61 protein-coding genes (1 of these 61 running past the window's edge) are annotated in these 53,225 nt (G+C 71.3%); 36 read left to right on the plus strand and 25 right to left on the minus strand.

Annotated elements, in window-relative coordinates:
• Positions 1 to 159: 159 nt before the first annotated feature.
• Entirely contained in the window at positions 160 to 1,008 is an 849-nt protein-coding gene (locus V7Z97_RS06885) for an oxygenase MpaB family protein (protein WP_334162333.1), read from the plus strand.
• A gap of 9 nt (positions 1,009 to 1,017) precedes the next feature.
• Here V7Z97_RS06885 and V7Z97_RS06890 read toward each other — a convergent pair whose 3' ends face one another.
• Positions 1,018 to 1,476, minus strand: coding sequence for a MarR family winged helix-turn-helix transcriptional regulator (locus tag V7Z97_RS06890; RefSeq protein ID WP_334162334.1), 459 nt, complete (start codon positions 1,474 to 1,476; stop codon positions 1,018 to 1,020).
• A gap of 382 nt (positions 1,477 to 1,858) precedes the next feature.
• Here V7Z97_RS06890 and V7Z97_RS06895 point away from each other — a divergent pair, with 382 nt between their 5' ends.
• The 12 genes from V7Z97_RS06895 to V7Z97_RS06950 are packed head-to-tail and all read left to right on the plus strand — an operon-like array spanning position 1,859 to position 11,314.
• A complete protein-coding gene (locus tag V7Z97_RS06895; RefSeq protein ID WP_334162335.1) occupies positions 1,859 to 3,754 on the plus strand; it encodes a methyl-accepting chemotaxis protein in 1,896 nt (631 codons plus the stop codon).
• Positions 3,755 to 3,757: 3 nt separating this feature from the next.
• Entirely contained in the window at positions 3,758 to 4,063 is a 306-nt protein-coding gene (locus tag V7Z97_RS06900) for an STAS domain-containing protein (RefSeq protein ID WP_334162336.1), read from the plus strand.
• The gene (locus tag V7Z97_RS06905) at positions 4,060 to 4,425 is read left to right on the plus strand and encodes a response regulator (protein ID WP_334162337.1); all 366 of its coding nucleotides are present in this window, start codon (positions 4,060 to 4,062) and stop codon (positions 4,423 to 4,425) included. The genes V7Z97_RS06900 and V7Z97_RS06905 overlap by 4 nt, the downstream gene beginning before the upstream one ends.
• 13 nt (positions 4,426 to 4,438) lie before the next feature.
• Positions 4,439 to 6,607, plus strand: coding sequence for a chemotaxis protein CheA (locus V7Z97_RS06910; protein ID WP_334162338.1), 2,169 nt, complete (start codon positions 4,439 to 4,441; stop codon positions 6,605 to 6,607).
• Between the two features lie 5 nt (positions 6,608 to 6,612).
• A complete protein-coding gene (locus tag V7Z97_RS06915; RefSeq protein ID WP_325462135.1) occupies positions 6,613 to 7,080 on the plus strand; it encodes a chemotaxis protein CheW in 468 nt (155 codons plus the stop codon).
• Positions 7,077 to 7,961: a CheR family methyltransferase gene (locus V7Z97_RS06920; RefSeq protein ID WP_334162340.1), complete on the plus strand. Its 885-nt coding sequence runs from the start codon at positions 7,077 to 7,079 to the stop codon at positions 7,959 to 7,961. Before V7Z97_RS06915 ends, V7Z97_RS06920 begins: the two co-directional genes overlap by 4 nt.
• The gene (locus V7Z97_RS06925; protein WP_334162342.1) at positions 7,958 to 8,983 is read left to right on the plus strand and encodes a protein-glutamate methylesterase/protein-glutamine glutaminase; all 1,026 of its coding nucleotides are present in this window, start codon (positions 7,958 to 7,960) and stop codon (positions 8,981 to 8,983) included. The genes V7Z97_RS06920 and V7Z97_RS06925 overlap by 4 nt, the downstream gene beginning before the upstream one ends.
• Positions 8,983 to 9,372: a response regulator gene (locus tag V7Z97_RS06930; protein WP_334162343.1), complete on the plus strand. Its 390-nt coding sequence runs from the start codon at positions 8,983 to 8,985 to the stop codon at positions 9,370 to 9,372. Before V7Z97_RS06925 ends, V7Z97_RS06930 begins: the two co-directional genes overlap by 1 nt.
• Entirely contained in the window at positions 9,369 to 9,932 is a 564-nt protein-coding gene (locus V7Z97_RS06935) for a chemotaxis protein CheD (protein ID WP_334162344.1), read from the plus strand. The genes V7Z97_RS06930 and V7Z97_RS06935 overlap by 4 nt, the downstream gene beginning before the upstream one ends.
• Positions 9,932 to 10,264: a hypothetical protein gene (locus V7Z97_RS06940; protein ID WP_334162346.1), complete on the plus strand. Its 333-nt coding sequence runs from the start codon at positions 9,932 to 9,934 to the stop codon at positions 10,262 to 10,264. Before V7Z97_RS06935 ends, V7Z97_RS06940 begins: the two co-directional genes overlap by 1 nt.
• Position 10,265: 1 nt before the next feature.
• Complete coding sequence (locus V7Z97_RS06945) at positions 10,266 to 10,856, plus strand: response regulator (protein WP_334162347.1); 591 nt, start codon at positions 10,266 to 10,268, stop codon at positions 10,854 to 10,856.
• Positions 10,853 to 11,314 (plus strand): hypothetical protein, encoded by a 462-nt coding sequence (locus V7Z97_RS06950; RefSeq protein ID WP_334162348.1) that lies wholly within the window; start codon positions 10,853 to 10,855, stop codon positions 11,312 to 11,314. The genes V7Z97_RS06945 and V7Z97_RS06950 overlap by 4 nt, the downstream gene beginning before the upstream one ends.
• On the opposite strand, the gene V7Z97_RS06955 is transcribed toward V7Z97_RS06950, so the two are convergent.
• Positions 11,307 to 11,870, minus strand: coding sequence for a class I SAM-dependent methyltransferase (locus tag V7Z97_RS06955; protein ID WP_334162350.1), 564 nt, complete (start codon positions 11,868 to 11,870; stop codon positions 11,307 to 11,309). The two genes, V7Z97_RS06950 and V7Z97_RS06955, sit on opposite strands and share 8 nt — an antisense overlap.
• 62 nt (positions 11,871 to 11,932) lie before the next feature.
• Between V7Z97_RS06955 and V7Z97_RS06960 the strand changes: the two genes are divergently transcribed.
• The 4 genes from V7Z97_RS06960 to V7Z97_RS06975 all read left to right on the plus strand — a co-directional run bounded on the left by V7Z97_RS06960 (position 11,933) and on the right by V7Z97_RS06975 (position 16,779).
• The gene (locus tag V7Z97_RS06960; RefSeq protein ID WP_334162352.1) at positions 11,933 to 13,582 is read left to right on the plus strand and encodes a glycosyltransferase; all 1,650 of its coding nucleotides are present in this window, start codon (positions 11,933 to 11,935) and stop codon (positions 13,580 to 13,582) included.
• On the plus strand, positions 13,579 to 14,520 hold the full coding sequence (locus tag V7Z97_RS06965) for an alginate O-acetyltransferase AlgX-related protein (protein WP_334162353.1): 942 nt from the start codon (positions 13,579 to 13,581) through the stop codon (positions 14,518 to 14,520). The genes V7Z97_RS06960 and V7Z97_RS06965 overlap by 4 nt, the downstream gene beginning before the upstream one ends.
• A 76-nt stretch (positions 14,521 to 14,596) precedes the next feature.
• The gene (locus V7Z97_RS06970) at positions 14,597 to 15,787 is read left to right on the plus strand and encodes a DegT/DnrJ/EryC1/StrS family aminotransferase (protein WP_334162354.1); all 1,191 of its coding nucleotides are present in this window, start codon (positions 14,597 to 14,599) and stop codon (positions 15,785 to 15,787) included.
• A complete protein-coding gene (locus tag V7Z97_RS06975) occupies positions 15,784 to 16,779 on the plus strand; it encodes a glycosyltransferase family 2 protein (RefSeq protein WP_334162355.1) in 996 nt (331 codons plus the stop codon). Before V7Z97_RS06970 ends, V7Z97_RS06975 begins: the two co-directional genes overlap by 4 nt.
• Here the strand turns inward: V7Z97_RS06975 and V7Z97_RS06980 are convergent.
• The gene (locus V7Z97_RS06980) at positions 16,776 to 19,016 is read right to left on the minus strand and encodes an alpha/beta fold hydrolase (protein ID WP_334162357.1); all 2,241 of its coding nucleotides are present in this window, start codon (positions 19,014 to 19,016) and stop codon (positions 16,776 to 16,778) included. The genes V7Z97_RS06975 and V7Z97_RS06980 overlap by 4 nt on opposite strands.
• A 97-nt stretch (positions 19,017 to 19,113) precedes the next feature.
• Between V7Z97_RS06980 and V7Z97_RS06985 the strand changes: the two genes are divergently transcribed.
• From V7Z97_RS06985 to V7Z97_RS06995, 3 genes are all read left to right on the plus strand, one after another.
• Positions 19,114 to 20,775: a glycosyltransferase family 4 protein gene (locus tag V7Z97_RS06985; RefSeq protein WP_334162358.1), complete on the plus strand. Its 1,662-nt coding sequence runs from the start codon at positions 19,114 to 19,116 to the stop codon at positions 20,773 to 20,775.
• A gap of 79 nt (positions 20,776 to 20,854) precedes the next feature.
• Complete coding sequence (locus V7Z97_RS06990) at positions 20,855 to 21,241, plus strand: glycine zipper 2TM domain-containing protein (RefSeq protein ID WP_334162360.1); 387 nt, start codon at positions 20,855 to 20,857, stop codon at positions 21,239 to 21,241.
• Positions 21,242 to 21,246: 5 nt separating this feature from the next.
• Positions 21,247 to 21,765: a hypothetical protein gene (locus V7Z97_RS06995; protein WP_334162362.1), complete on the plus strand. Its 519-nt coding sequence runs from the start codon at positions 21,247 to 21,249 to the stop codon at positions 21,763 to 21,765.
• Here V7Z97_RS06995 and V7Z97_RS07000 read toward each other — a convergent pair whose 3' ends face one another.
• On the minus strand, positions 21,766 to 21,945 hold the full coding sequence (locus V7Z97_RS07000) for a DUF3606 domain-containing protein (protein WP_334162363.1): 180 nt from the start codon (positions 21,943 to 21,945) through the stop codon (positions 21,766 to 21,768). It abuts the gene before it with no gap.
• Between the two features lie 58 nt (positions 21,946 to 22,003).
• A complete protein-coding gene (locus V7Z97_RS07005; RefSeq protein WP_334162364.1) occupies positions 22,004 to 22,735 on the minus strand; it encodes a class I SAM-dependent methyltransferase in 732 nt (243 codons plus the stop codon).
• A gap of 81 nt (positions 22,736 to 22,816) precedes the next feature.
• On the opposite strand from V7Z97_RS07005, the gene gloB reads away from it, so the two are divergent.
• Positions 22,817 to 23,578, plus strand: coding sequence for a hydroxyacylglutathione hydrolase (gene gloB, locus V7Z97_RS07010; protein ID WP_334162365.1), 762 nt, complete (start codon positions 22,817 to 22,819; stop codon positions 23,576 to 23,578).
• 25 nt (positions 23,579 to 23,603) lie between these two features.
• Here the strand turns inward: gloB and V7Z97_RS07015 are convergent, their stop codons facing one another.
• The 3 genes from V7Z97_RS07015 to V7Z97_RS07025 are packed head-to-tail and all read right to left on the minus strand — an operon-like array spanning position 23,604 to position 26,390.
• Positions 23,604 to 24,377, minus strand: coding sequence for a DUF4908 domain-containing protein (locus tag V7Z97_RS07015; protein WP_334162367.1), 774 nt, complete (start codon positions 24,375 to 24,377; stop codon positions 23,604 to 23,606).
• 56 nt (positions 24,378 to 24,433) lie between these two features.
• Complete coding sequence (locus tag V7Z97_RS07020; RefSeq protein ID WP_334162368.1) at positions 24,434 to 25,156, minus strand: beta-ketoacyl-ACP reductase; 723 nt, start codon at positions 25,154 to 25,156, stop codon at positions 24,434 to 24,436.
• 58 nt (positions 25,157 to 25,214) lie between these two features.
• Entirely contained in the window at positions 25,215 to 26,390 is a 1,176-nt protein-coding gene (locus V7Z97_RS07025; protein ID WP_334162369.1) for an acetyl-CoA C-acetyltransferase, read from the minus strand.
• A 172-nt stretch (positions 26,391 to 26,562) separates the two neighbouring features.
• On the opposite strand from V7Z97_RS07025, the gene phaR reads away from it, so the two are divergent.
• The gene (phaR, locus tag V7Z97_RS07030) at positions 26,563 to 27,168 is read left to right on the plus strand and encodes a polyhydroxyalkanoate synthesis repressor PhaR (protein WP_334162371.1); all 606 of its coding nucleotides are present in this window, start codon (positions 26,563 to 26,565) and stop codon (positions 27,166 to 27,168) included.
• Between the two features lie 132 nt (positions 27,169 to 27,300).
• Entirely contained in the window at positions 27,301 to 27,597 is a 297-nt protein-coding gene (locus tag V7Z97_RS07035) for a hypothetical protein (protein ID WP_334162373.1), read from the plus strand.
• Between the two features lie 250 nt (positions 27,598 to 27,847).
• Here V7Z97_RS07035 and V7Z97_RS07040 read toward each other — a convergent pair whose 3' ends face one another.
• Positions 27,848 to 28,165, minus strand: coding sequence for a helix-turn-helix domain-containing protein (locus V7Z97_RS07040; RefSeq protein ID WP_334162375.1), 318 nt, complete (start codon positions 28,163 to 28,165; stop codon positions 27,848 to 27,850).
• A gap of 214 nt (positions 28,166 to 28,379) precedes the next feature.
• Here V7Z97_RS07040 and V7Z97_RS07045 point away from each other — a divergent pair, with 214 nt between their 5' ends.
• The gene (locus V7Z97_RS07045; protein ID WP_334162377.1) at positions 28,380 to 28,781 is read left to right on the plus strand and encodes an SRPBCC family protein; all 402 of its coding nucleotides are present in this window, start codon (positions 28,380 to 28,382) and stop codon (positions 28,779 to 28,781) included.
• Positions 28,782 to 28,785: 4 nt separating this feature from the next.
• Here V7Z97_RS07045 and V7Z97_RS07050 read toward each other — a convergent pair whose 3' ends face one another.
• Positions 28,786 to 29,511 (minus strand): glycosyltransferase family 2 protein, encoded by a 726-nt coding sequence (locus tag V7Z97_RS07050; protein ID WP_334162378.1) that lies wholly within the window; start codon positions 29,509 to 29,511, stop codon positions 28,786 to 28,788.
• 55 nt (positions 29,512 to 29,566) lie between these two features.
• Between V7Z97_RS07050 and V7Z97_RS07055 the strand changes: the two genes are divergently transcribed.
• Genes V7Z97_RS07055 through V7Z97_RS07065 form a run of 3 tightly spaced genes read left to right on the plus strand, consistent with a single transcriptional unit; the run spans position 29,567 to position 32,695 of the window.
• The gene (locus V7Z97_RS07055) at positions 29,567 to 31,237 is read left to right on the plus strand and encodes an ArnT family glycosyltransferase (RefSeq protein ID WP_334162379.1); all 1,671 of its coding nucleotides are present in this window, start codon (positions 29,567 to 29,569) and stop codon (positions 31,235 to 31,237) included.
• Positions 31,234 to 32,139: a hydroxymethylglutaryl-CoA lyase gene (locus V7Z97_RS07060; protein WP_334162380.1), complete on the plus strand. Its 906-nt coding sequence runs from the start codon at positions 31,234 to 31,236 to the stop codon at positions 32,137 to 32,139. Before V7Z97_RS07055 ends, V7Z97_RS07060 begins: the two co-directional genes overlap by 4 nt.
• A gap of 13 nt (positions 32,140 to 32,152) precedes the next feature.
• Positions 32,153 to 32,695, plus strand: a complete 543-nt coding sequence (locus V7Z97_RS07065; protein WP_334162381.1) for a 3'-5' exonuclease — start codon at positions 32,153 to 32,155, stop codon at positions 32,693 to 32,695.
• Here the strand turns inward: V7Z97_RS07065 and V7Z97_RS07070 are convergent.
• The 8 genes from V7Z97_RS07070 to cysS form a co-directional block, all read right to left on the minus strand.
• A complete protein-coding gene (locus V7Z97_RS07070; protein ID WP_334162382.1) occupies positions 32,692 to 33,624 on the minus strand; it encodes a glycosyltransferase family 2 protein in 933 nt (310 codons plus the stop codon). The two genes, V7Z97_RS07065 and V7Z97_RS07070, sit on opposite strands and share 4 nt — an antisense overlap.
• Positions 33,621 to 35,597, minus strand: a complete 1,977-nt coding sequence (gene thrS / locus V7Z97_RS07075) for a threonine--tRNA ligase (RefSeq protein ID WP_334162383.1) — start codon at positions 35,595 to 35,597, stop codon at positions 33,621 to 33,623. Before thrS ends, V7Z97_RS07070 begins: the two co-directional genes overlap by 4 nt.
• Positions 35,594 to 35,836 carry a membrane protein insertion efficiency factor YidD gene (gene yidD / locus V7Z97_RS07080; protein WP_334162384.1) on the minus strand — a complete coding sequence of 81 codons (243 nt, stop codon included), beginning with the start codon at positions 35,834 to 35,836 and terminating at the stop codon, positions 35,594 to 35,596. The genes thrS and yidD overlap by 4 nt, the downstream gene beginning before the upstream one ends.
• A 56-nt stretch (positions 35,837 to 35,892) precedes the next feature.
• Entirely contained in the window at positions 35,893 to 36,357 is a 465-nt protein-coding gene (locus tag V7Z97_RS07085) for an iron-sulfur cluster assembly scaffold protein (RefSeq protein ID WP_334162385.1), read from the minus strand.
• 55 nt (positions 36,358 to 36,412) lie between these two features.
• Positions 36,413 to 36,577: a hypothetical protein gene (locus V7Z97_RS07090; protein WP_334162386.1), complete on the minus strand. Its 165-nt coding sequence runs from the start codon at positions 36,575 to 36,577 to the stop codon at positions 36,413 to 36,415.
• A gap of 120 nt (positions 36,578 to 36,697) precedes the next feature.
• A complete protein-coding gene (locus V7Z97_RS07095; RefSeq protein WP_334162387.1) occupies positions 36,698 to 38,203 on the minus strand; it encodes an MFS transporter in 1,506 nt (501 codons plus the stop codon).
• Between the two features lie 87 nt (positions 38,204 to 38,290).
• Positions 38,291 to 38,854 (minus strand): SRPBCC domain-containing protein, encoded by a 564-nt coding sequence (locus tag V7Z97_RS07100; protein WP_334162388.1) that lies wholly within the window; start codon positions 38,852 to 38,854, stop codon positions 38,291 to 38,293.
• A complete protein-coding gene (gene cysS, locus V7Z97_RS07105) occupies positions 38,854 to 40,287 on the minus strand; it encodes a cysteine--tRNA ligase (protein WP_334162389.1) in 1,434 nt (477 codons plus the stop codon). The genes V7Z97_RS07100 and cysS overlap by 1 nt, the downstream gene beginning before the upstream one ends.
• Positions 40,288 to 40,469: 182 nt before the next feature.
• On the opposite strand from cysS, the gene folE reads away from it, so the two are divergent.
• A complete protein-coding gene (gene folE, locus V7Z97_RS07110; protein WP_334162390.1) occupies positions 40,470 to 41,096 on the plus strand; it encodes a GTP cyclohydrolase I FolE in 627 nt (208 codons plus the stop codon).
• A 57-nt stretch (positions 41,097 to 41,153) separates the two neighbouring features.
• Here folE and V7Z97_RS07115 read toward each other — a convergent pair whose 3' ends face one another.
• The gene (locus V7Z97_RS07115; RefSeq protein WP_334162391.1) at positions 41,154 to 41,408 is read right to left on the minus strand and encodes a GlsB/YeaQ/YmgE family stress response membrane protein; all 255 of its coding nucleotides are present in this window, start codon (positions 41,406 to 41,408) and stop codon (positions 41,154 to 41,156) included.
• 109 nt (positions 41,409 to 41,517) lie between these two features.
• Between V7Z97_RS07115 and V7Z97_RS07120 the strand changes: the two genes are divergently transcribed.
• From V7Z97_RS07120 to V7Z97_RS07130, 3 genes are read left to right on the plus strand one after another with little or no spacing between them, the layout of a single operon-like run.
• Positions 41,518 to 42,399 carry a D-alanyl-D-alanine carboxypeptidase family protein gene (locus V7Z97_RS07120; RefSeq protein ID WP_334162392.1) on the plus strand — a complete coding sequence of 294 codons (882 nt, stop codon included), beginning with the start codon at positions 41,518 to 41,520 and terminating at the stop codon, positions 42,397 to 42,399.
• Between the two features lie 32 nt (positions 42,400 to 42,431).
• Entirely contained in the window at positions 42,432 to 42,803 is a 372-nt protein-coding gene (hisI, locus tag V7Z97_RS07125) for a phosphoribosyl-AMP cyclohydrolase (RefSeq protein WP_334162394.1), read from the plus strand.
• On the plus strand, positions 42,800 to 43,426 hold the full coding sequence (locus V7Z97_RS07130) for a LysE family translocator (RefSeq protein ID WP_334162396.1): 627 nt from the start codon (positions 42,800 to 42,802) through the stop codon (positions 43,424 to 43,426). Before hisI ends, V7Z97_RS07130 begins: the two co-directional genes overlap by 4 nt.
• Here the strand turns inward: V7Z97_RS07130 and V7Z97_RS07135 are convergent.
• The gene (locus V7Z97_RS07135) at positions 43,423 to 45,075 is read right to left on the minus strand and encodes an alkaline phosphatase D family protein (RefSeq protein ID WP_334162397.1); all 1,653 of its coding nucleotides are present in this window, start codon (positions 45,073 to 45,075) and stop codon (positions 43,423 to 43,425) included. The two genes, V7Z97_RS07130 and V7Z97_RS07135, sit on opposite strands and share 4 nt — an antisense overlap.
• Positions 45,076 to 45,138: 63 nt before the next feature.
• Between V7Z97_RS07135 and V7Z97_RS07140 the strand changes: the two genes are divergently transcribed.
• Together V7Z97_RS07140 and V7Z97_RS07145 are read left to right on the plus strand one after the other, a co-directional pair.
• Entirely contained in the window at positions 45,139 to 45,456 is a 318-nt protein-coding gene (locus tag V7Z97_RS07140; protein ID WP_334162398.1) for a ferritin family protein, read from the plus strand.
• A complete protein-coding gene (locus tag V7Z97_RS07145) occupies positions 45,446 to 46,450 on the plus strand; it encodes an RluA family pseudouridine synthase (RefSeq protein ID WP_334162399.1) in 1,005 nt (334 codons plus the stop codon). Before V7Z97_RS07140 ends, V7Z97_RS07145 begins: the two co-directional genes overlap by 11 nt.
• Here V7Z97_RS07145 and V7Z97_RS07150 read toward each other — a convergent pair.
• A complete protein-coding gene (locus tag V7Z97_RS07150) occupies positions 46,433 to 47,215 on the minus strand; it encodes a CPBP family intramembrane glutamic endopeptidase (RefSeq protein WP_334162400.1) in 783 nt (260 codons plus the stop codon). The genes V7Z97_RS07145 and V7Z97_RS07150 overlap by 18 nt on opposite strands.
• Before the next feature lie 45 nt (positions 47,216 to 47,260).
• On the minus strand, positions 47,261 to 47,749 hold the full coding sequence (locus V7Z97_RS07155; RefSeq protein ID WP_334162402.1) for a VOC family protein: 489 nt from the start codon (positions 47,747 to 47,749) through the stop codon (positions 47,261 to 47,263).
• Positions 47,750 to 48,055: 306 nt separating this feature from the next.
• Between V7Z97_RS07155 and rpoH the strand changes: the two genes are divergently transcribed.
• A complete protein-coding gene (gene rpoH / locus V7Z97_RS07160; protein WP_334162404.1) occupies positions 48,056 to 48,943 on the plus strand; it encodes an RNA polymerase sigma factor RpoH in 888 nt (295 codons plus the stop codon).
• An 80-nt stretch (positions 48,944 to 49,023) separates the two neighbouring features.
• Here rpoH and V7Z97_RS07165 read toward each other — a convergent pair whose 3' ends face one another.
• Positions 49,024 to 49,845 (minus strand): response regulator, encoded by an 822-nt coding sequence (locus tag V7Z97_RS07165; RefSeq protein ID WP_334162406.1) that lies wholly within the window; start codon positions 49,843 to 49,845, stop codon positions 49,024 to 49,026.
• 78 nt (positions 49,846 to 49,923) lie between these two features.
• Complete coding sequence (locus tag V7Z97_RS07170; RefSeq protein WP_334162407.1) at positions 49,924 to 51,210, minus strand: adenylosuccinate synthase; 1,287 nt, start codon at positions 51,208 to 51,210, stop codon at positions 49,924 to 49,926.
• Positions 51,211 to 51,351: 141 nt separating this feature from the next.
• On the opposite strand from V7Z97_RS07170, the gene V7Z97_RS07175 reads away from it, so the two are divergent.
• Positions 51,352 to 51,771, plus strand: coding sequence for a VOC family protein (locus tag V7Z97_RS07175; RefSeq protein WP_334162408.1), 420 nt, complete (start codon positions 51,352 to 51,354; stop codon positions 51,769 to 51,771).
• Complete coding sequence (locus V7Z97_RS07180; protein WP_334162409.1) at positions 51,768 to 52,763, plus strand: threonine ammonia-lyase; 996 nt, start codon at positions 51,768 to 51,770, stop codon at positions 52,761 to 52,763. The genes V7Z97_RS07175 and V7Z97_RS07180 overlap by 4 nt, the downstream gene beginning before the upstream one ends.
• 33 nt (positions 52,764 to 52,796) lie before the next feature.
• On the opposite strand, the gene V7Z97_RS07185 is transcribed toward V7Z97_RS07180, so the two are convergent.
• On the minus strand, positions 52,797 to 53,225 hold the final stretch of the coding sequence (locus V7Z97_RS07185) for an efflux RND transporter permease subunit (protein ID WP_334162411.1). The gene runs 2,703 nt beyond the window's last position; only the last 429 of its 3,132 coding nucleotides appear in the window; its start codon lies off the right edge, out of view; its stop codon occupies positions 52,797 to 52,799.

Consider the following 53,225-nt stretch of genomic DNA (forward strand, 5'->3'; position numbering starts at 1 on the left):
TGAAGATCTTCCGCCGGCGGATCGCCGCCCTGGAGGCCCAGCGGCAGGAGGTCGACCTCGCCATCGACTCGCTGAAGGAGGCCTCCGCGCGCCTGTCGCGGCAGTTCCCCACCGCCGCGGCCCTCGAGGCCGAGGCGTGAGCCCCGGCGGCCGCGGCGCGTGAGCCCTCGGCCGCTGTTCGACGCCCTGCCTGGGGGGCGGGTGAACTATCGGGAGCCGAAGGGCGACCCCGGGTTCTTCGGTCCGGATTCCATGGCCTGGAAGGTCAGCGCCAATCCCGTGGCGCTGGCCGTCGGAGGCGTGGCGGCGGTCATCCTGGAACTGGCCGAGCCGCGGGTGCGCTCGGGCGTCTGGGACCATTCCACCTTCCGCACCGACCCCCTGGCGCGCATGCAGCGCACCGGCGAGGCGTCGACGATCGTCACCTTTGGACCCACCGCCGCCGCGCAGGCGCGCATCGACATGGTCACGCGGATGCACCAGCGGGTCTCCGGGACGACGCCCGAAGGCCAGGCCTACACCGCCCTCGAGCCCGAACTGATGACCTGGGTGCACGTCACCGCCGGCTGGGGATTCCTCAACGCCTACCGGCGCTACCTCGAGCCGGAGATGAGCCTGGCCGACCAGGATCGCTACCACGCGGAGGGCGCCGCGCTCGGCCGCGCCTTCGGGGCGCCCGAGCCGCCCGGCTCCGTGGCCGAGGTCGACGCCCTGTTCGACCGCATGCGGCCGAGCCTGCGGCCGCATCCGATCATCGGCGAGTTCCTGAAGATCGTCTCGACCACGTCGCCGCTCGGGCTCGCGGGCCGCGCCCTGCAGCCGCTCGTCGTGGAGGCCGCCATCGACCTCGTCCCGCCGGACCTGCGGCGCCGTCTGGAGCTGCCCGTGCGGCCCCTGCGACGCGAGGTCGCACGCAAGACACTGAAGGGGCTGGCGCGGGTCGGCCAAGCCGTGCCGGGGAAAATCGTTCGCCAGGCGCACGAGCGGGTCGGTCGCCCGCTCAGCTAGGCGGCGGGATCAGTCCCGCTCGAGACGGTCCGAGAGCTGGCCCAGCACGCGCAGGCAGGCGTCCAGGTCGGCGGGATTGATGTCCGCGAACAGCCGCTCATGCATGTCGGCGACGATCTCCTGGGCCTGTTCCAGGACGGGAGCCGCGGCCGGCTTGATCTGCACCACCTTGGCGCGGCGGTCTCCGTCGTGGGCGCGCCGCTCCACCCAGTTCTGGGCCTCCAGCGCATCGACGAGCCGCACCACCGTGGGCTCCTCGACGCCCAGCCGCTGCGACAGCTCCCGCTGCACCACGCCGTGCTCGGCGCCCGCGATCTCCGCCAGCGCCGCGCAGCGGGCGTCCGTCTGGCCGATGACCTTCAGGCGCTCGTTGAGCCGGGCCCGCCACCGTCGGCCGGCGAGCAGGAGACCCTGCGCAAGGGCGGCGCGGATCTCAGCGTCGGAAGGCACGCGGTGACTGCAGGACATCCAAAGTCTCCAGAACGAAAAACCCAAAAGGCAGGCAGGGCTTCGGCAAGCTGAGCAATGCGCCGGCAAGCTAGCCAGCGAACCATTTGCTGCAATGCGACATTGTGTCCGGACCGAAGCATCGCGGCGTTCTCACGAATCGGAATGCCTCTTGAGAATGCGCGGTATGACCTAACGTTAACTGAATAGATCTCGCTTTGACCAATGATTATCACGATAACTATTGTTTGTGTCAGGTATTTGACCTGAGCTTGGCCAACATTCGGTAATCATTTTTCAACAGGCACTGCATCAGATGGCGATGACCATACCCAGGCCCCAAGAAAATCGCCCTGAGACCGAATAGATGTTTCTCAACAACTTGAAGATCTCCCGCAAGCTAATGATTGCGTTCGCGGCGGTCATCGCCGTGTCCGTGACCTCCAACGTGGTCGTCTTCTCGCAGCTGCGGCACATCGAGGAACTCTCCCGGCTCAAGGAGGTCGGCAACGATCGCACGCTCGAACTGGACGTGGTGAAGACCGGCCTGATCGAGCAGCAGAACGCGATCCGCGGGTTCGCCATCGGCCAGGATCCGAGCTTCGAGAAGACCTATCGCGAGCAGGTCGCCGCGACCGACGCCGCGCTCGACAGCTTCATCGCCAACCACCGGGACCCGCACCAGCGCCAGCGCGCCGAGGACCTGCAGAAGCTCTTCACGGAATGGCGTCCGGAATACGCCGAGAAGCCCCTGGCGCTGGCGCGCGATCCCGCCACCCGGGGCGAGGCCATGGCCATCCTCGGGATGAAGACCCTCGGCAAGCTGCGCGGGTCCATCGCGGTCCTGGAGACCGCGCAGAAGAAGCTCAGCGCCCAGCGCCTCGAGAGCCAGGTGCGGGCCATCGCGACGGCCAATATCGTGCTCGCCGTCGGCGCCGCGTTCGCCTTCCTGTCCGCGGCCGCCGCAGCCTGGCTGCTGTCGAAGCTGGTCGCCCGTCCGGTGGTCGACATGACCGAGGCGATGCGCAGGCTGGCCGGCGGTGACAACACCGTCGACATCCCAGGCATGGGTCGCAGGGACGAGATCGGCGAGATGGCCGGCGCCGTCCAGACCTTCAAGGACCAGGCGCTGGAGAAGCTGCGCCTGGAGGGCATGAGCGCCGAGCAGGCCAAGGCCGTCGAGGAAGAGCGCCAGCGCAACGAGGCCGCCAAGGCCGAGGCCGCGCGCCAGCAGCAGAAGGTGGTCGACGGCATCGCCGACGGCCTCGAGAAGCTGGCCGCCGGCGACCTGGTGTTCCGCCTGAACGAGCCGTTCGCGGCCGAGTACGAGAAGCTGCGCGCCGACTTCAACGGCGCCATGGGCCAGTTGCAGGAGACCATGAAGGTCATCACCAGCAACACCCGCGGCCTGCGCTCCGGCGCCGACGAGATCACCCAGGCGGCCGACGACCTGTCGCGGCGCACCGAGCAGCAGGCCGCGAGCCTGGAGGAGACGGCGGCGGCGCTCGACGAGATCACCGCCACCGTCCGCAAGACCGCCGAAGGCGCCAACCATGCCCGCGACGTGGTCTCCACCGCCCGCGCCGACGCCGAGCGCTCCGGCGAGATCGTCAGCCAGGCGGTCGCCGCCATGAGCGAGATCGAGAAGTCGGCCGGCCAGATCAGCCAGATCATCGGCGTCATCGACGAGATCGCCTTCCAGACCAACCTGCTGGCCCTGAACGCCGGGGTCGAAGCGGCCCGGGCCGGCGACGCCGGCCGCGGCTTCGCGGTCGTCGCCTCCGAGGTCCGCGCGCTCGCCCAGCGCTCCGCCGACGCCGCCAAGGAGATCAAGACCCTGATCTCGGCCTCCACCGCCCAGGTGGAGCAGGGCGTCGCCCTGGTCGGCGAGACCGGCGAGGCGCTCAACCGGATCGTCGAGCAGGTCGCCGACATCACCGGCGTGGTGTCCGAGATCGCCGCGTCCGCCCACGAGCAGGCCACGGGCCTGCACCAGGTGAACACCGCCGTGAACCAGATGGACCAGGTGACGCAGCAGAACGCGGCCATGGTCGAGCAGTCCACCGCCGCCAGCCACAGCCTGGCCCAGGAGACCGAGGAGCTGGCCAGGCTGATCAGCCGCTTCCAGGTCGGCCAGGAGACCGCGGCGGCCTCCGTCCGCCGGCCGGCGCCGGCCGCCCGCCCCGCGGCTCCGGTCGCCCGCCCCGCCATGAAGACCGTCTCGACCCATGCGGCCGGCGGCGGCGCCCTGCGCGCCCCGCAACCCGCCGCCGACCAAGATAGCTGGGAAGAATTCTAGGCCATGAGCAGTCCTGAAGACGCACCTCCCGCGAGCCTGAGCCTCGCACCCGTGCTCGACCTGAAGGCGGCGACGCCGCTGGCAGAGGCGCTGCTGGCGCTGCGTGGCCGGGAACTGGCGATCGACGCCTCGGGCGTGGAGCGTCTGGGCGCGCAGTGCCTGCAGGTGCTGCTGTCGGCCCGCAACACCTGGGCGGAAGACGGGGTGGGCTTCGGCGTCACCGATCCGTCCGGGCCCTTCGTCGAGACGCTCGCCCTCCTGGGCGCCCCTTACCCGACCTTCTTCGAACGCGCGGAGCTTGCCGCATGAGCCTGACGATTCTCACGGTCGACGATTCCCGGACCATGCGCGACATGCTCCGGCTGGCGCTGGTGCAGGCCGGCTACGTGGTCCTGCAGGCCGAGGACGGCCAGCACGGCCTGGAGGTGCTGGACGACAACAGCCCCGACGTCATCGTCACCGACATCAACATGCCCCGGCTCGACGGCTACGGCTTCATCGAAGGCGTCCGCGCCGACGAGCGCCACCGGGCCATCCCGATCCTGGTGCTGACCACGGAGAGCGATCCCGAGAAGAAGCAGCGCGCCCGCGACGCCGGCGCGACGGGCTGGATCGTGAAGCCGTTCAATCCCGAGAAGCTGGTGGACGCGATCCGCCGCGTCGCCGCCTAAAGGAGCCTCCCCCGTGGACCCGATGGCGGAGATCAAGGCGACCTTCTTCCAGGAATGCGAGGAGCAGCTCGCGGAACTGGAAGCCGGTCTCATGGCGATGGACGCCGGCGACGACGGCTCCGAGACGGTGAACGCCGTCTTCCGCGCCGTGCACTCGGTGAAGGGCGGGGCCGGCGCGTTCGGTCTGGACGACCTGGTGCGCTTCGCCCACGTCTTCGAGACGACGCTCGACCAGGTGCGCAGCGAGAAGCTGGCGCCCACCCCCGACCTCCTGAAGGTCATGCTACGCTCGGCCGACGTGCTGACCGACCTGGTGCGCGCCGCGCGCGACGGCGGCGCGGTCGACGAGGCCCGCTGCGAGGACCTCGCCGCAGAGCTGAAGGCCTTCGTGGGCGGCGAGGACGACGCCGCCGACGACGGCGACGACGGCATGGGCGACCTGGACTTCCAGCCGCTCGCCGTGGGCGCGCCGGCCGCCCCGGCCCCGCCGGCCGGCGGGGCCGGCGGCTGGACCGTGATGTTCAAGCCTCGCGCCGACCTCTACGCCAAGGCGAACGAGACCGTCCTGCTGCTGCGCGAGCTGTCGCGCCTGGGCGAGGTGGAGGTCGAACTCGACGCCTCGGCCCTGCCGCTGCTGCCGCACCTGGACCCGGAAGGCGCCTACCTCGCCTGGACCGTCCGCCTGCGCAGCGAAGCCACCGAAGGCGCGGTCCGCGAGGTCTTCGAATTCGTCGATTCCGACTGCGACCTCGAGGTCCGGGCCGCCGGCGTCGGCAGCGAGGCCGCGCCCGTCGAGGCCGCGCCTGCCGCCGCGCCCGCCGACGCCGCCGGCGACCTCGACATCGCCGCCCTGATCGCCAAGGCCCAGGAGGCCGCCACCGAGGACCCTACCCCGGCGCCTGAGCCCAAGACGGCGGCCCCTTCCGGCGCTCCGGCCGCGGGTCCGCCCGCCGCCAAGGCGGCGCCGGCGGCCGCGGCTCAGGCCGCCCCCACCATCCGCGTCGACCTGGACCGGGTCGACCGCCTGATCGACCTGGTCGGCGAGTTGGTCATCAACCAGGCCATGCTGGCCCAGCGCGTGACCGAGGCCGGCCTCGCCCGCGCCTCCAGCGTCGCCATGGGCCTGGACGAGCTGGAGCAGCTGACCCGGGAGATCCAGGACAGCGTCATGGCCATCCGGGCCCAGCCGGTGAAGTCCGTCTTCCAGCGGATGCCCCGGCTGGCCCGCGAGGTGGCGAGCGCCACCGGCAAGCACGTTCGCCTCGTCACCGACGGCGAAGGCACCGAGGTGGACAAGACGGTGATCGAGCGCCTCGCCGATCCCCTGACCCACATGATCCGCAACGCCATCGACCACGGGCTCGAGAAGCCCGAGAAGCGGAAGGAAGCCGGCAAGGACCCCGAAGGCGTGGTGCGTCTCTCGGCCCTGCACCGCTCGGGCCGCATCGTCATCGAGGTCGCCGACGACGGCGCGGGCATCAACCGCGAGCGCGTGAAGCAGATCGCCATCGACAAGGGCCTGATCGCCCCCGACGCCGTCCTCACCGACGAGGAGACCGACAACCTGATCTTCGCGCCGGGCTTCTCCACCGCCAGCGAGGTCTCCGACATCTCGGGCCGCGGCGTCGGCATGGACGTGGTCAAACGCTCCATCCAGGAACTGGGCGGCCGCATCTCGATCGCCTCGCGGCCGGGCCTGGGGTCCACCTTCACCATGAGCCTTCCGCTCACCCTGGCCGTGCTCGACGGCATGGTGCTGTCGTCCGGCGACCAGACCCTGATCGCGCCGCTGACCGCCATCGTCGAGACCCTGCAACCGAAGTCATCGGACGCCCACAGCCTGGGCGGCGGGGCGCGGGTCATCTCGATCCGCGGCAGCTACGTCCCGCTGGTGGATGTGGGCATGGCGCTGGGCTACCGCTCCGAGCCGCTCGATCCCGAGGAGGGCGTCGCCCTGCTCATCGAGGGCGAAGGCGGCGCCCGCGCGGTCCTGCTGGTGGACGCCATCCAGGGCCAGCGCCAGGTCGTCATCAAGAGCCTGGAAGCCAACTACCGCCGCGTGCCCGGCATCGCGGCCGCCACCATCCTGGGCGACGGCCGCGTCGCCCTGATCCTCGACATCGACGCCCTCGTCGCCGCCTCCAAGGCGAGCGAGGCGCCGCGTCTTCTGCAAGCAGGATGAACCCCATGAGCGAGTCCCCCACCGCCGCCGGCCTCGGCCGTGAGCTCATCTCCTTCCGCATCGGCTCGCAGGAATTCTGCGTCGACATCATGGACGTGCGCGAGATCCGCGGCTGGACGCCGGCGACCGCGCTGCCGCAGGCCCCGGCCTTCGTGCGCGGCGTGATCAACCTGCGCGGCGCGGTGCTGCCGATCGTGGACCTGGGCGCCCGCCTGGGCCTCGGCGCCGCCGACCCCACCGCCCGCCACGTGATCATCGTCGCCCAGGTGGAGAAGCAGATCGTCGGCCTGCTGGTGGACGCGGTCTCCGATATCCTCACCGTCAGCGACGACATGATCCAGCCGACGCCCGACGTCGCCTCCGAGATGGTCCGGAACTTCGTGCGCGGCCTGCTCGCCATCGACGGCCGCATGGTGTCGTTCATCTCGCTCGACCGGGTCCTGCCCGAGAGCGAGCTCGAAGCCGCTGCATGAGCGTCACCGGCCAGATGACTCCCCGGGAAGGCCGCCGTGAACAGCTGGTGGACGGCGAGTTCACGTTCACGGCCGACGACTTTCGGCTGATCGCCCAGACGCTGCACGCGGCGGCGGGCATCGCCCTGCCCGAGACCAAGGCCACCCTGGTCTACTCCCGCCTCGCCAAGCGCCTGCGGGCGCTCGGGCTGGAAAGCTTCCGCGACTACTGCGCCCTGGTCTCCGGCAAGGACGGGCTGGACGAACGCCAGCAGATGATCGTGGCGCTGACCACCAACGTCACCCGCTTCTTCCGCGAGCCGCACCACTTCGATCACCTGAAGACCCAGGTGCTGCCCGACCTGCTGGCGCAGGTGCGCCGCGGCGGGTCGCTGCGGATCTGGTCGGCGGGCTCGTCCAACGGCCAGGAAGCCTATTCCATCGCCCTGACCATCCTGTCGCTGATGCCCGAGGCCCCTGACCACGACATCCGCATCCTCGCCAGCGACATCGACACCAAGATGCTGGCCGAGGGCCGCGAGGGCCTCTACGGCGCCTCGGTCATGGCCCCGGTCCCGGGCGAGCTGCGGGCCCGCTGGTTCGAGCGCGAGGGCGAGTCCTGGCGCGCCTCCGAGCCGCTGAAGCGGCTGGTGGTGTTCAACGAACTCAACCTGATCGGCGAATGGCCGATGAAGCGTCAGTTCCAGGCCATCTTCTGCCGCAACGTCCTGATCTACTTCGAGGAAGAGACCCAGGCGAAGATCTTCAGCCGCTTCGTGCCGCTCATGGCGCCGGGCGCGCGCCTCTACATCGGACACTCCGAACGCGTCAGCGGCCCCGACGCGCACCGCTTCGTCACCGACGGCGTCACCACCTACCGCTTCACCGGAGCCGCCCGATGATCCGGGTCCTCGTCGTCGACGACAGCGCCACCATGCGCAGCCTGATCTCCGCCACCCTGCGGCGGGATCCGGAGATCGAGGTCATCGGCCAGGCCGGCGATCCGCTGGAGGCGCGCGAGGCGATCAAGGCCCTGAACCCCGACGTCATCACCCTCGACGTCGAGATGCCGAACATGAACGGCCTGGAGTTCCTCGAGAAGATCATGCGCCTGCGGCCGATGCCGGTGGTGATGGTGTCCACCCTCACCGTGCGGGGGGCCGAGGCGACGCTGGAGGCCCTGTCGCTGGGCGCCATCGACTGCGTGGCCAAGCCCTCGACCGGCGGCCTCGACTCCTTCGACGACCTCGCCGCCAAGGTGAAGGCCGCGGCCCGGGCCCGGGTGCGCCCGCGCGAGACGACCGCGCCGACGCCCGAGAAGCTCGACCACGCGCCCGACGGTCGCGTCATCGCCATCGGCTCCTCCACCGGCGGCGTCGAGGCGCTGATCGCCGTCCTGAGCCGCTTCCCGGCCAACTGCCCGCCGACCGTCATCACCCAGCATATGCCGGCGACCTTCACCAAGAGCTTCGCCGAGCGGCTGGACCGCCTCTGCGCCCCGACCTGCGAGGAGGCGCGCGACGGCGCCCCGCTGGAGCCCGGGCGGGTCTACCTCGCCCCCGGCGGCGAGAGCCATCTGGAGGTCAGCGGCGGCGCGTCCCTGCGCTGCCGCGTGCAGCCGGGCGATCGGGTGAACGGCCACTGCCCGTCGGTCGATGTCCTGTTCCAGTCCATGGCCCGGACCGTGGGGCCCAGGGGCGTGGGCGCGATCCTCACCGGCATGGGCCGGGACGGCGCCCAGGGCCTGCTGGCCATGCGCCAGGCCGGCGCCCGGACGCTCGGCCAGGACGAGGCCAGCTGCGTGGTCTACGGCATGCCCAAGGCCGCGTTCGAGATCGGAGCCGTCGAGCGCCAGGCGCCGCTCGACCGGCTGGCCGCCGAGATGCTGAAAGCGCCCGCCAATTCTGCAGTCGAGAAAAGCTGATGCCCGCTGCCTCCTCCCTGAAGGTCGTCATCGTCGACGATCAGCAAACCATGCGCTCGCTGGTCCGCACGGGCCTGGAGCAGCTTGGCTTCAAGGACTTCCAGGAAGCCGGGGACGGCGAGGCCGGCCTGCGCTGCGTGCTGACCCAGCCGCCGAGCCTGGTGATCTCCGACTACAACATGCCCAAGCTGGACGGGCTGGGCCTGCTGCGCGCGATCCGCAGCCACGAGCCGATCCGCTCGACGGCCTTCATCATGCTGACCGGCCGGGCGGACAAGGAGCTGGTGCAGCGGGCGGTGCAGTTCGGCGTCAACAACTACCTGGTGAAGCCCTTCACCGTCGCCCAGCTGAAGGGGAAGATCGAGGCGGTCTTCGGCGCCCTGACATGACCCGCCACGCCGCCCGCTACGAGGGGATCGCCAAGCGGCCGCTGCACGTGGTCCAGGGCGAGCACCTCGTGACCGACGATCCCGACGCCGTGCTGACCACCATCCTGGGCAGCTGCGTGGCCGCGTGCATGCGCGATCCCGTCGCGGGCGTGGGCGGCATGAACCACTTCCTCCTGCCCGGCGGTCCCAAGACCGGCGGGAGCGACGCCGATTCCATGCGCTACGGCGTTCACGCCATGGAGCTGCTGGTGAACGCCCTGCTCGCCCACGGGGCGAAACGCGAGCGGCTGGAGTGCAAGCTGTTCGGCGGCGGACGGCTGCTGAAGGGCCTGACGGACGTGGGCGCCATGAACGCCAAGTTCGCCGAGGAATTCCTGGCGCGCGAGAAGCTGGCCCACGTGGGCGGCTCCCTGCGCGGCGATTCCGGCCGGCGCATCCAGTACTGGCCCGTGAGCGGCCGAGCCCGTCAGGTGTTCCTCGACAATCGCGAGGCCTTCGAGGCCGAGACCCGGCTCAAGCCGCTCCCCGAGCCGCAGGCCGGCGGCGTGGAGCTCTTCTGATGTACGACTCCGAGCAGTCCCTGGGGCATCTGGTCGGCGCCTGCGCCAAGCAGCTCTCGGAGCTGTCCGCCTGCTGCGAGGCGCTGCAGAGCTCGCTCTCGCATTCGCTGGCCTCGACCGGGCTGGAGGCCCAGAGCCTCGACCTGATCACCCAGCGGGCCGCGGGGCTGGCCCAGTTCCTCGGCGCGCTCGGGGCGGACCTGCCGCACGAGTGGACCATCGACCCCAGCCACGCGCTGAAGGCCCTGCCGCTGACCGACCTCGCCCGCGCCATCGCCGGCCATGCGCCGCTGGAGGCCGAGCCAGGGGAAATTGACTTCTTCGGGGACTGAGGTGAACGCCGAAGCCCGTCTGAACCTGAGCAAGGCGACGGTCCTCCTGGTGCAGGACAGCGCCACCGAGCTCGACATCCTGGGTCAGATGTTCATCGGCTTCGGCGTCAAGGGCATCCGCAAGTGCCCGACCGTGGACGACGCCAACGCCATGCTGGCGGCCGCCACCTTCGACCTGATGGTGGTCGACGCCGACATGGCCGACGGGGCGGGCTACGACCTCGTCATGCACATCCGCCGCCTGCAGGAGAACGCCAACCGCCTGATCCCCATCCTGCTGGTCTGCGGCCATACCGCCCCGGCCAGCATCGAGCGCGCCCGCGACTGCGGCGCCAACTTCGTGGTCGCCAAGCCGATCACGCCGACCATCATGTACGACCGCGTCCTCTGGCTCGCGAAGGAGCAGCGCCAGTTCGTGGAATGCGAGACCTATGCGGGGCCCGACCGGCGCCACAAGGCCTTCGGCCCGCCGCCCGGCGAGAAGGGCCGGCGCCACGATGACCTGGGCACGGAAATCGGCGTCGCCGTGGGTCCCGACCTGGACCAGGCGGAGATCGACGCCCTGCTTAACCCGAGGAGAGCCGTCGCGTGAAAACGGCCAATTTTTTCAAGTACGAGAACCGGCTGGCCAAGACCGTGGTCAAGAAGGGCGGGATGTCCGCGGAGGAGGCCATCGCCGCGGCCGAGGCCCGCGTCGAGCAGGTGCGCGAGCCGACCCTCGCCGACATCGACCGCGCGCTGCACGAGATCCTGACGCTCGGGGAGGCGCAGCGCGGCGGCGTCGCGCCGGACCTGCTCTCGCGCATGTACGACGAGGCCAACCGCATCGTGGCGGTGGGCGGCGTTTTCGGGCTGGGACAGCTGGGCGAGGCCGCCTACAGCCTCTGCGAACTGATCCACCGCTTCCAGTCCGCCGGCCGGTTCAGCTGGCCGATGGTGGAGGTTCACCTGGACGGGCTCAAGCTGCTGCGCCACCCGGACGAACACGCCGAGGCGCACCGCTCACAGGTGCTCTCCGGGCTGCGGCAGGTGGCGGCGAGCGTCAGCTAGGCTTCACCGCCCGCAGCCGGACCTGCAGCTCGCGAACCACGTTCCAGCGCTCGTTGGCGATCTGCCGCAGGGCCTCGCGGGTCAGTTCGCCGCGCTCCACCTGCCCCCACCAGTAGGGGTCGTAGACCTGCACGATCCCCTCGACCTCGAAGTCCACGTCCATGACGAAGGCCAGCATGGTGTAGTTGGCGCGCGCCTCCATCCAGGCGCGGTTCTGGCGCTTGGACATCATCTGGAAGGTGAGCGGCGTGAACGCCCGGACGTGGGTCGGGTCCGACCAGTAGGTGTCGTGACGGACGTGCGGCACGTGGATCTCCACGACCCCGTCGGCGCGAGTCACCCGGTGCAGCTCGCGCATCACCGCGGCGAACACCTTGAAGTCGGCGCCCACGTGCTCGAGCACATGCTTCATCAGGACATGCTCGAAGGCGTCGTCCGGCAGGTCCCAGGGGGTCTGCTCGATGTCCAGCCGCTGGTCGGGCTCGCATTCGGGGAAGTTGTCGACGTTCAGCCAGCCCTCGCGCTTGTCGAAGCCGCAGCCAAGGTTGAGTTTCAAGCCGGTTCTTCCCTTCTGAACGAACTTGGGCCGCGGCCCGGGGCCATGTTAAGCGGCGGGCCGTGAACGCCGCCATCCTCTTCGAGCCTGACGGCTACCTGATGACCGGGCCCAAGCTGATGGGGCGCCAGGCCGCCGGCGACGGGTTCCTGCGCGCTGCGGTCAAGGGCCATGGGGGCCAGCCGCTCTTCGCCTACACCCCGCGCCAGGCGTCCGCCGAGGCCTTCCGGGACCGGGTGGCGGAGCTCGATCCCACCGCCCAGATCCGCTGGATCCACGCCCGCCGGCTGGAAGCGCTGGGCGATGTGGGGGTGCTCTATCGCCCGGACCACGCCATCGGGCTGTCGGCGCGGGCGCGGCTGCGGGCGGGCCTGGACCGCTACGCCATCTGCGGCGTGACCCATACGCTGGCCAGCGCCGGGGCGATGGACATCATCGCCGACCTGTCGGTGGCGCCGGTGATGCCCTGGGACGCCATCGTCTGCACCTCGACCGCAGCCGTCGGCGTGCTGGAGACCACGCTCGGGGCGCAGGACGAGTACCTGAGATGGCGGTTCGGCCCTGCCGCCGCCGCGCCGCGTCCGATGCTGCCGAAGATCCCGCTGGGCGCCCACTGCGAGGATTTCGCCTTCACGGGCGACGACCGCGCCGGCGCCCGCGCCGCCCTCGAGCTCGCCGAGGACGAGGTCGTCGCCCTGTTCGCCGGGCGGCTGTCGTTCAACGGCAAGGCCCACCCCTATCCCATGTACCTGGCCCTGCAGGCGGCCGCCGAGCGGACCGGCAAGCGGATCGTGCTGGTTCACGCCGGCCAGTTCTTCAATGCCGCCATCGAGCAGGGCTTCCGCACCGCCGTCGCCCGGTTCTGCCCGGACGTGCGCTGCGTGTTCCTGGACGGCAAGGACCCGGCGCTCTACCGCCAGAGCTGGATGGCGGCCGACCTCTTCGTCTCCCTGGCCGACAGCATCCAGGAGACCTTCGGCATCACGCCCGTGGAGGCCATGGCCGCGGGCCTTCCGGTCCTCGTCACCGACTGGAACGGCTACAAGGACACCGTCCGCGACGGGGTCGACGGCTTCCGCATCCCCACCTGGCAGCCCGCGCCAGGGGCCGGCGAGGCCGCGGCCCGGGACTACGAGGTGGAGGCGACCGACTACGACCTGTTCCTGGCCCGCGCCAGCACGGCGGTGTCGGTGGACATGGCCCCGCTCGTCGAGCGCATGTGCGAGCTGGTCGCCAGCCTCGACCTCCGCCGGAAGATGGGCCGGTCGGGCCAAGCCCGCGCCCGCGAGCTCTTCGACTGGGCCGTGATCTGGCGGCAGTACCAGGCGCTGTGGGCCGAGCAGGACGCCATGCGCCGGCGCGCCCGGGCCGAGCACCCGGGCCTCTTCTCCGCGGCGCCGTCCGCCGCGCCCAGCCGCCCCGACCCGTTCGCGGCCTTCGCCCACTACCCCACGGCCCACGTGGATGCGGACACGCCCATCGCCCTGGCGCCCGGCGCGAGCGCCGAGCGCTACCTGTCGCTGACCGAGCATCCCCTGCTCTCCTTCTTCAAGCTCGCCCCCGACGCCCTGGAGAAGGTCTTCGCCGCCCTTGCCGGCGCGGCCACGGTGCGCGACCTCGCCCAGGCGCTCGGCGTCCGTCCCGAAGCCGTCACCGAGCTGGTCGTCCGCCTCGCCAAGATGGGCCTGGTGGAGCCGGGCCGCCGGGAATGAGCGGGGCCGCCCGCCCGCGGCTGACGGCGGCCGAGATCCGCGCGCTGGACGAGAAGTTGGACGCGGCCGCCCTCGGCCATCCGGCCAGCCGCCTGCGGCCCGGCCAGGTCTCCACGAACGGCGCGGCCGTGGCGGGCGTGGACGGCTACCTCTTCATCGGCGACGGCGGCAACCGCTGGGAAACCCAGTACGCCGGCCCGCCGCCGCCGGAGTCCTGGAAGGCCACCTGGGCCCGTGTGCTCGCCGCCCGCCAGGCCGAGGCCGAGGCCCGCAGGATCCAGCTGTGGAACCTCGTCATTCCCGAGAAGCAGGTCGTCTATCCGGAGGCGCGCTGGCCCGAGGGCGCGCCGGACGGCGCCGCCCGACCGCTCCGCCGGCTCGCCGCCCTGGCCGGCGCCGACGCCAGGCTCCTCTATGGAGAAGCCGCCCTGCTGGCCTGCAAGGCCGAAGGGCCGGCGTGCCTGCGCCACGACTCCCATTGGACGGCCTCCGGCTGCCTTGCCGTCGTCCGTCAGCTCCTGTCCGCGGCCGCGCCGGAGGTGGACGTCGAGAGTGCCGTCTTCACCGTCGCCCGGACGCACGAGCCTGTCGATCTCGCCGCCCACTTCCTGGACCCGAACCCGCCGCAGGACCGCCTCCGCCTCGCCGCACCACAAGCGCGCGCCTGGGAAAACCGCCACTACGAGCGCACCGGCCAGCACACCGGCAGCCAGTACCGCCTTGCCAACCCGGAGGCTCCGGACCCGCGCCGGGCGCTCCTGTTCGGCGACAGCTATTCCTACGCGGAAGGGCTGGCCGGCGCGCTCTCGGCCCTCTTCGCAGAGGTGACGTGCGTCTGGTCGAAGTCGGTGGTCTGGGACGTGGTGGACGAGCGCCGCGCCGACCTCGTGGTCTGGGAGAGCGCCGAGCGGTTCCTGGTCAGCCTGCCGCAGAGCTGAGGGTTTGCCGCCGCGGGGCGACCTCCTCTATGGAAAACCTTCGCGCCGCCGCCCGCGGCCCCGTCACGAGGCGTCCTTGAGAGCCGAGACCCCGCGCAAGCCTGTCCAGGGCCCCGCCGACCTGGCGATCAACGGCGCACCGCCCGCCTTCGCCGAGCCGCTGCACGTGGGCCGCCCGAACGTCGCCGACCGCGAGCTCTACCTGGCGAAGATCGAGGCCATGCTGGACAGCGGCTGGCTGACGAACAACGGCCCCATGGTGCACGAGTTCGAGGCCCGGCTGGCCGAGAGCCTGGACGTGAAGCACGTGGTGGTGGTCTGCAACGCCACGATCGCGCTGGAGATCGCCATCCGGGCGCTGGGACTGACCGGCGAGGTGATCGTCCCGTCCTACACCTTCATCGCCACCGCGCACGCGGTCTACTGGCAGGGCCTGACCCCGGTGTTCGCCGACATCGACCCGGCGACCCACTGCCTGGACCCGGCGTCCGTCGAGCGGATGATCACGCCACGGACGACCGGGATCATCGGCGTGCACCTGTGGGGCCGGACCGCGCCCACCGAGGCGCTGCAGGCCCTCGCCGACCGGCACGGCCTGAAGCTGATGTACGACGCCGCCCACGCCTTCGGCGTCACGCGCGGCGGCCGGCGCGTGGGCGGGTTCGGGTCCTGCGAGGTGTTCAGCTTCCACGCCACCAAGTTCCTCAACAGCCTGGAGGGGGGAGCGGTCGCCACCAACGACGACGAGCTCGCCCAGGCGCTGCGCCTGATGCGCAACTTCGGCTTCGTGGGCTACGACGACGTCATACACCCCGGCACCAACGGCAAGATGGTCGAGGCCTGCGCCGCCATGGGGCTGGTGAACCTCGCCGGGATCGACGGCCTGATCGAGACCAACGCCCGCAACCACGCCGCCTACGGCCGTGGACTGGAAGGCATACCGGGCGTGAGCCTGCTGACCTTCGATCCGGCGGAGCGCAACAACTTCCAGTACGTCGTCGCGGAAATCGGGCCCGAGGCCGGCGCCACCCGCGACGCGCTGGTCGAGGCCCTCAACGCCGAAAACGTCCTGGCCCGGAAGTACTTCTGGCCCGGCTGCCACCGCATGAAGCCCTATCGTGACCTTTTCCCCTGGGCCGACGTCCACCTGCCGGCGACCAACCAGGTCGCCGCGCGCGTGCTGGTCCTGCCCACCGGCTCCAGCGTGAGCGAGGACGACATCGCGGCGATCTGCGGCGTGATCCGTGTGCGGTGCGGCCAGCGATGAGCGTCAGCGTCCTGATCCCCGCCTATCGGGCCAAGTACGTCGGTCAGGCCATCGCCAGCGTGCTGGCGCAGGGCTACGAGGACTACGAACTGCTGGTGAACGACGACAGCGCCGGAGACGAGGTGAAGGCGGTCGTCGACCGCTTCGCCGACCCCCGCATCCGCTATTCCCGCACGGCCGGACGCGAGGGCGGCGCCGCCAACGCCCGCCAGCTCTGGGAGATGGCCCGGCACGACCTGATCAAGTACCTGTTCGACGACGACCTGCTGCTGCCGCACGCCCTGCCCGAGCTGGTCGCCCAGATGGAGGCCCACCCTCGCGCCTCCTTCGTCTTCGGCCACCGGGACATCATCGACGACGGCGGCCGGGTCACTGCCGAGCCCCGCCTGCTGGGAGCCGGCAAGGTCGCCGTGCTCGAACCGGAGAAGATGGCGGAGCTCACCGTCTCGACGGTCCGCAACCTGATCGGCGAGTACTGCAACCTGCTGATGAACCGGGCGGCCGGCCTCGTTCTCGACGACCTCCTCGCCTACAACGGGATGCCGGTCGAGTCGCTCACCGACGTCGCCTTCTTCCTGAACGCCAGCCGCAAGGGCCCTGCGGTGGGCATCGGCAAGACCGTCAGCCAGTTCCGGCGCCACGCCAACCAGAACTCCACGCCCGGTTTCCATCCCCTGTTCCACAAGGGCCTGTTCGAGTGGGAGCTGTTCCTGCGCGGCGAGTTCGCCGGCGGCCGGCTGACGCCGGAGCAGGCCCTGGCGGGGCTTGGACGGCTGGAGGTCGCCTATCCCAACTGGCTGGGCCGGATCCCGGAGCTCGGCCTGTTCACCGCCGGCCATCCGGCGCTGAAGGCGAAGATCCAGGCGGGCGAGCGGGACGTGTTCGACGACGCCTTCCGCGCCTGCTGGGACGAGGCCTCGGCGGCGGCCACGGCGCGCGTGGCCAGGGAAGGCACGCGCCTGCAGGCGCTGCAGGCGACCGGCGAACTCTAGCCGCCCACCGCCTCGCGCAGGCCCGGCAGGCGCTCCATCAGCCCAGCCGTCAGGGCCTCCCGGCGCCCCCAGAGGCTGCGGTACCAGGCGATGCGCTCGGGGGCCTGGCGGGCGAACATCCGCCGGGCGCGGACCTCCTCCCAGGCGTCGCGGGCCATGATCTGGCGGCGGCGCTCGTCGGCCAGGACGCCCGCCAGCAGCGGCGCCCAGTCCCCCACCCGCTCGGCGATCAGCCCCGTCTGGCCGTGCCGGATGGTCTCGGCGTAGATGGTCGGCGAGGCGATCGTCAGCACGCCGCGGGCGGCCGCCTCGACGAACTTCACGTCGCTCTTGGTGTCCTGGTGGCGGCGCCCCTCGATCGGCGAGAGGGAGACGGCGCAGGTCCCCATCAGCCGCAGGTATTCCTCGTACGGAACGTAAGGGACGAACTCCTTGCGTGCCGCGGGCAGGGCGTCGAACACGCTCCGGTCTCCGACCACCAGCCACTCCACCTCCGGGTGGGCCGCGGCCACGGGCCCGAGGCTGGCGGCGACCTGGGCGGCGAAGGGGCCGCGGAGGGCGGCGCCGTAGAACACCCGCCACGGCGCCGGGGTGCGCGGGAACGGCTCCAGCTCGAAGGCGCAGTTGGGGAAGACCCGCACCTCCGGATTGTGGGCGCCGAACGCCCCCGCGAGGGCGGGGGTCGAGGTCTGTACGGCGTGGACGTAGCCGAAGCGGGCCCAGCTCTCCTCGGTCACCGCCTCGCCCTTCACCTCGGCCACCAGTTCGGGGTGGTCGTCGAACTCCATGACCACGACCCAGCCACCCCTCAGGCTCTCCGCCAGGGCCTTGCGCCAGGCCTCCGCGCCCAGCAGGGCGGGCCGCTGCAGGACCAGCACCTTGGGCGCATCGACGGGGAGGTCGCTGACGCTGAACTTCGGCCCGCTCAGCGCCACCACGAGGTCGGGGTCGTTGCGCAGCGCCTGGGCCGGAAGGCGGGTGCGGATGTCCATCAGCCGCGGCGCGAAGGTGGCCGCGCGCAGGAACAGGGGCTCCGGCACCGGGCGCGGCCTCGCCAGCACCACCAAGGGGCCGGGCGGGGCCGCGCCGTCTCGCACGAGCGGCCAGAGGTCGGCGGCGCGGTCGTCGAACGCCTCGCCGTCGGCGGCCGGCGGGGTCAGGCGGACCACGGCGAGCGGGGCCTGGTCGAAGGCGACGGAACCCCGGGCGTCGACGGTGGCGAGCACGCCGCCATCCGGGGCGAGCAGGCGGGCCAGGGCCTCCGGTCCTTCCTCGGCGGGCCGCTCCAGCACCACCAGGTCGAACGGTCCGGCGGGCGCGGCGGCGAGACTGTCCGCCGCCGTCACCACCGCCCAGGGCGTGCGGCGGCGGTAGTCGGCCGCGAAGGCCGTGGGCGCGCCGCCGACGTAGAGCAGCCTGCCCGCCCCGATCGGTGCGCGGGAGAGCAGCGCCCGGTCGGCGTCGGACAGCGGCGGGACGCCGCCGACGTCGAGGAGGGCGTCCAGCAGCACCGCCTTCAGGGCCATGGGCGACTGGAAGGGGACGTTGTGCCCGGCGCCCGGCGCCACGTGCAGGACGACGTTCGGCAGGCCGCGGAGGAAATCCCGCTCGGGCTCGTCCACGAAGCTCGGATAGGTGTCGCAGGGCCGCTCCGGCATCAGCGGCCGGTCGCCCGCCACCACGTCCACGGGCGCGTCCAGGCCGTCGAACAGGTGGACGTAGCGCCGGTCCTCGAAGCCCTCCGTCGTCACGCCGAACACCCCGGCGGCGAAGTCGCGCAGGTCCGCGTCGTCGGGGGCGGCGGCGACCTTCTGGGCGAGCGGCCCGAGCATCGGCCAGAGCTTGCCGGTGGCCAGGGGCGGCTCCACCGCCACCACCCGGCGGACCTGCGGCGCGCGTACCCCCAGGGCCACCAGCGCTCCGATGGAGACACCCACGAGCACGACCGGCCGGTCGGCGAAGGCCTCGCCGATCACCGCCTGCAGCGCCTCGGCGTAAGCGGCCACCGAAGCCTCGCGCAGCGCGGGCGTGTGGTTGCCCGGCAGGTGCATGAGGAAGCAGTCACAGGCCCCGCCCACCACGCTCTGCATCTTGCTCATGGTGTCGGCCGTCGCGAAGGCCCCGGTGACGGTGACCAGCACGGGCCGACCTGACGCCAGCGCACCCGGCGCGTGCCACAGGGGGACCGTGCCCAGCTCCGTCCGGAACTCCGTGCGCGTCAGGGACGCCAGGCTCAAACCGCACCCTCTCTTCGGCCGACCGCGCCTGCCTAGCCGGTCGGCGCGGCGCGCAAAAGCCTTCTCGCACCGTGGGCCGGCGGCATAGTCTGACCGCATGAGTGACAGGCTTGCCGTATTCCACCCCCCCGGACACCTTGGGCTCCACGGCAATCCGTTCGGCAAGGACGTGGCGAACCTGGAGCTCTACCGGGCGCTCGCTCTCCACGGCGGCTTCCAGGAGCTGTCGGTCCTCAGCCTCCGTCCGGGCACGGACGAGGAGGTGGCGCGGGAGCTGCTGGAGGGACGCCCCTGCGCCACGCGGATCAGCGCCGGGGCGGTGCTGAACCAGGGAATTCCCGTGGCCGCCGGCGCGCTGCTGCGCGGCCAGCCGGATCTGTACGAGCTGTCCTGGCTGCGGCGCCGCGCCGTGGGGGACCGGGCCTACAGCCTGCTCGGCCTCGCCCACACCCTCGCCCCGCCGGCCATGCGCCAGGTCATGGCCATGGCCAGCGTCGGGCCGGCCCATCCCTGGGACGCGATCATCTGCACCTCGCCCAGCGTCCGCGACGGGCTGACCGAGATGTTCGCCGAGTGGGGCGAGCACCTGGCGGAGCGGACCGGCGGAAGCGCCCCCCCGCAGGTGGCCCTGCCGATCATTCCCCTTGGGGTGGACGCCGAGCGCTTCGCGCGCCTCGCCGACCGGCCGGAGATCCGCGCCCGCCGGCGCGCGGGCCTCGACCTGGGGGAGGACGACATCCTGGTCCTCTGGGTCGGCCGGCTTTCCTATTTCGAGAAGGCCTTCCCGCAGCCGATGCTGAAGGCGGCGCGGGACGCCGCGCGCGCCACGGGGGCCAGGGTGCGCTTCGTCATGGCCGGCTGGTTTCCGAGCGACCGCGACCGCGAACTCTTCGGGGAGGTGGTCGCCGCCCATGCCCCGGACCTGGGCGTCTCGTTCGTGGACGGCAACGACCGCGAACTGCTGGGCGAGCTGTGGGCCGCGGCCGACATCTTCCTGTCCCTGGTGGACAACATCCAGGAGACCTTTGGCATCACGCCGCTGGAGGCCATGGCCGCGGGCCTGCCGGTGGTGGCCAGTGACTGGGACGGCTATCGCTACACCATGCGCGACGGCGCCGAGGCCTTCCTGATCCCGACCCTGCTCGCGCCGGCGGGCGGCCTGGGCGACACCATGGTCCTGCGCCACAGCCTCGAGGCGGACATCTACCAGGCCTATGTGGGCGCCGTCGCCCAGTACACGGCCGTCCACGTCGGCCGGGCGGCCCGGGCGCTCGCCGAACTGATCGCCCAGCCGGAGTTGCGCCGGATGATGGGCCGGGCGGGCCGCGCGCGGGTCCGGGCGGCCTTCGACTGGCCGGTGGTGGCGGCGCAGTATCGCGCCCTGATCGAGGAGCTTGCGGCGATCCGCAAGGCGGCGCCCGACCCGGCCGCGCGACACCGGATGAACCCGGTGAAGGGCGACCCCTTCCGGGCCTTCCGCGGTTTCGCCACCCGCACGCTGGAGCACGACCAGCCGCTCTCCGCGACACCCGGATCGGCCGAGGAACTGGCCCGCAGCGCCGCCTTGCCGCTCGACCAGGCCTTCGCCAGTTGGCGCGTCGGCACGGAGGAATGCGCGCGCGCGCTGGAGCTGATCGCCTCGGGAAAGGCGCGCACGGTCCGCGAGGTGCTGCTCGCCTTCCCCGTGGAGCGCAGGCGGTCGCTCGAGCTCGGCCTCGTCTGGATGGCCAAGCACGGCTTTGTCGACTGGCCGACCTAGGGCGGGCACAAAACCGCCCCGACGCGCGTTCTCTCTCGTCGAGCCTCAAGGCGCGAGGCTCCAGCCAGAGGAGAGAGACATGCGCCGGATCCTTCTCGCGACGGGCGTGGCGGCCCTGATCGCCGCCCCCGCCGCCACCCCCGCCTATGCGGGCTGCAAGACCACCGGCACGGTGGTCGGCGGCCTCGCCGGCGGCCTGCTCGGCAACGCGGTCGCCGGCCGCGGCGCGCGCACCGAGGGCACCGTCCTGGGCGCCGGCGTCGGCGCGCTGGTCGGCCGCCAGGTGGCCAAGAGCAACTGCAACAACAACCGCCGCGCCTATCGCGCATCCTCGCGCAGTTCCTATCGCGCGACCCCTTCCCGGGCGCGCTACGCGAGCTACACGCCGACCTGCCGGATGGAGACGCGGGGCTACTACAACCAGTGGGGCGAGCTCGTGTACGCACCCACCCAGGTCTGCCGGTAGACGCCATGGCCGGACGCAGACTGACGGCCGCGCTGGCCCTCTCCGCCCTGGCGCTCGCCGCGTGCAGCGACGATGACGACGACCGCCGGGGCGGGAGCGGAGGCGCGCGCCTCTGCATCCCCTTCGCCGGCGCCCAGACGGGCCAGGACGGCCAGGCCGCGCCCGTCGCGGCGCCGGCCGGGCCGTCGGCGGCCATGGACGACTGCCTGCACCGCTGGGGCTATGCGCTCGCCCGCTCCGAGGACCCGGCCGACCAGGTGGCCGGCGCGGTGGTCGCCGCCTGCATGCCGGCGCTGTCCCGCTGGAACCAGCAGGCGCTGGCGCCCACGGCCGGGCCCACCGGCGCGGCGCCGCCGTCTTCCGCCCAGAGCCTGATCACCGGCGAGGAGACCAACGCCATGTCCGAGCGCTACCGCTACGTGGAGGGCCGGGCGCTGTTCTATGTGGTCCAGGCCAGGGCCGGGAACTGCCCCGCCCCGCCGATGACCAACGGGCTGCCGGACGGGATCTCGAGCGCCGGCTGATCAGGGCTGCCCGCCGAGGTAGAGGCCCACCGCGGTGCGGTTGGGCCCGACCTTCTGCACGGCCTCGGCAAGCTCCTCGGGCGTCGCCTCCAGCCGCTCGGCCCAGTAGTTCACCTCGTCGGGATCGTCGAGGTTGATGTCGCCGGGGCCTTCGAAGCTGCGCGGTTCATGGGGTCGCATGGCGGCCTCGTTGTGTCCTGCTCCACAAGAACCCCGATTTCAGGCCGGGCGTTCCAGGTCACCTCGCGCGCGAGGCGGGCGCCACGCCCCGGGCGGGGACCAGCACCGGCCGGGCCGCCCGGGCGCGCACGCCCTTGGGCTTCACCGCGAAGGTCTGCTTCACCGCCTCCATGAGCACGAGGCCGGCGAACCCCGGCCACAGGCGCGAGCCCACCTGCTCGAACCCCTCCGCCCAGCCGGCCATCCAGCCGATCGGCGGCACGTACAGGGCGCGCGTCCAGCCGGAGGGCTCCAGTTCGGCGTCGCGCAGGAGCTCGGCGAGCTGGCTGCGGCTGTAGGGCCGGCCATGGCCGAACGGCGTCTTCTCGGCGTCTGCCCAAAGGCCGTTGCGCGCCGCCACCGCGACGACCACGCGGCCGGACGGCGCGAGCACCCGCCAGACCTCGCGCAGCAGGGCGACGGGGTCGGGGCTCTCCTCCACCGCGTGGACGAGCAGGATCCGGTCGAACAGGGCGTTGGGGAACGGCAGGGCGTCCTCGGCCGCCAGGGTCGCCAGGTTGCGGGCCGCGGGCCACACCTCCACCCCCTGCTGCGCCGGCATGGCGGCCACCACCCGGCGCGCGGCGGGCTGCAGGGGCGCCACGAACGGGGTCGCGTAGCCGAGCGCCAGCACGTCCAGGCCATGGGCGTCGCCCCAGGCCTCCAGCACCTTGCGGCTGACCATGGCGCGCGCCGCCTGCCCCAGCGGGGAGGCGTAGAACTGGCGAAGCTCGAGGACGTCGCGGCGCATGGGCCCTTGGCTATGCTCGACTAACGGTTGCCGCCAACCTAAATCGACAGGGCGAGAGATGTCGCGCGGGAGGATCCAGAGATGCCGCTCACCGTCCACCAGTTCCCCTGCCTCTCCGACAACTACGGCTTCCTGGCCCGCGACGAGGCGACGGGGCTCGCGGCCTGCGTGGACACCCCCGAGGCCGGGGCGATCCTGCGCGAGCTGGCCAAGCTGGGCTGGAGGCTGGCGCTGATCCTCAACACTCACTGGCACCCTGACCACGCCGGCGGCAACGCCGACATCAAGGCCGCCACCGGCGCGACGATCGTGGGCCCGGCCGAGGTCACCCGGATCTCGGCGCTCGACCGGGAGGTGCGCGGCGGCGACCACGTCATGCTGGGGGAGACGCGCTTCGAGGTGATCGAGTCCGGCGGCCACACCCTGGGCCACGTGGCCTACCACGACGCCGACGACCGCATCGCCTTCGTCGGCGACACCCTGTTCGCCCTCGGTTGCGGGCGGCTGTTCGAGGGAAAGCCCGACCAGATGTGGGACAGCCTGCAGCGGCTGGCCGCCCTGCCCGACGACACCCGGGTCTACTGCGCGCACGAGTACACCGCCTCGAACGCCCGCTTCGCGCTGTCGGTGGACGACGATCCGGCGCTGAAGGCCCGGGCCGAGGCGGTGTTCGCCGCGCGGGAACGGGGCGAGCCGACCGTGCCGACGACCATCGGCCTGGAGAAGGCCACCAACCCGTTCCTGCGCGCCCCGCATCTCGCCGCCCGCCTGGGCGCCGAGGGCAAGCAGGACTACGAGGCCTTCGCCGCGGTCCGCGCCGCCAAGGACGTGTTCAGGGGATAGCGACCCCGCCCGCGGCGGCCCGGCCCTAGCGGTCGCCCGGCGTGTTGGTCACGGCCACGATCCGCTCCGAGGAGGGCCGGCCGGCCAGACCCTGCTGCGGGGCGACCATGATCAGCAGGGTGCCGTTGGTGATCTCCGCGCCCGCGTGACGCCCCTCCACCAGCCGCACCCGGCGGATCCGGTCGAGGAGACCCCGGGAGCGCGGCGTCCGGCTCATCCGCACCACGGCCTCGCTGGTGACCACCGCCGCGTCCGCGATCAGGGCCGAGGAGGCGGGCGTCGCCTCGGCGTCGAACGGGATCAGCCGCCGCGCCGCCCGGCTCGCGCGCGCGCTGGCCTGGGCGAGCTTCTCCAGCAGGGCCTGGGGTCCCAGCGGCGCGAGGCGCAGGGGCGTCCCGTCGCCGGCCAGGGCCGCCGCCGAGCCGTCCGGCCGCCGCTCGGTGAAGACGGTGACGCCGCCCAGCCGGGTGGCGCGCAGCACCGGCGCGCCGAGGTCGTTCTTGTAGATCACGTCGCCCCGCGGCGCGGGCTGCGGATGCAGCGCCCAGACCTCGGGGCTGTTGTCGAACTTGAGGAGCGGCCGCTTCTGGCTGCGGTCGAAGACGAAGCCCACGCCGTCTTCCGAGACGTAGCGCGCGACCGGCGGGGCGCTGAACTGGCGGCCGTCCGGCGCCCGCCGGCCGAACAGGCCGTCGCGCAGGTTGCCGGGCTGGGCGGAGGCGTCGGAGACACCTACGGCGAGGGCGCAGATCGCTGCTGCGAGTAACCCTCTGAGAAACGCCGCTGGCTCGCCCGTCATGACCGAAGATCAGATGCCGTCCGACTGGGGCGCTTTTTGGACCTGACCAGGCGCCGTCAGGCCATATACTGACCGCCGTTCAGCGTCAGCGTCGAGCCCGTCACGTAGCCGGCCCGTTCGCCGGCCAGGAACGAGACCATGTCGGCGATCTCGTCGTCGCGACCCAGCCGGCCCACGGGGATCTGCGCGATGATGCTCTCCAGCACCTTCGGCGGCACCGCCTGCACCATGTCGGTGTCGATGTAGCCGGGCGCGATGCAGTTCACCGTGATGCCCTTCTTGGCGTTCTCGAGCGCCAGCGCCTTGGTGAAGCCGATCATACCGGCCTTGGCCGCCGAATAGTTGGTCTGCCCCACCTGGCCCTTCTGGCCGTTGATCGAGCTGATGTTGATGATCCGGCCCCATTCGCGTTCGCGCATCCCCTCGATCACCTGGCGGGTCATGTTGAACAGCGAGTCCATGTTCACCCGGATCACCTCGCTCCACTGCTCGGAGCCCATGCGGTGGAAGACCCCGTCGCGGGTGATGCCGGCGTTGTTGACCAACACATCGATGGGCCCGAGTTCGGCGGCGACCTTCTCGGCCGCGTGCTGGCAGTCGGCGAAGTTCCCGACGTTGCCCTTCACGACCATGACGCCGAGCTCGCGGGCGCAAGCCTCCGCCGCGGCGTCGTTGCCGGAGTAGCCGGCCGCGACCTTCATCCCGTCGGCCTTCAGCCGCTCGACGATCGCCCGACCGATGCCACGGGTCCCACCCGTGACCAGCGCAACCCTGGCCATCCGCAACTCCCTATGTGAGCGGGCGCCGGTTCCTGCCGGCGCTCCGCGGATCTAAAGCTCAGACCTGCTCGACGCACATGGCCACGCCCATGCCGCCGCCGACGCAGAGCGTGGCCAGGCCCTTGGACGCGCCCGAGCGCTTCATCTCGTGCAGCAGGGTGGTCAGGATGCGGGCGCCCGAGGCCCCGATCGGGTGGCCGATGGCGATGGCGCCGCCGTTGACGTTCACTTTCTCCGGGTCCAGGCCCAGATCGCGGACGACGCAGATCGACTGGGCGGCGAAGGCCTCGTTGGACTCCACGAGGTCCAGGTCGCCCACGCTCCAGCCCGCCTTCTCCAGCGCCTTGCGGCTGGCCGGGATCGGGCCGGTCCCCATGATCTCGGGTTCGACACCCGCGTGCGCCCAGGAGGCGATGCGGGCCAGCGGCTTCAGGCCGCGCTTCTTCGCCTCCTCGGCGCTCATCAGCACGAGGGCCGCGGCCCCGTCGTTGATGCCGGAGGCGTTGGCCGCGGTCACCGAGCCGTCCTTGGTGAAGGCGGGGCGCAGTCCGGAGACGCTCTCCAGGGTGGCCCCGTGACGGACGTACTCGTCCTGGTCCACCACCGTGTCGCCCTTGCGGCCCTTGATGGTCACCGGGACGATCTCGTCGGCGAACTTGCCGGCCTTCTGGGCGGCCTCGGCGCGGTTCTGCGAGGTGACGGCGAACCGGTCCTGGTCCTCGCGGGTGATCTGCCAGCGCGCGGCGATGTTCTCCGCCGTCTGGCCCATGTGATAGCCGTGGAAGGCGTCCCACAGGCCGTCCTTGATCATGGTGTCGACGAAGCCGAAGTCGCCCATCTTCTGGCCGTTGCGGATATTCGCGGCGTGCGGCGACTGACTCATGCTCTCCTGGCCGCCCGCAACCACGATGTCGGCCGACCCGTCCTTGATCTGCTGGGCGGCGAGCGCGACGGCGCGGAGGCCAGAGCCGCAGAGCTGGTTGAGGCTCCAGGCGGGCGCCTCCACCGGCACTCCGGCGTTGATCGCCGCCTGCCGGGCCGGGCCCTGACCCGCGCCGGCCTGCAGCACCTGGCCCATGATCACTTCCTGCACGTCGGACGGCTGGATCCCGGCCCGCTCGACCGCCGCCTGGATGGCCAGCTTGCCGAGCTCGTGCGCGGGCAGGCTGGAGAGCGCGCCGTTGAACGAGCCCACGGGCGTGCGGGCGGCGGAAACGATGACGATGTCGCTCATTGGCGGCTCCTGAACGCGAGTGCGGCCCTGGACGTCCATATCAGGCCCGTATGAAGCTTGGGCAAGTGCAAGCTTCGGAATCGCCAGCCATTTGCCATTAAGCTCGCATCCGCGATACTGCGCTGCAGAAGAGGCCCCCGCCGAGCCGGCCCGGGGCCGCAAAGGAACAGGGATGGCCGACACCGAAGGGACCGGCGCCGCGGGCCAAGGCGAGCGCGTCGTCATCAAGAAGTACGCCAACCGGCGGCTCTACAACACTGCGTCTTCGAGCTACGTCACGCTGGAGCATCTGGCGGACATGGTGAAGAAGGGCGTCGACTTCGTCGTCTATGACGCCAAGACCAACGAGGACATCACCCGAACCGTCCTCACCCAGATCATCTTCGAGGAGGAGAGCCAGGGGCAGAGCCTGCTGCCGATCCAGTTCCTCCGCCAGCTGATCGGCTTCTACGGCAACTCCATGCAGGCCTTCCTGCCCAGCTACCTCGAGCTGTCGCTGGCGAGCTTCGCCCAGCAGCAGGAGCGGATGCGCCAGCAGTTCCAGGCCATCGGCCAGGGCGCCGGCCTGCCGTCCTACGAGGAGCAGATCCGCCAGAACATGCAGCTCTTCGACCGGGCCATGAAGATGTTCTCGCCCTTCGCCTACACCAAGCCCGAGGAGCCGGCGCCGGCCGCCCGCACCGAGCCGGCCGCGCCCGCCGCCGACGACGCGCTGGCCGACCTGCGCAAGCGCATGGAGGAGATGCAGGCCCAGATCGAGAAGCTCGCCAAGCGCTGAGGACGCGCGCCGCGGAACCTGTGGGCGGTTTCGCTCCTCCGGTGGGCAAGCTCCGCCGGAACCTTGCGGCGGCCTATGGTTTGCAGTTCGGTAAGCATGATGTCCCGAATTGATCCGATCCGCAGGGCCGCGATGTTGCGGCGCGCCGCCCGGCCCGACGCCGAGGAGCCGGACGAGACACAGGAGACCCGCGGCGCCAACCTGCCGGTTCCGGTGGACGGACCCCGTGCTGTCCCGCCGCGGAACGCCCGCCCGCACGGGGAGGCGGTGTTCGCCGCCCAGCTGCTCGGCCAGGACGGCCAGAAGCGCGGCCTGCGCGCCGGGGCCGAGCTGTTCGACCACGCCAAGACCAGCTACGTGCGCACCGAGTGGTCGGGCTCCAAGGACCGCCGCGCCCGCAAGGGCCGGCTGACCCGCACGGACGTCTAACCCGCCGCGCGCCACGCTTCGGCCAGACCCGCGCGGACCTCCGCGTCCACCTCGGCAGGCGCGTTGAGCTCCAGGTGACGGGTGAAGCGGCCGGGCCGCGGCTCGACGACCTCCTTCCACCGCGGCCAGTCGTCCCGCCACGGAAGAGACACCGACAGCACGAGGGGCGCGCCCCGCCCCTTCAGATGCTGGCCCGCTCGCCAGGTGGCGGCGAACGGGCGACGACGACGGAAGCCCGTCTGGCTCTTCGTCAGCCGCCCTTCAGCCGCCGCAGCTCCGCCTCCAGCGCCGCCACGCGCCGCTCCAGCGCGGTGATCCGGGCCTCCGCGGCCGAGGCCTGGCCGGGCACGGGCGTGGAGATCCCGGCGCGGTCGGCCACCTCCTTCGCCTCGACGCCCAGCAGCTCGGCGAAAAGCGCCACCTCGCCGGCGGAAAGTTCCCGCTGGTCCTTGAACACCAGGGCGAGCTCCGCCTCGCTCATCTGCGTGGCTGCGGCCAGCAGGCGGCGGGAAAGGCCCCGCTCCCCGAGGCGGGCGTCGAACCAGTCGGCGTCGAAGAAGAGGGCCATGGGGCTCCGGAACGTCTGGCGCGGGACTTGCTTAACCGTGATCGCAACCTTCGACCACGGGACCGGCCATGACTCAATTCGCCTTCCGCTTCGTCGACGTCACCGTGGTGACCCTGATCTTCACGGCGCTCATCGGCGGGTGACCCTGTCCGGTTCCCGCCAGCGCGCGGAGCCGGCCTCTGGCAGCCTTCACCTCGAGCAGAGGAGAAGAGCCATGACCTCCATCATCAGGCACGTGGAGATAGACGCGCCCGCCGATGCGGTGTGGGACGCCGTCGCCGACTTCGGCGCGGTGCACCGCCGCTTCGCCCCCGGCTTCGTCACGAACGTGGAGCTGGTTCCCGGCGCGCGCATGGTCACCTTCGACAATGGCCAGGTGGTCAAGGAGCTGTTCCTGGGCGTCGACCACGACGCCCGCCGACTGGCTTATTCCGTCCAACTCCCGCAGCTCTCCCACCACAGCGCGTCGTTCCAGGTGGCGGACGAGGGCGGTGGAAGGTGCCGGCTCGTCTGGATCGCGGACGTGCTGCCCGACGAGATGGCGCCCTACATCGCCGGGCGCATGGACGAGGGTCTGAAGGTCGCGAAGGAGACGCTCGGCCGCGTGCCCGCCTGAGGGCCTAGACCTCGTCCACGCCCTGCGGATTGCGGGCGCGCGACTGCAGCCACATCACGCCCAGCAGGTCCGATACCGAGACCACGAGGCGGCCGAAGTTGGTGTACTTGGACACGCCGGTCTCACGGTTGCGGTGGTTCACCGGCCGGAACGCCGTCTGGTAGCCCTCGCGCAGCATCAGCGCCGGCAGGTAGCGGTGGATGTGGTCGAAGTAGGGGAGCCGGAGGAAGGCCTCGCGGCGGAAGGCCTTGAGCCCGCAGCCGGTGTCGTTGGCGGTGTCGTTCAGGAGCCGCTTGCGCACCCCGTTGCCGATGCGGGACGCGAGCTTCTTGGCTTGGCTGTCCTGCCGCTTCACCCGCTCGCCGCCGACCAGGGCCAGCTCCGGCGGCCCCGCCAGCAGCGCGTCAACCAGCTTCGGCCCGTCGGCGGGATCGTTCTGGCCGTCGCCGTCGAGGGTGACGATGATCTCGCCCCGGGCCGCGAGGATTCCGGAGCGGATGGACCGGCTCTGGCCGGAGTTGCTGCGGTGGGCGAGCACGCGCAGTTGCGGGATCTCCGCCTGCAGCGCCTTCAGCGCCGCGCGGGTGCCGTCCCGGCTGGCGTCGTCCACGAAGACCATCTCATAATCGCGGCCCTGGAAGGCGGCGGCGATCTCGCGGGCGAGCGCCGGCGCCGCGCCCTCCTCGTCGAAGACGGGGACCACGACGGAGATCTGGGGCGCTTGAGCCATGGCCCTCCCATAGCGGAAAAGCAGGCAGACGTAAGGATCATGGTATCAGGGCCCTATGACGCTCGAAGGTGAACTGGCGCGCTGGAGCCGCGGCTGGCGAGGTCCCGCGGCAGCGGCGCTGATCGCCTTCCTGGCGGGACTGCCCGGGGTCTTCGCCGTGCCGCCCCTGGACCGCGACGAATCACGCTTCGCCCAGGCCACGGCCCAGATGCTGGAGACCGGCGACTACGTGGTGATCCGCTACCAGGACCAGCCGCGGTTCAAGAAGCCGGTCGGCATCCACTGGATGCAGGCGGCCAGCGTCTCGGCCTTCTCCAGCCCCGAGGCGCGGCAGATCTGGGCCTACCGCATCCCCTCCCTGCTCGGGGCGATGCTCGCGGCGGCGGCCTGCGCCTGGGGTGCGGCCGCCTTGTTCGGCGGACCGGCCGGCCTGCTGGCCGGGGCGATGCTGGGGACCACCTTCCTGCTCTCCACCGAGGCCTTCATCGCCAAGACCGACGCCATGCTCTGCGGCATGACCACCCTGGCGCTGGCCGCGCTGGCGCGGATCTACGGCGAGGCGCGCGGCGGCCCGCCCGCCGGCAAGCGGGCCGTACTGCTGTTCTGGCTGGGAACCGCCTTCGCGACCCTGATCAAGGGACCGGTGGGGCCGCTGATCATCGGCCTGACGATCGGCGCCCTCCTGCTGCTCGACCGCCGCCCGGCCTGGCTCGCGCGGCTCAACTGGTACTGGGGCCTGATCCTGGTGCTGGTCATCGTCGGCCCCTGGGCCGGGGCGGTGACGGTCGCCACCGACGGGGCCTTCTGGACGACGGCGCTGGCCGGCGACCTGGCGCCCAAGCTGGCGGGCGGGCAGGAGACCCATGGCGCGCCGCCCGGCTACCACACCCTGCTCGCGCCCCTGCTGACCTTCCCGATGACACTGCTGCTGCCCGCAGCCCTCGTCACCGCCTGGCGCCGGCGGGCCGAGCCCGGCGTGCGGTTCGCGGTGGCCTGGTTCGCGCCGGGCTTCCTGTTCTTCGAGGCCCTGCCCACCAAGCTGGTGCACTATCCGCTCCTGACCTACGGCGCGCTGGCCTGGCTGGCCGCCGCGGCGCTCGCCCAGCCCCTGGGCCCGAAGGTCCGCTGGACCGGCGCGGGGCTGTCGGCCTTCGCGGGCCTCGCGCTGGCCGGCGGCGCTGTCTACCTGCTCTCGGCCTACGGCGACGGCGCGGACGTCACCGCCGCGGCGCTCACCGCGGGCCTGCTGGCGGCGGCCGGACTGGTCGGGGCCTACATGATCGTCCGCCGCGCCCCGCGCGCCGCCCTGGTCAGCGCGCTGGGCCTGGGCGTCCTGGGCCACGCGGCCCTGGCGGCCGGTCTCGCGCCGCGGCTCGACCCGCTCTGGCTCTCCGACCGCACCGAGCACGCGCTCGCCGCCGCCCGCCTCTTGCCGCGCCAGGGCGTTGCCGAGGCCCCCGTGGCGGTCGCCGGCTTCGCCGAACCCAGCCTGGTCTTCGCGCTCGGGACGCCCACCGAGCTCGAGGGCGCCGAGGAGGCCGCCCAGGCCATCGCCGAGGGCCGCCCGGCGGTGGTGGAGGCCCGCGAGGAGGCGGACTTCCGCGCCGCGCTCGCCGCAGCCGGCGCCCAGGCCCGCCTGGTGACCGTGATCGAGGGCTTGGACTATTCGAACGGCGATGAGATGACGCTGCGCGTGTACCAGTCCGCCCGAGGAGCCGCCCGATGAGCCGCAGGATCGAGATCGTGGAAGTGGGTCCCCGCGACGGCCTGCAGAACGAGAAGACGCTGCTCGACGTCGACCAGAAGCTGGAGCTGATCCGCCGCCTCGAGGCCGCCGGCGCGAAGCGGATGGAGGTCGTCTCCTTCGTCAATCCCCGCCGGGTGCCGCAGATGGCGGGCGCCGAGGAGATCATGGCCGCCCTGCCGCACGAGGCCGGCAAGGGCCGGATCGGCCTGGTCCTCAACATGAGGGGCTGGGAGCGCTGCGTGGAGGCGAAGTGCGACGAGGCCAATGTCGTGGTCTGCGCCACCGACGGCTTCGGCATCCGCAACCAGGGCGCCTCGGTGGCCGAGCAGCTGGACGCCCTCAGGGCCATCATGGCGGTCCGGAAGAAGGAGGAGCCGCCGGTGACGGTCACCGTCTCGGTGGCCTTCGGCTGTCCCTTCGACGGGGAGGTCTCCGAGGACCGGGTGGTCGAGATCGTCTCGGCCGCCGCCGACCTGCGGGTCGCCGAGATCGCGCTCGCCGACACCATCGGGGTGGCGGACCCGTGGACCGTGCGCCGCCGCATCGAGGCCGCCCGCAAGGCTGCGCCGAACACCCGGCTGCGGATGCACTTCCACGACACCCGCAACACCGGCCTGGCCAACGCCTTCGCCAGCGTCGAGGCCGGCGTGGACGTGCTGGACGCCAGCGTCGGCGGCCTGGGCGGCTGCCCCTTCGCCCCGAACGCGACCGGCAACATCGGCACCGAGGACCTGGTCTACATGCTGGAGCGCGCCGGCTTCGAGACCGGCTACGACCTCGACCAACTGATCGGGATCGGGACCTGGGTGTCGGACCTGCTGGGCAAGAAGGTCGCCTCCTCCGTCGGCCGCGCGGGCAGCTTCCCGTTCCGCGCCGCCTGACACCCGTCGGGCGATGCGGGTCTTCCTGGATTTCGAGGCGTCGTCGCTGAGCGACGACAGCTATCCCGTGGAGGTGGGCTGGGTCTTCGAGGACGGGACCGAGGAGGCCCACCTGATCCGGCCGGCGCCGGCCTGGACCGACTGGGACCCGACCGCGGAGGCCGTTCACGGCCTCTCCCGCGCCACCCTGGAGGCCGAGGGCGAGCCGCACGAGGCGGTGGCGAGCCGAATGCTGGACCGGCTCGCCGGGCACGAACTCTATGCGAGCTCGCCGTCATGGGACGGCAAGTGGATGAGCGTGCTCCTGCGCGCCGCCGGCCTGCCGCGCCACGCCCTGCGTCTCAGGGACTCCGAACTGGCGTTCGTCGAGGCCGCCCGAGCGGGCCTTCCCCAGAACCTGTCCGAGGAGCCAGCGCAGGCGGCGGCCCTGATCGTCGCCCAGGCCCTGCGCGAGCGCGAGGCGCGACCCGTGGCTCACCGCGCGCTGGCGGACGCGCAGGAAGAGCGGCGCACGTGGCTGCGGGCCGCGTCGCTCGCGGCGGCGTGGAAACCCTAGGCCCGGCCCTTCAGCCGCCAGAGGATCGGCCGCGCCAGGGCGGCGCCCACGACCACGGGCGCGAGCAGGAGGGCCACGGCGCGTTCGGAGACGCTGCGAGCGCGCTTCTGGAAGTAGCGGGCCAGCCCCACACCCTTGTGGAACTCGACCTTCAGCGGACTGGTCTGGCTGGTGTGGCCCAGGTGGATCACCTCGGCCTTCGGGTGGAACAGGACAAGGCCGCCCTGCTCGCGCACGCGCCAGCAGAGGTCCACGTCCTCCACGTGCAGGAAGTACTTCTCGTCGAACCCGCCCACGGCGTCGAAGTCGTCGCGGCGCATGCAGAAGCAGGCGCCGGAGATGGTCGGCACGGGGGTGATCTGGTCCGGCGCAGCGTCGCCCTCCCAGTGCACCTCGTAGCGGCGCCAGGCCGGGACGCGCTGGGCCAGCTGCGACAGCGACATCAGCGCGCTGAACGGGGTGATGTCGCCGCGCCGGGCGCCGCGCTGCTCGGTGCGGTCGGCGTTCAGCACCCGCCCGCCGACGATGCAGGGGACCGGCCGCCCTTCGATCTCGCGCGCCAGCTCGGCGATGCAGCCCGGCTGCAGGAAGGCGTCCGGATTGAGGAAGACCAGGATCTCCCCGGTCGCCGCCCTGGCCCCGAGGTTGGCGCCGCGGGCGAAGCCCACGTTGCCGTGGCCGGAGATCAGCTTGACGCGGCGGTCGCGGGCGACCTCGCGCAGGCGCGCCGACTCCGCCCCGGTGGACCCGTTGTCGACGATGACGAACTCGTCGACGTGGGTGTCCGCCAGGACGCAGGCCACGCTCTCCTCGAGCGCCTCACCGGTCATGTAGACGACCATCACCACCGAGACGCTGCGGCGGCGCCGCAGGTCGCTCGGCGCCGGCGCGGGCTCTACAGCGACGATCGGTGCGGCGACGCCGTTCATCCAGCCTCCCTCGCCCCGATCTCCCCGGGCGCCGAGAACGCCCCCCTGGCCCGGGCAAGATCGGGCGGAGTCGCCTGCAAGGCAAGCATGTTCGCCGCCTCATCCAGGGCGAGAATCTCCTGGCCGTCGGAACCGAGGCGCCGCAGCGCCACCTTGCCCTCCTCGGCCTCACGGCGTCCGACCACCGCGATGACCGGGACCTTGGCGAGGCTGTGCTCGCGGACCTTGTAGTTGATCTTCTCGTTGCGCAGGTCCGTCTCCACCCGAAGGCCGCGGGCGCGCAGCTGCTCGGCCGCCTTCAGGGCGAAGTCGTCGGCGTCGGAGGTGATCGTCGCCACCACCACCTGGGTGGGCGCCAGCCACAGGGGGAAGGCGCCGGCGTAGTTCTCGATCATCACCCCGATGAAGCGCTCCATGGAGCCGCAGATCGCCCGGTGGAGCATCACCGGCCGCTGCTTCGAGCCGTCCTCGGCGACGTACTCCGCGTCGAGGCGCTCGGGGAGGACATAGTCCAGCTGCAGCGTCCCGCACTGCCAAGTCCGGCCGATGGCGTCGCGCAGGTGGAATTCCAGCTTGGGGCCGTAGAAGGCGCCCTCGTTGGGGAGCATCTCGACCCGTTCGATCCCGGCGTTGAGCGCGGCCCGCTCCAGCTTGGCCTCGGCGACGTCCCAGACCTCGTCCGTGCCAAAGCGCTCGTCGGGCCGGAGCGCCAGCTTCACCGCATGCAGTTCCAGGCCGCAGTCGCGGTAGACCTGCTCCAGCAGCCGGATGAACTTCGTGGACTCGGCCTCGATCTGGTCCTCTCGGCAGAAGATGTGGGCGTCGTCCTGGGTGAAGGCGCGCACGCGGAAGATCCCGTGCAGGGCGCCCGACGGCTCGTAGCGGTGACAGGCGCCGAACTCGGCCATGCGCAGCGGCAGGTCTCGGTAGCTCTTCTGGCCGTGGTTGAAGATCTGCACGTGGCCGGGGCAGTTCATCGGCTTGACGGCCAGGGACTCGCCCTCCTCCGTCTCGCAGGTGAACATGTTCTTGCCGAACTTCTGCCAGTGGCCGGACCGCTCCCACATCTCGCGGTCCATGATCTGGGGCGCCTTCACCTCCACATAGCCGTCGGCGTCGAGCATGCGGCGCATATAGGATTCCACCGACCGGTAGAGCTGCCAGCCCTTCGCGTGCCAGAAGATCATCCCCTTGGCCTCTTCCTGCATGTGGAAGAGGTCCATGGCGCGGCCGATCTTGCGGTGGTCGCGCTTCTCGGCTTCCTCGATGCGGTGGATGTAGGCCTCGAGGTCGGCCTCGTTCGCCCAGGCCGTGCCGTAGATGCGCTGGAGCATCGGGTTGCGGTGGTCGCCGCGCCAGTAGGCGCCGGCCAGCTTGGTCAGCTTGAAGGCCTTGCCGACCGCCTTGGTGGACGGCAGGTGGGGCCCCCGGCAGAGGTCCTTCCACTGGCCCTGGCGGTAGACCGTGATCTTCTCGCCGGCCGGGATCGCCTCGATGATCTGGGCCTTGTACTCCTCGCCGATCTCCCGGAAGTGGCGGATCGCCTCGTCGCGATCCCACTCCTCGCGCCGGATGGGCTCGTCGCGGTCGACGATCTCGCGCATCCGCTGCTCGATCTTGGCCAGGTCGTCCAGGCTGAACGGCTCGTCGCGGGCGAAGTCGTAGTAGAAGCCGTCCTCGATGGCCGGGCCGATGGTCACCTGGGTGCCGGGGAACAGCTCCTGCACCGCCTCGGCCAGCACGTGGCTGGCGTCGTGGCGGATGGTCTCCAGCGCCTCGGGCGCCTCGCGCGTCAGGATCTCGAACCGGCCCCCCGTCTCCAGCGGGCGGTCGAGGTCGAGGAGCTCGCCGTCGAGCTTGATGAGGATGGCCTTCTTCTCCAGCGACTTGGAGATGCCGGCGGCCACGTCGCGGCCCGTGACGCCCTCGTCGAAGGAGCGCTTGGAGCCGTCGGGGAAAATCAGGTCGATCATGTCTTATGTGTTCCGGGTGCGGGCGGCGGCGGGTCGTAGCCCGCCGGGCCCCAGGGATGGCAACGGCACACCCGGCGCGCGCCCAGCCAGGCGCCGCGCCAGGGGCCATGACTGATCAGGGCCTGCGCCGTGTACTCCGAACAGGTCGGGAGGAACCGGCACTGCCGCCCGATCAGCGGCGAAAGCGTCAGCTTGTAGGCGCGCAACGCGCCCCTGACGCACCTCTCGTAGAAAGTCATGCCGGCTACGGGATCAATGAAAGTCGGGCCGGGCTTACGCCCCGGTCACGAGAGGATCAAGCCGCGCCGGCGGGGCTAGTTCGCCCGCCGCCCTGCTTTTCCGTCGCCTGCCGGACGGCCTCGGTCACCGCCTCGAACGCGAGCAGCGTCGAGGCGTGGCGGGCCGGGTAGTCCTTCACGGGCGCGAGCATCTCAAGATCCGAAAACCGTCCTTCGGGCGGCGAACCACCCGCCTTCAGCATAGCACGGAACCGGTCGCGGGCCACTTCGAGCTCCGGAAGGGTGGCGCCGATCACATGGGCGCCCAGCACGGATGCCGCCGCCTGCCCCAGCGCGCAGGCCTTCACCTCCTGGGCGAAGTCGGCGACGACGCCGTCCTCGACGCGCACGTCGACCAGGACCCGGCTGCCGCACAGCTTAGCCACCTTCTCGACGGTGGCGTCAGGGGCGTCGAGGCGCCCCACCCGCGGCAGGTTGGCCGCGAGCTTCAGCAGCTTCGCCGAGTAGAGGTCGTCGATCATCGGCCCTTAGTTCGGGATCGCGGGCCTGTCTGTCAAACGCCGGAGCGCCGGCGCGTCAGCGCGCCGCGACCGCGGCCATGAAGACGACGGCGGCGATGCTGATCCAGATGATCGAGTTCACCAGCATGCGCAGCAGGCCGCGCTCGTGCTCGTCGGTCGTGCCGAGGCGGTCGGCGAGCATGTTGCCGGGCGTGTAGAAGATCGACTTGAGGAGACGCATGACAGGCACCCTTCGCCGCCGTCGATCGGCGGCCGAGGGTCGGGAATAACCGACCGCAAAAGTCGGATATACTCCGGGAAAGTACGTAGATCCTGCCGCGACCCCGGCCCCGCCGGCCCGTCAGGCCGGCCCGGGCCCGCTCCCGCCCTTGGCCGCCGCCAGCCTGCGCAGATTGTCTTCGTGGTCGGCCCGGCCGAGCCGGTAGGTGGAGATCATCGCCATCATCGCCATCCAGAGGGTCAGGATGGCCGGCACATAGATCATCCCCAGCCGCCGGAGGGTCTCCTCGGACACCTGCGAGGGATCCGCTCCGGCCGGGAACTGCGCGGCGGCGAGCACGAAGCCGGCGGTGATCACGCCCAGCCCCTGCACCGACTTGCGGATGAAGGTCGAGGCGGCGAAGAACAGGCCTTCCGAGCGCCGGCGCGTCCTCAGCTCGGCCTGCTCCACCAGGTCGGCGAGCATCGAGGCCGACAGGATCTGGAAGCAGATGATCAGGCCCACATCGACCATCCCGGACAGTAGCACGAACCAGAAGATGAACGGCGTGCCGTTCTCCGGCAGGACGTCCAGCAGCCGCAGGACGATCGGCAGCGGCGAGCCCAGGAAGGCGATCATGCCGATGATCATCGCCCCGCGCTTCTTGCCGATGGCGCGGGTGACGACCGGCGCCAGCGCCGAGCCGATGATCGCCGAGCCGAAGACACCGACGGTCACCCAGCCGGTCTGCTGGGGCGCGAAACCCCAGTAGTAGGTGGTGAAATAGAACGCCAGGGCGGCCGACAGGCCGGTGGCCACCGCGCCCAGCATGGCGGCCAGGAAGAGGGCCACGAACGACCGGGTGGCCAGGGTCTCGAAGATCTCCCGGAACACCGCGCCCAACCTGATCGTCCGCTTCGGCGGGGGGGCCGGGAGGTGGGCGATCCGCGAGTGGGTGCCCAGGGAGGAGATCACGATCGCCGCGAAGATCAGCGCCGAACCGATGATCCCGTAGAGGGAATAGGCCTCGCGATTGAACTGTCCGTTCGGGATCGTCGCCGTGGCGAAGGCCGGGAACAGGAACATGAACATCAGCACGGACATGGCGTTGCCGCCTGTCCAGCCGAAGTAATAGCGGAAGCTCAGCAGCGAACTGCGCTGGTCGTAGTCGTCGGTCAGTTCCGGGGCGAGCGCCGAGCTCGGCGTTTCATAGAAGGTGATGAAGGTCCGGATCAGCACCGCCAGCAGCAGGACGTACCAGAACAGCGCCGTGGGCGACCAATCTGTCGGCGGGTTCCAGAGCAGGAAGTAGGTCGCCGCCACCGGGATGGCCGACGCGTACATGAACGGATGGCGGCGTCCCCAGCGGGAGCGGAGATTGTCGGACCAGTAGCCGACGACCGGGTCGCTGATGGCGTCCACGACGAGGGCGGTGGTGATCGCCAGGCCGACCAGCCGGGCGTCGAGCCCGATCACCTGGCTGTAGAAGATCAGCAGGAAATAATTGAACCCGTTGTCCTTGACGCCATAGGCGACGGAGCCGAAGCCGTAGGCGAGCTTGGTCCACAGCGACGGCGGCGGGCGAACGTCAGCCGCGACGTGAGTGGATGCCGGCCTGCCGAAGGGTTCGTCCGTCGCGCCCGTCATCCGTTCCCTACGCCCTCTGTCGCCGGGTCGGGCCGGCGTGGGCGCCCAGTTTGAACGAGCGGTCGGGATTGTAAATCGACGGCGGCCTCAGCCGCGCTGCGCTTCCCAGGCGGCCTCGGCGCGGAGTTTCAGCGCCTCGTTCATCTGGCCGAAGCCGCGGTGCACCGAGCGGCCCACCTGACGCAGGGCCCCCTTGGCCAGCAGGCCCTGGAACAGCTCGCCGTTGTTGACGATGCAGCCGGTCGCGGAGAGGGCGTCGATCTCGATGAAGCGGATCGACTTCATCAGCCCGCCCATCAGGGTCAGCCGCCAGTGGAGCTGTTCGTTCGGCACCCATTCCAGCACCACCGGCTGAATCTGGCGCTCCGGCTGGCCCGGCAGGGCGAGCGTCAGGTCGAGCGTCTGGCCGAGCCGGATCTGGCCCGCGGCGCGCGGGTAGAGCGGGTTCCACTCATGCCAGCGCTCGAGGTCGTAGAGCACGTCCCAGATCACCTCGGCCGGCGCCTGGACGCCGATGCGGTGTTCGATGCGGATGCCGGTCGGGCCCTTGGGCTTCACCGGCTTGGGCGCGCCGGGAAGCTGCGGCCCGGCGGCGGGGCCGCGCGAGCCGAACATGCCGGCCTTCAGTTGCGGGGGCGAGGTGAAACCCATCACGCCTGTTCCTTGATCCTCCAGGTGGCGCCGGTCGGGCCGTCCATGACCTCGACGTTCAGCGCCGCCAGTTCGGCCCTTATACGATCGGCTTGCGGCCAATCCTTGGCGGTCCGGGCGGCCTGGCGCGCGGCCAGCAGCTCTTCCACCTTGGCCTTCAGAGTATCGTCGGCCCCGCCCTGGAACCAGGCCTGCGGGTCGCCGGTCAGGAAGCCCATCAGTCCCGCGGCCTGGCGCAGCAGGTCGCGTCCGCTGGCGGCGGCCGCGACGTCCCGGGCCATCACCGCGCCCCGGACCAGGTCGGCCAGCTGGAACAGGGCCGCGAAGGCGCCCGGTGTGTTGAGGTCGTCCTCCAGGGCTGCGAACACTGCGTCGAAGGCCTTGCGCTGGGCCGGGGTCTCGCGGCCGCCGGCCGACGGGTCGCCCTCGCCGGAGAGGAAGCGGGCGGTGTCGTCCAGCACCCGGTAGAGCCGGTCGAGCGCGCTCTTGGCCTGCTCGATGAGCTCGCCGTTCCACTCCAGCGGCGCGCGATAGTGGCCGACGAGCAGCGCCCAGCGCAGCGCCTCGCCCGGGTACTGCTTCAGGAGGTCGTGGGCCAGGGCGACGTTGCCCAGGCTCTTGGACATCTTCTCCTCGGCCATGTTGAGGAAGCCGTTGTGCAGCCAGAAGCGGGCGTACTCGCGCCCGTGGCCGGCGCAGACGCCCTGGGCCAGCTCGTTCTCGTGGTGGGGGAAGACGAGGTCGATGCCGCCGCCGTGGATGTCGATCGGCAGGCCCAGCGCCTGGTCGATCATCGCCGTGCACTCGATGTGCCAGCCGGGGCGGCCAGGGCCCCAGGGGCTCTCCCACTCCGGCTCCCCGGGCTTGGACGGCTTCCAGAGCACGAAGTCGCGCGGATCCTGCTTGTAGGGCGCGACGTCCACCCGGGCGCCGGCGATCAGGTCCTCGAGCGGCCGGCCCGAGAGCTTGCCGTAGTCGGCGAAGGCCTGGGTGTTGAAGAGCACGTGGCCCTCGGCCGCGTAGGCCGCGTTGTTGCGCACCAGGTCGCCGATCATGGCGACGATGGCGTCCATGGTCTCCGTCGCGCGGGGCTGGAAGGTGGGCGGCAGCGCGCCGAGCGCGGCGGCGTCGGCGTTGTAGGCCGCCAGGTAGCGCTCGGTGACCGTGGAGATCGGCACGCCCTCGGCCTGGGCCTTGGCGTTGATCTTGTCGTCCACGTCCGTGACGTTGGCCGCGTAGAGGACCTGGTCCTCCCCGTAGATGTGGCGCAGCACCCGGAACAGCAGGTCGAAGACCACCACCGGCCGGAAGTTGCCGATGTGGGCGAAGTTGTAGACCGTCGGCCCGCACACATACATCGTCACCCGCTCGGGATCCTGGGGCGCGAAGGGCCGCTTCGAGCGGCTCATGGTGTCGTACAGGTGCAGGGTCATGGTCTCGGGCTAACGCAGCGTGACGGTTGCCGCCGACGGCGGCCTGCCCATATACATTTCGCCCGGACAGGAGGCCACGGGAACCATTCCGAGGGTCCTCCATCCAACGTGAAGGGTGGCACGCGTCATTTCCGGGACCTTCGTCCCGGCGCAACTCAGCCCTGGAAAGAACCGCCTCAGACATGGACGCCATCCGCGACCGAACCCTGGTCGGAGCCGATCAGGAACTTGAAGCCGTGAAGCGCCCGACGCGCGAAGAAGCGATGGAGGCGGTTCGCACGCTCATCGCCTGGGCGGGCGACGATCCCCGGCGCGAAGGGGTGATCGACACGCCCAAGCGCGTGGTCGACGCCTACGCCGAATGGTTCGAGGGCTATCACCTCGACCCGGCCAAGGAGCTGTCGCGCACCTTCGAGGACGTGCAGGGCTACGACGACATCGTCATGCTGCGGGACATCGAGGTGGAGAGCCACTGCGAGCACCACATGGCCCCGTTCCTCGGCAAGGCCTACGTGGCCTACATGCCGACCAACCGGGTGGTGGGGATCTCCAAGCTGGCCAAGGTGGTCGAGATCTTCGCCCGCCGTCTCCAGACCCAGGAGACCATGACCCAGCAGATCGCCGACGCCATCACCGACAGCCTGCGCCCGGCGGGCGTGGCGGTCCTGATCGACGCCGCCCACCAGTGCATGACGACGCGCGGCGTGCACCACCGGCACGTCTCGACGATCACCACCCAGTTCACGGGCGTCTTCAAGACCGACGCGACGCTGCGCCAGCGCTTCCTGGACTTCGTCAACAGGAGGTAGGCCGCCGCCTGTCCTCCCCTGTCCGGGCGACGGGGGAGGCAGGGCGCGCCTTCAGGTTCAGGCGCGGCGGACGAGCCTCAGCAGCAGCAGCAGGATCACCGCGCCGACGGTGGCGCCGATGATCGAGCCGATGATGCCGCTCCCGGCCATCAGGCCTAGGCTACCGAACAGCCAGCCGCCGATGAAGGCTCCGAGGATGCCCACGACGATATTGCCCACGAGGCCGAAGCCGTAGCCCTTGACGATCAGGCCCGCGAGCCAGCCCGCCACGGCGCCCACCACCAGCCAGATCAGCAGCGCTTCCATCGACATTTGTTTTTCTCCCGGTGGCGTGACGCCGCCGCGGACGGGAGGACGTCCTCCGCCCCACTTCCACAACCGCTCAGCTTGATCTTCGTTCAATGATGGGTGGGGATGGCGCATGAAGTGGCTGCTGCTGATCGCCGTCCTCGTCGCCGTCGCCCTGCTCGCCACGCGCGGAATATGGCGGCGCCCGGCCGACGAGGCGGCCCCGCCCGATCCGGCGCGGATCGCCGGGTGCAAGGGTCCCGCGCGGTTCGCCGAGGCGGCGCGGGCCAACGCCGCCGACCTCACCGGCATGGCCTGGGCCCCATTCGGGGTCGCGGAGCGCGGCTGGGACGCCTATGCCCCCGTGATCGCCCGGGAGGTGGGCACCGACTGCGCGCCCGGCTCGCCCGGCTTCGCCGCCGCCCTGGCGGATTGGCAGGCCGGCCAGGGCCTGCCGGCCACCGGCCGCGTGGACGCCGCCGGCTTCGAGAAGATGCGGGTGGCCTGGATGCTGCGGCGGCCGTTCGTCCTCGCCACCCGCGACGGCCAGTGCCCCCAGGGGCCGGCGGAGTCGACGCTCGCCCAGGCGCGGCCCGAGGAGGGCTACTGGCGCAAGGCGGTGCAGCTCAGGCCCGGCGCGCTCGAGGCCTATCGGACTCTCGTCGCCGCCGCGCGCCGGGACCTTCCGGATCTCGCCGCCGACCCGGAACTGCTCACCATCATCTCCGGCTACCGAGACCCTCTCGCCGACGCGGCCCGCTGCGCCACCGAGGGGAACTGTGGTGGGCCGGCCCGCGCGAACTGCTCGGCGCACCTGACGGGCCTGGCCATGGATCTCCATGTCGGCGCGGCGCCCGGCGAGGACGTCACCTCCAGCAGCGACGCCAACCGCTCCTTCCAGGCCCGGACGGCCCTCTACGCCTGGCTGGTGCGCAACGCCGGCCGGTTCGGCTTCGTCGGCTATCCCTACGAGCCCTGGCACTGGGAATGGACCGGAGAGCCGGTCACCCCCTAGGCCCGGCCGCGGCGGCGCGGCATATGTCGGGGATGGACAAGCACGACCTCGAGCAGGGCGAGACGCTCGCCCCCCGGTACGACGCCAGCGGCCTCATCGCGGCGGTGGCGACCCACGCCGACACCGGCGAGGTGCTGATGCTGGCCTGGATGAACGCCGAGGCGCTCGAACGCACCCTCGCCACCGGCGAGGCCCACTACTGGAGCCGCTCGCGCGGAGAGCTCTGGCACAAGGGGGCGACCAGCGGCCAGGTGCAGACGGTGGACGAGCTGCGCATCGACTGCGACCAGGACGCCGTCTGGCTGAAGGTTCGACCGCAGGGCGACGGCGGCGCCTGCCACACAGGCGCGCGATCCTGCTTCTACCGCGCCGTCGAGGGCGGGCGGCTGGTGCGGCGACCGTGACCGTCGCCCAGGCGCTGCTGGCCTTCACGGTCGCCGCGGGCCTCCTCACGATCACGCCCGGCCTCGACACCGCGCTCGTCCTGCGCACCGCGGCGGTGGACGGGCCGAAGCGCGCGGCCCTGGCGGGCCTGGGCGTCGTGGCGGGCTGCCTGGTCTGGGGCGCGGCGGTGGCGTTCGGCCTGGGCGCCCTGCTGGAGGCCTCGGCGTTCGCCTTCCAGGTCCTGAAGTGGGCGGGCGCGGCCTACCTCGTCTGGCTCGGCGCGAACCTGATCCTGAGGCCGCGCGACCGCTTCGAGGTCGCCGGGGCGCCGGCGCCGGACGGCGACGGCCTGGCGTGGATGCGACGGGGGTTCCTGACCAACCTGCTGAACCCCAAGGTGGGCGTCTTCTACGTGAGCTTCCTGCCGCAGTTCCTTCCCGACGGCGTGGCGGCCGGGCCGTTCATCTTCCTGCTGGCGGTCGTGCACGGCGCGATGGGGCTCGCCTGGTTCGCGGCCCTGATCGCCGCCACCCGGCCGATCGCCGGCGCCCTGCAGAAGGCCGCCGTCGTCCGCTGGCTGGACCGGCTGACCGGCGGCGTCTTCCTGGCCTTCGGCCTGCGCCTGGCGCTGGAGCGACGCTAGGCCTCGGCCGGCCGGGCCACCCCGCTCCCCTGCGGCCGCACCACGAAGCGTTTCACCGGCGCGGCCGTGAACGTCGGCTCGACGATGGTCGAGACCGCCACCATCTCGGCGCGCGCCGCGGCGCGGGTCAGGGTCAGGAGGACGAAGCCCTTGGCGACCTGGTTGTTGTAGAGCACCTCCGGATTGGCGCGGGCGATGATCTCGCCGAAGTCCAGGCCCTTGACCACCTCGCCGGCGCCCGGGCTGGTGATCCCGGTCGTGCCGAACTCTGCCGCCACCCGGCGGCCGTACGCGTCCTTCAGGTCGTTGGCCCAGAAGGAGTGGCTGTCGCCGGAGACCACGATCGGCCGGGCCCCTGCCTCGCGGAACAGGCCGTACAGCCGCTCCCGGTCGGCGGGATAGCCGTCCCACATGTCGAGCGCCGCGGGGACGCCGAGCGCCGCCGCCTCGTCGCGTCGCTCGATGCGCCGCAGCGCCCGCGGTTCGACGCGGGCCGCCTCGTCCGGCGTGAGCGCCGCGCGCAGCGAGCCGTCCACCCGCGCCATCACCACCTGGTTGCCGATCACCTGCCAGGCGTGGCCGGCCTTCACCGAGGCCGCCAGCTCGCGTCCGATCCAGGCCTCCTGGGCCGGGCCCATCATCCGCCGGTCCGGATCGTTCAGCCGCGCCTTGAAGGCGGCCACATCGGGCTTGCCGTCCACCTTCGGCAGGTCGCGCTCGAGGTCGAGCTGCTGGTCGCGCGCCGAGAGCCTCGTCTCCACCATGATCAGCTGCGCCAGGTCGCCGAACCGGAAGCTGCGCGCCGCCGCCTCGGCCAGGCCCTGGCCCGGAGCCGGCTCCCGGATCGGCATCCACTCGTAGTAGGCCTTCAGCGCCGCGGCCTTGCGCGTCGCCCAGTCGCCCTCCGCGCCGGCCGTATGGTTCTCCGCCCCATTGAGGAAGCTGTCGTTGGCGGTCTCGTGGTCGTCCCAGGCGACGATCCAGGGCGCGCGGGCGTGCGCCGCCTGCAGGGACGGGTCGGACTTGTACTGCGCGTGCCGGGTCCGGTAGTCGCCGAGGCTGACGATCTCGCGGTAGGGCGCATGCCGCCGTTGGGGGGCCACCGGAGAGTTGTCGCCGTAGCTGTCCGGGCCGCCGTACTCGTAGATGTAGTCGCCGAGGTGCAGCACCGCGTCGACGCGCGGCAGGTCGGCGATGGCCTGGTAGGCGTGGAAGTAGCCGTTCGGGTAGAGGCTGCACGAGGCCACCGCCAGGACGACGTCCTTCACGCCGCCGGCCGGCAGGGTGCGGGTTCGGCCCGTGGGCGAGGTCACCCCCGCCGCCTCGAACTCGAAGGCGTAGGCCCGGCCGGGGCTCAGCCCCGCCACGTCCACCTTGCAGGTGTAGTCGCGTCCCGGGCCGGTGACGCCGACGCCGCTCCGCGCGCCGCCCGCGCGGCGGTCCACCGGATTGAGCCGCCAGCGGTACTCGATCTCACCGCCCGGGGTCTCGGGCGTGATCCGGGTCCAGATCACCACCCGGTCCTGCAGCGGGTCGCCGGAGGCAACGCCGTGGCGGAACGCCACCGTTCCCGTCGTCGCCTGCCCGGCGGCAGGCCCCGCCGCCCCCAGACCCAGCAGCGCCAGCGCGCGTCGCCTGTCGATCCTCATGGTCGTTCCCCCCGTGTCCCGCCCGTAGTATGGCCGCGACATCACCACAGGAGCATGACAGGCATGTCGAAGGAAGGCCTCCACGTCCCGCGCGAGAAGCTCTCGCGGGACACGCTGAACAAGCACTACGCCATCACCTCGATCATCGAGGAGCTGGAGGCCGTGGACTGGTACCGCCAGCGGGCCGACGACTGCGACGACGCCGAGCTGAAGGCCATCCTGCTGCACAACGCCCGCGAGGAGCTGGAGCACGCCGCCATGGTCCTGGAATGGCTGCGCCGCAACGACGACGAAGCCGCCGACCAGTTCAAGGAGTACCTCTTCAAGGACGGCTCCATCGCCGGCCACGAGGAAGGCGCCAGCGAGAAGCATGGCCTCTGAGGACGACCTCGGGATCGAGACGGAGGCGGAGCCGTCCGGCGTCCTCTCCGTCGAGATCGCCGCCGAGGACGCCGGGGAGCGGACGGACAAGGCGCTGGCCATGCGCCTGCCGGAGCTGTCCCGGGCGCGCCTGCAGGCGCTGATCGCCGAGGGTCGCGTCAGCGTCGACGGCCGGCCGGTGACCAACGGCGCGGCCAGGGCCGCGGCCGGCGTCTACCGGGTCGAGGTCCCGCCGCCGGAGCCGGCGGAGCCCCAGGCCGAGGCCATCCCGCTCACCATCCTCTACGAGGACGCGCATCTGGTGGTCCTGGACAAGCCGCCGGGCATGGCCATGCACCCGGCGCCCGGCAGCGAGCGCGGGACGGTGGTCAACGCCCTCCTCCACCACTGCGGCGACAGCCTCTCCGGCATCGGCGGCGTGGCCCGGCCGGGTATCGTCCACCGCATCGACAAGGAGACCTCGGGCGTCGTCGTGGCCGCCAAGACCGACGCCGCACACCAGGGGCTCTCGGCCCTGTTCGCCGGCCACGACATCGAGCGGGTCTACGTCGCCTTCACCCGCGGCGCGCCGAGCCCGTCGCGCGGGACCATCGAGGGCGCGATCGCCCGCTCGACCCACGACCGCAAGAAGATGGCGCTGGTGAAGTCCGGCGGCCGCCACGCGGTCACCCACTACCGGGTCGAGCGCACCTTCGGCCCGCAGGAGAAGCCGCTAGCGGCCCGGGTCGCCTGCCGGCTGGAAACCGGCCGCACCCACCAGATCCGCGTGCACCTGGCCTCGAAGGGAACACCGTGCCTGGGGGATCCGGTCTACGGCTCCGGGCCGCCGGCCGAGAAGGTGCGCGAGGCGGTCCGGGCCTCGGGGCTCGCCCGCCAGGCCCTGCACGCCGCCGTGCTCGGCTTCCGCCACCCGGTGACGGGCGAGGATCTCCGGTTCGAGAGCCCGCTGCCGGCCGACATGGCGGCCCTGGAGAGCCTACTGGCGGCGCTCTGAGCGCAGCCGCACGAGCGTCAGGACCAGACCGATCACCACCAGGCTGAAGAACAGGAACCTGGGGTCGTGGCGCCCGCCGAAGAACGGCAGCGAGAAGGCCGCGACATTGTCCAGTGCATGGAACAGGGCCACGGCGAAGACGCTGCGGCCGGCGCCGAAGTAGAGCCTCGTCATCACCACCCGCACGGCGAGGATGTTGGCGCATTGCCAGGCGATCCAGTCCCAGCTGCGCCCGGCCTGCAGGAACGGAACGACGTGCCAGAGGGCCCAGAAGACGCCCAGCAGCAGCGCGGCCCGCAGTTCGCCGACCCGCCGGGCCACGGGCCCGATGGCGTAGCCGCACCAGCCGAGCTCCTCTCCAAGCCCCGCGGCCAGGAAGGCGACCAGCATGGCCGAGAAGATCCAGGCCGGCGCGCCTGGCCCGCTGGGCGCGCCGTCGAGCGCGATCCAGGCGGCGAGGCCGAGGGCCGGCATCAGCAGGATCAGCAGGGGCCAGGCTCCGCGCCCGCGCATCCGGCTCCAGTCGAACGACCGCCGCAGGAAGGCCGCCAGCGCGCCGCGGCCGCCCGACCGGGCCACGAGGATCGCCGCGGCCACCGCCGGCATGAACGCCATCAGCCCGCTGAGGGGGAGGCCCGCCAGAGGCTGGACGGGCGCCAGGGCGGCGAGGATCCAGAACGGAAGCGAGAGCACGAGCACGAGGGCGAAGAAGGGGACCAGCCCCCTCTCCCCATCCAGCCCACCTTCAGGTCTCCCAGCGCTCATGCGCCGCAGGTTAGCGGGCCGCGGCCATTCCGGTCTTGCGCACGGTCAAGCCGGCACGGGGCCGGCCGTGGCCGCGTCCTCCAGGCGACCCACATCCAGCTTGACCATCTGGAGCATGGCGGCGGTCACCCGCTTGACGACGTCCGGGTCCTCGTCGGTCATCAGGTCGATGAGCCGCTGCGGCACGACCTGCCAGCTGAAGCCGAACCGGTCCCTCAGCCAGCCGCACTGGCTCTCGCGCCCGCCGTCCGCCAGCAGCCGCTCCCAGTAGTAGTCGACCTCCTGCTGGTCCTTGCAACGGATCTCCATGGAGACCGCCTCGGAGAAGGGGAACTGCGGGCCGCCGTTGATGCCGACGAAGGCCTGGCCGTCCAGCTCCCACTCCACGGTCACCGCCGTGCCGGCCGGTCCCGGCCCAACCTCGGTGTAGCGGGCGATCTTGCCGACCTTGGAGTTCGGGAAGATCGAGACATAGAAGTTGGCGGCCTCTTCGGCGTTGAAGTCGAACCAGAGGTTCGGGGTGATCCTGGGCATGGACGCCTCCACTTTTCGGAACAGCTCCCCAAGGACGCGCGGAGCCTCGCGACGCCGACAACGAGGCTCTCCTTTTGCTCTGGCGCAAAGCTTTACTGCACGCCCTGTGAGAATCCTTCGCCTTGATGGCGCCCAAGTCGGGGCGTAGAAATCCCGACTTGAGCAGTCGGACATTCGAGCCGTCCTCCCAGGCGGCCTAGCTTCGCCGCAACCTCGTACCTATCTCATTGGTTGGAGGGGGCGGATGGTCCTTGCGCGTGGTCGCGCCGATGGCCCGAACGTCCGGGAAAATTGAGGGGATAGTCCATGGCCGCTACGTCGCTTGCCGTGATGTCGCCGGAAGGCGGCCTCAGCCGGTACCTGTCAGAAATCCGCAAGTTCCCGATGCTGCCGAAGGACGAGGAGTTCATGCTGGCGAAGCGCTGGCAGGAGCACCAGGACGCCGAGGCGGCTCACAAGATGGTCACCAGCCACCTGCGCCTCGTGGCGAAGATCGCCATGGGCTACCGCGGCTACGGCCTGCCGATCGGTGAGGTGATCTCCGAGGGCAACGTCGGGCTCATGCAGGCGGTGAAGAAGTTCGACCCCGACAAGGGCTTCCGGCTCGCCACCTACGCCATGTGGTGGATCCGGGCTTCGATCCAGGAATACATCCTGCGCTCCTGGTCGCTCGTGAAGATGGGCACCACCGCGGCGCAGAAGAAGCTGTTCTTCAACCTGCGCAAGGCGAAGTCCGAGATCGCGGCGCTGCAGGAAGGGGACCTGCGTCCCGAGCAGGTCAGCCAGATCGCCACCAAGCTCGGCGTGCTGGACGAGGAAGTGATCAGCATGAACCGCCGGCTGTCCGGCGGCGACGCCTCGCTGAACTCGCCGCTGCGCGCCGACTCGGAAAGCGAGTGGCAGGACTGGCTGGTGGACGAGAACACCCCGTCCCAGGAGAGCCTCGTCGCCGAGGAGCAGGAGAAGTCCATCCGCATGAGCCTCCTCGAGGAGGCCATGACGGAACTCACCGACCGTGAGCGCTACATCCTCACCGAGCGCCGGCTGAAGGACGAGCCCACCACGCTGGAGGAACTCGCCTCGCAGTACGGCGTCAGCCGGGAGCGGGTCCGCCAGATCGAGGTCCGCGCCTTCGAGAAGCTGCAGAAGTCGATGCGGGCGGCGGCCGAGGAGCGGAATCTGGTCGACGCCTGAGACAGGGCTTCGATCGCCGCACACGAAGAAGGGCGCCCCGAGCGATCGGCGGCGCCCTTTCCTTTTGGCTGAGGCGGCGGCTAGAGCCGGACGACCCGCCGCTCGTCGTACCCCTGCGGCATGTAGCTGAGCAGCGGCGCGGCGCGGCGCTCCACCTCGATGGGCGCGAGGTCCAGTTTGCTGCGGGCTTCGAACAGGAAGTGGTGAAAGGCGGTGGCTGCGGCGGTCAGCTTCTCGTCGCCGAGCGCACGTCCGGCCTCCAGCAGCTCGTCGGTCTGGGTCACCAGGGCGCGCATCGCCTGGCTGCGGTCCTCCTCGATGGCCGCGGCGGCCGAGCGCAGAATCTTCAGCGCCTGGGCGATCCGGGCCGCCTCGGCGGTGGGCTCGGTGTCGGCGTGCCGCTTCAGCGGACCGGAGTAGTCCCCGGAATTGAACCGCCGCCGGTCGGGCCCGACGTAGCCCACGGCCTCCACCCAGTCGCGGCGGTGCAGGGTGACGGCCTCCAGCCGCTTGACCAGGTCCTTCACCGTGAAGGGCTTGCGCAGGAATTCGTGCACGCCGGCGTCGCGGGCGGCGAGGATCGAGGCCGCTGTCGCCTGGCCGGTGACCAGGATCACCGGCGACTTGCGGCAGGCGAAGTCCGAGCGGCGCAGCTTCCGGGTGAAGGCGATGCCGTCCACCTTCTCGGAGGCGAGCTCGCAGAAGATGATCTGCGGGTTCACGCGGTCGGCGAGCTTGAGGGCCTTGTCGACCGTGGTGGCGGTCCAGATCTCCGGCTTGGAAACGGTGCGCATGAGTTCGCCGATGACCCGCGCGCCGGTCGGCTGCGGATCCACGACCAGCACCCGTTGCAGCATGGGCGCCATGCGCTGGATGGTCTTGTTATCATTATTGGCGAACACGAGCGGTCTCCCCGCCTGGGTATGCGCCCGCGACGGTAAAGAACGCCTTGACGATGCGGTGTTCGCCGAACGGCCGGCTCAGTCCTGGAAGGGGTCCCGCATGAGGATGGTGTCGTCCCGCTGCGGGCTGGTGGAGAGCAGGGCCACGGGCGCCCCGATCAGCTCCTCGATGCGCCGCACGTACTTCACCGCACTGGCCGGCAGGTCGCGCCAGGACCGCGCGCCCTGGGTGGTCTCGCTCCAGCCTTCCATCTCCTCGTAGACGGGGACGAGGGCCGCCTGGGCCTTCAGGCCCGCGGGCAGGTAGCCGATCTCCTGGTCGCCCAGCCGGTAGCCGGTGCAGATCTTCAGCGTCGGCAAGCCGTCCAGCACATCGAGCTTGGTTAGCGCGATGCCCCCGATGCCGTTCAGCGCCACCGACTGGCGCACCAGGGCGGCGTCGAACCAGCCGCAGCGGCGCGAGCGGCCGGTGACCGTCCCGAACTCCCGCCCGACCGTGCCCAGGTGCTGGCCGACGTCGTCGAACAGCTCGGTGGGAAACGGGCCCTCGCCGACCCGGGTGGTGTAGGCCTTCACGATGCCCAGGACATAGCCGGGCCCCTTCGGTCCGAGCCCCGAGCCCGCCGCGGCCTGACCGGCCACGGTGTTGGAGCTGGTGACATAGGGATAGGTGCCGTGGTCGACGTCCAGCAGGGCGCCCTGGGCGCCCTCGAACAGCACCCGGCGGCCCTTCTTCACCAGGTCGTCCAGCAGCAGCCAGGCGGGCCGGGCGAACGGCAGGATCTTCGGCGCCAGCGCCTCCAGCTCGGCCAGCAGGGCCGCGCCGTCGTACTCGGGCAGGCCGAGCCCCCGGCGCAGTGGGCCGTGGTGGGCCAGCAGCCGGTCGATCTTGGCCTCCAGGGCCTCGCGATCGGCGAGGTCTGCGACGCGGATGGCCCGGCGGCCGACCTTGTCCTCGTAGGCCGGGCCGATGCCGCGGCCGGTGGTGCCGATCTTGTTCTTCGCCGCCGCCTCGCGGGCCTGGTCGAGGTCCCGGTGCAGCGGCAGGATCAGGCAGGCGTTGTCGGCCACCACCAGCAGTTCCGGGGTGATGGCGATCCCCTGGCCGCCGAGGGTCTCGATCTCCTTCAGGAGGTGCCAGGGATCGACCACCACGCCATTGCCGATCACCGACAGCTTGCCCTGGACCACGCCCGACGGGAGCAGGGAGAGCTTGTAGGTCTGGTCGCCGACCACGAGCGTGTGGCCGGCGTTGTGGCCGCCCTGGTAGCGCACGACCACGTCGGCCCGGTTGGACAGCCAGTCCACCAGCTTGCCCTTGCCCTCGTCGCCCCACTGGGCGCCGATAACGGTGACGTTGGCCATGGATACGATCTCCCGACCTGCCCGGGGAGAGGCCCGCCGCCCTTCGACAGGTGCTCGACGGGGGACCTTGGATCGATTGTCGGGCGGGGTTTAGGCCACCGGGGGGTTCGCCTCAAGCCCCCCGCGCGCTATCACCACGCCATGGACATACCCCGCTTCCACCTGGCCTTCCCCGTCCGCGACCTGGCGGAGGCCCGCGCCTTCTACGGCGGCCTGCTCGGCTGCCCCGAGGGGCGGTCGAGCCCGGAGTGGGTGGACTTCGACTTCTACGGCCACCAGATCGTCGCCCACCTGTCGCCGGACGCGGTCGGCCACAACGCGACCAATCCCGTGGACGGTCACGACGTGCCGGTCCGCCACTTCGGCGCGATCCTCACCCTGCCCCAGTGGGAGGCGCTGGCCGAGAAGTTGCGGGCCGCGGCCGTGAGGTTCGTGATCGAGCCGAACATCCGCTTCAGGGGCCAGCCCGGCGAGCAGGCGACCATGTTCTTCCTCGACCCCTCCGGCAACGCGCTGGAGTTCAAGGCCTTCGCCGACGACGCCATGGTCTTCGCGAAATGAACGCCGTGGTCCCCGCGGTCACGCTCGCCGACATCGAGGCCGCGGCGGGCCGGCTGAAGGGCCAGGCGGTCGAGACCCCGCTGATCGAGAGCCCGGCGCTGAACGCGCGTCTGGGCCTGCGCGTGCTGATCAAGCCGGAGACCCTGCAGCGGGTCGGCGCCTTCAAGTTCCGCGGCGCCTACAACCGCCTGGTCCAGCTCGATGCGGACCAGCGGACCCGGGGCGTCGTCGCCTTCTCCTCCGGCAACCACGCCCAGGGCGTGGCGCTGGCGGCGAAGCTGTTGGGAATCCCGGCGGTCATCGTGATGCCCGACGACGCGCCGGCGGTGAAGGTCGAGGCGACGAAGGGCTACGGCGCCGATGTCCGTTTCTACAACCGCCTGACGGGGAAGACCCGGGAGCAGATCGCCGCCGAGATCGCCGCCGAGCGCGGCGCCGTGGTCGTGCCGGCCTTCGACGACCCGCACATCGTGGCCGGCCAGGGCACGGTGGGTCTGGAGATGGTCCGCCAGGCGCAGGCGCTGGGCGCGACGCTCGACGCCGCCATCGCCCCGATCAGCGGCGGCGGCCTGCTCGCCGGGATGGCCACGGCGATCAAGGCGCTGTCGCCGCAGACCGCTATCGTCGGCGTCGAGCCCGCCGCCTTCGACGACACCCTGCAGTCGCTGCAGAAGGGCCAGCGGGTCACGATCAGGCCGCAGGGCCGCTCCTACTGCGACGCCCTGGAGAGCCCCTTCCCCGGCGAGATCACCTTTCCGGTCATGCTCCGCACCGTGGCCGACGTGGCGACCGTCACCGACGCCGAAGTGGCCGAGGCGATGCGCTACGCCTTCTCGACGCTGAAGCTGGTGGTCGAACCCGGCGGCGCCGCGGGCCTCGCGGCCCTCCTGGCCGGCAAGGTGAAGGCCTTCGGCCCGACCGTGGGGCTCGTCCTCTCCGGCGGCAATGTGGATCCGGAGTTCTTCGGTCGGGTCATCCGGGGCGAGGCCTAGGAGCCCTCTCCCGCGAGCGGGAGAGGGTTGGCCCTAGAGCCGGTCCTCCGGCGCGGGCTGCAGGGGCGCCTCGCGGGGGGTGATCAGCTTGCCGAGCCTCGGCCGGACCCAGTTCTCGAAGTCGTCCACGAAGCGGTAGACCACCGGCACCAGCACCAGCGACAGCAGCGTGGAGGTGATCAGGCCGCCGATCACCGCCACGGCCATCGGCTGGCGGAACTCGGCGCCCTTCTCCAGAGCAAGCGCGGTCGGCAGCATGCCGGCGGCCATGGCCAGGGTGGTCATGATGATCGGCCGCGCCCGCTCGCGGCAGGCCTCGATCAGGGCGTCGTGCTGGGTCATCCCCTCCCGCTCGCGCTCGATGGCGTACTCCACCAGCAGGATCGAGTTCTTCGCCGCCAGGCCCATCAGCATCAGGAAGCCGATCAGCGACGGGATCGAGAGCGACAGGTTGAAGATCAG

Origin of the sequence: Phenylobacterium sp. (assembly GCF_036821595.1) — a bacterium.
In the GTDB taxonomy this organism is placed as follows: domain Bacteria; phylum Pseudomonadota; class Alphaproteobacteria; order Caulobacterales; family Caulobacteraceae; genus Phenylobacterium.

Bases quoted from the DNA above. Each gene is read 5' to 3' on its own strand.
- V7Z97_RS07005 (WP_334162364.1), bottom strand. From the start codon at position 22,735: ATGCGCCGCGACGTCCTCGAGCTTCGCCAGTTCTACGCCTCCCCGCTG.
- V7Z97_RS07060 (WP_334162380.1), top strand. From the start codon at position 31,234: ATGAGCCGCAGGATCGAGATCGTGGAAGTGGGTCCCCGCGACGGCCTG.
- V7Z97_RS07050 (WP_334162378.1), bottom strand. From the start codon at position 29,511: ATGGCTCAAGCGCCCCAGATCTCCGTCGTGGTCCCCGTCTTCGACGAG.
- hisI (WP_334162394.1), top strand. From the start codon at position 42,432: ATGGACAAGCACGACCTCGAGCAGGGCGAGACGCTCGCCCCCCGGTAC.
- V7Z97_RS06905 (WP_334162337.1), top strand. From the start codon at position 4,060: ATGAGCCTGACGATTCTCACGGTCGACGATTCCCGGACCATGCGCGAC.
- V7Z97_RS07035 (WP_334162373.1), top strand. From the start codon at position 27,301: ATGTTGCGGCGCGCCGCCCGGCCCGACGCCGAGGAGCCGGACGAGACA.
- V7Z97_RS07145 (WP_334162399.1), top strand. From the start codon at position 45,446: ATGGCCTCTGAGGACGACCTCGGGATCGAGACGGAGGCGGAGCCGTCC.
- V7Z97_RS07015 (WP_334162367.1), bottom strand. From the start codon at position 24,377: ATGACGGGCGAGCCAGCGGCGTTTCTCAGAGGGTTACTCGCAGCAGCG.
- V7Z97_RS07140 (WP_334162398.1), top strand. From the start codon at position 45,139: ATGTCGAAGGAAGGCCTCCACGTCCCGCGCGAGAAGCTCTCGCGGGAC.
- V7Z97_RS07045 (WP_334162377.1), top strand. From the start codon at position 28,380: ATGACCTCCATCATCAGGCACGTGGAGATAGACGCGCCCGCCGATGCG.
- V7Z97_RS07070 (WP_334162382.1), bottom strand. From the start codon at position 33,624: ATGAACGGCGTCGCCGCACCGATCGTCGCTGTAGAGCCCGCGCCGGCG.
- V7Z97_RS06920 (WP_334162340.1), top strand. From the start codon at position 7,077: ATGAGCGTCACCGGCCAGATGACTCCCCGGGAAGGCCGCCGTGAACAG.
- V7Z97_RS06890 (WP_334162334.1), bottom strand. From the start codon at position 1,476: ATGTCCTGCAGTCACCGCGTGCCTTCCGACGCTGAGATCCGCGCCGCC.
- V7Z97_RS07025 (WP_334162369.1), bottom strand. From the start codon at position 26,390: ATGAGCGACATCGTCATCGTTTCCGCCGCCCGCACGCCCGTGGGCTCG.
- V7Z97_RS06985 (WP_334162358.1), top strand. From the start codon at position 19,114: ATGAGTGACAGGCTTGCCGTATTCCACCCCCCCGGACACCTTGGGCTC.
- V7Z97_RS07135 (WP_334162397.1), bottom strand. From the start codon at position 45,075: ATGAGGATCGACAGGCGACGCGCGCTGGCGCTGCTGGGTCTGGGGGCG.
- V7Z97_RS06930 (WP_334162343.1), top strand. From the start codon at position 8,983: ATGCCCGCTGCCTCCTCCCTGAAGGTCGTCATCGTCGACGATCAGCAA.
- V7Z97_RS06940 (WP_334162346.1), top strand. From the start codon at position 9,932: ATGTACGACTCCGAGCAGTCCCTGGGGCATCTGGTCGGCGCCTGCGCC.
- cysS (WP_334162389.1), bottom strand. From the start codon at position 40,287: ATGACCCTGCACCTGTACGACACCATGAGCCGCTCGAAGCGGCCCTTC.
- phaR (WP_334162371.1), top strand. From the start codon at position 26,563: ATGGCCGACACCGAAGGGACCGGCGCCGCGGGCCAAGGCGAGCGCGTC.
- folE (WP_334162390.1), top strand. From the start codon at position 40,470: ATGGACGCCATCCGCGACCGAACCCTGGTCGGAGCCGATCAGGAACTT.
- V7Z97_RS07085 (WP_334162385.1), bottom strand. From the start codon at position 36,357: ATGATCGACGACCTCTACTCGGCGAAGCTGCTGAAGCTCGCGGCCAAC.
- V7Z97_RS07170 (WP_334162407.1), bottom strand. From the start codon at position 51,210: ATGGCCAACGTCACCGTTATCGGCGCCCAGTGGGGCGACGAGGGCAAG.
- V7Z97_RS06915 (WP_325462135.1), top strand. From the start codon at position 6,613: ATGAGCGAGTCCCCCACCGCCGCCGGCCTCGGCCGTGAGCTCATCTCC.
- V7Z97_RS06975 (WP_334162355.1), top strand. From the start codon at position 15,784: ATGAGCGTCAGCGTCCTGATCCCCGCCTATCGGGCCAAGTACGTCGGT.
- V7Z97_RS06990 (WP_334162360.1), top strand. From the start codon at position 20,855: ATGCGCCGGATCCTTCTCGCGACGGGCGTGGCGGCCCTGATCGCCGCC.
- V7Z97_RS07155 (WP_334162402.1), bottom strand. From the start codon at position 47,749: ATGCCCAGGATCACCCCGAACCTCTGGTTCGACTTCAACGCCGAAGAG.
- V7Z97_RS07090 (WP_334162386.1), bottom strand. From the start codon at position 36,577: ATGCGTCTCCTCAAGTCGATCTTCTACACGCCCGGCAACATGCTCGCC.
- V7Z97_RS06900 (WP_334162336.1), top strand. From the start codon at position 3,758: ATGAGCAGTCCTGAAGACGCACCTCCCGCGAGCCTGAGCCTCGCACCC.
- gloB (WP_334162365.1), top strand. From the start codon at position 22,817: ATGCCGCTCACCGTCCACCAGTTCCCCTGCCTCTCCGACAACTACGGC.
- thrS (WP_334162383.1), bottom strand. From the start codon at position 35,597: ATGATCGACCTGATTTTCCCCGACGGCTCCAAGCGCTCCTTCGACGAG.
- V7Z97_RS06925 (WP_334162342.1), top strand. From the start codon at position 7,958: ATGATCCGGGTCCTCGTCGTCGACGACAGCGCCACCATGCGCAGCCTG.
- V7Z97_RS07095 (WP_334162387.1), bottom strand. From the start codon at position 38,203: ATGACGGGCGCGACGGACGAACCCTTCGGCAGGCCGGCATCCACTCAC.
- V7Z97_RS07180 (WP_334162409.1), top strand. From the start codon at position 51,768: ATGAACGCCGTGGTCCCCGCGGTCACGCTCGCCGACATCGAGGCCGCG.
- V7Z97_RS07115 (WP_334162391.1), bottom strand. From the start codon at position 41,408: ATGTCGATGGAAGCGCTGCTGATCTGGCTGGTGGTGGGCGCCGTGGCG.
- V7Z97_RS07000 (WP_334162363.1), bottom strand. From the start codon at position 21,945: ATGCGACCCCATGAACCGCGCAGCTTCGAAGGCCCCGGCGACATCAAC.
- V7Z97_RS06935 (WP_334162344.1), top strand. From the start codon at position 9,369: ATGACCCGCCACGCCGCCCGCTACGAGGGGATCGCCAAGCGGCCGCTG.
- V7Z97_RS07040 (WP_334162375.1), bottom strand. From the start codon at position 28,165: ATGGCCCTCTTCTTCGACGCCGACTGGTTCGACGCCCGCCTCGGGGAG.
- V7Z97_RS07100 (WP_334162388.1), bottom strand. From the start codon at position 38,854: ATGGGTTTCACCTCGCCCCCGCAACTGAAGGCCGGCATGTTCGGCTCG.
- V7Z97_RS07175 (WP_334162408.1), top strand. From the start codon at position 51,352: ATGGACATACCCCGCTTCCACCTGGCCTTCCCCGTCCGCGACCTGGCG.
- rpoH (WP_334162404.1), top strand. From the start codon at position 48,056: ATGGCCGCTACGTCGCTTGCCGTGATGTCGCCGGAAGGCGGCCTCAGC.
- V7Z97_RS07065 (WP_334162381.1), top strand. From the start codon at position 32,153: ATGCGGGTCTTCCTGGATTTCGAGGCGTCGTCGCTGAGCGACGACAGC.
- V7Z97_RS07055 (WP_334162379.1), top strand. From the start codon at position 29,567: ATGACGCTCGAAGGTGAACTGGCGCGCTGGAGCCGCGGCTGGCGAGGT.
- V7Z97_RS06895 (WP_334162335.1), top strand. From the start codon at position 1,859: ATGATTGCGTTCGCGGCGGTCATCGCCGTGTCCGTGACCTCCAACGTG.
- yidD (WP_334162384.1), bottom strand. From the start codon at position 35,836: ATGACTTTCTACGAGAGGTGCGTCAGGGGCGCGTTGCGCGCCTACAAG.
- V7Z97_RS06965 (WP_334162353.1), top strand. From the start codon at position 13,579: ATGAGCGGGGCCGCCCGCCCGCGGCTGACGGCGGCCGAGATCCGCGCG.
- V7Z97_RS07150 (WP_334162400.1), bottom strand. From the start codon at position 47,215: ATGAGCGCTGGGAGACCTGAAGGTGGGCTGGATGGGGAGAGGGGGCTG.
- V7Z97_RS06995 (WP_334162362.1), top strand. From the start codon at position 21,247: ATGGCCGGACGCAGACTGACGGCCGCGCTGGCCCTCTCCGCCCTGGCG.
- V7Z97_RS07120 (WP_334162392.1), top strand. From the start codon at position 41,518: ATGAAGTGGCTGCTGCTGATCGCCGTCCTCGTCGCCGTCGCCCTGCTC.
- V7Z97_RS07020 (WP_334162368.1), bottom strand. From the start codon at position 25,156: ATGGCCAGGGTTGCGCTGGTCACGGGTGGGACCCGTGGCATCGGTCGG.